This is a genomic window from Nonomuraea sp. 10N515B (genome assembly GCF_052245915.1).
GTDB lineage: Bacteria > Actinomycetota > Actinomycetes > Streptosporangiales > Streptosporangiaceae > Nonomuraea.
Genome location: NZ_JBQQBQ010000005.1, coordinates 1 through 55,766 on the forward strand (window position 1 = coordinate 1; position 55,766 = coordinate 55,766).

Annotated in this window: 54 protein-coding genes and 1 pseudogene (1 of these 55 running past the window's edge); 32 read left to right on the forward strand and 23 right to left on the reverse strand. The window is 68.5% G+C overall.

The window, feature by feature from the left end; genetic code table 11:
* Positions 1-2,153: WD40 repeat domain-containing protein (locus tag ACTWQA_RS08445; RefSeq protein WP_443158711.1), on the forward strand; the 2,153-nt coding region annotated here is incomplete at its 5' end.
* A gap of 191 nt (positions 2,154-2,344) precedes the next feature.
* Here the strand turns inward: ACTWQA_RS08445 and ACTWQA_RS08450 are convergent.
* Both ACTWQA_RS08450 and ACTWQA_RS08455 read right to left on the reverse strand, forming a co-directional pair.
* Positions 2,345-2,539: pseudogene (locus ACTWQA_RS08450) on the reverse strand (class I SAM-dependent methyltransferase); the annotation flags it as partial.
* A gap of 204 nt (positions 2,540-2,743) precedes the next feature.
* Positions 2,744-3,223: a peptidase inhibitor family I36 protein gene (locus ACTWQA_RS08455; RefSeq protein WP_443158712.1), complete on the reverse strand. Its 480-nt coding sequence runs from the start codon at positions 3,221-3,223 to the stop codon at positions 2,744-2,746.
* 232 nt (positions 3,224-3,455) lie between these two features.
* Between ACTWQA_RS08455 and ACTWQA_RS08460 the strand changes: the two genes are divergently transcribed.
* From ACTWQA_RS08460 to ACTWQA_RS08475, 4 genes are all read left to right on the forward strand, one after another.
* Positions 3,456-3,794: a hypothetical protein gene (locus ACTWQA_RS08460; protein ID WP_443158713.1), complete on the forward strand. Its 339-nt coding sequence runs from the start codon at positions 3,456-3,458 to the stop codon at positions 3,792-3,794.
* Between the two features lie 227 nt (positions 3,795-4,021).
* Positions 4,022-4,453, forward strand: a complete 432-nt coding sequence (locus tag ACTWQA_RS08465) for a hypothetical protein (protein WP_443158714.1) — start codon at positions 4,022-4,024, stop codon at positions 4,451-4,453.
* 331 nt (positions 4,454-4,784) lie between these two features.
* Positions 4,785-5,141, forward strand: a complete 357-nt coding sequence (locus ACTWQA_RS08470; RefSeq protein ID WP_443158715.1) for a YciI family protein — start codon at positions 4,785-4,787, stop codon at positions 5,139-5,141.
* 192 nt (positions 5,142-5,333) lie between these two features.
* Complete coding sequence (locus ACTWQA_RS08475) at positions 5,334-6,362, forward strand: polysaccharide deacetylase family protein (RefSeq protein WP_443158716.1); 1,029 nt, start codon at positions 5,334-5,336, stop codon at positions 6,360-6,362.
* Here the strand turns inward: ACTWQA_RS08475 and ACTWQA_RS08480 are convergent.
* Entirely contained in the window at positions 6,359-7,489 is a 1,131-nt protein-coding gene (locus ACTWQA_RS08480; protein ID WP_443158717.1) for a saccharopine dehydrogenase family protein, read from the reverse strand. The genes ACTWQA_RS08475 and ACTWQA_RS08480 overlap by 4 nt on opposite strands.
* A 170-nt stretch (positions 7,490-7,659) precedes the next feature.
* On the opposite strand from ACTWQA_RS08480, the gene ACTWQA_RS08485 reads away from it, so the two are divergent.
* A complete protein-coding gene (locus tag ACTWQA_RS08485; protein ID WP_443158718.1) occupies positions 7,660-9,648 on the forward strand; it encodes a serine/threonine-protein kinase in 1,989 nt (662 codons plus the stop codon).
* A gap of 55 nt (positions 9,649-9,703) precedes the next feature.
* On the forward strand, positions 9,704-10,690 hold the full coding sequence (locus ACTWQA_RS08490; RefSeq protein WP_443158719.1) for a malate dehydrogenase: 987 nt from the start codon (positions 9,704-9,706) through the stop codon (positions 10,688-10,690).
* Positions 10,691-10,963: 273 nt separating this feature from the next.
* Here the strand turns inward: ACTWQA_RS08490 and galE are convergent, their stop codons facing one another.
* Entirely contained in the window at positions 10,964-11,911 is a 948-nt protein-coding gene (gene galE / locus ACTWQA_RS08495; RefSeq protein ID WP_443158720.1) for a UDP-glucose 4-epimerase GalE, read from the reverse strand.
* 86 nt (positions 11,912-11,997) lie between these two features.
* On the opposite strand from galE, the gene ACTWQA_RS08500 reads away from it, so the two are divergent.
* Positions 11,998-13,311 (forward strand): hemolysin family protein, encoded by a 1,314-nt coding sequence (locus ACTWQA_RS08500; RefSeq protein ID WP_443158721.1) that lies wholly within the window; start codon positions 11,998-12,000, stop codon positions 13,309-13,311.
* 14 nt (positions 13,312-13,325) lie between these two features.
* Positions 13,326-14,330: a tryptophan--tRNA ligase gene (gene trpS / locus ACTWQA_RS08505; RefSeq protein WP_443158722.1), complete on the forward strand. Its 1,005-nt coding sequence runs from the start codon at positions 13,326-13,328 to the stop codon at positions 14,328-14,330.
* 42 nt (positions 14,331-14,372) lie between these two features.
* Here trpS and ACTWQA_RS08510 read toward each other — a convergent pair whose 3' ends face one another.
* From ACTWQA_RS08510 to ACTWQA_RS08520, 3 genes are all read right to left on the reverse strand, one after another.
* Entirely contained in the window at positions 14,373-14,567 is a 195-nt protein-coding gene (locus ACTWQA_RS08510; RefSeq protein ID WP_443158723.1) for a hypothetical protein, read from the reverse strand.
* Positions 14,568-14,656: 89 nt separating this feature from the next.
* Positions 14,657-15,847 (reverse strand): helix-turn-helix domain-containing protein, encoded by a 1,191-nt coding sequence (locus ACTWQA_RS08515; RefSeq protein WP_443158724.1) that lies wholly within the window; start codon positions 15,845-15,847, stop codon positions 14,657-14,659.
* Between the two features lie 81 nt (positions 15,848-15,928).
* Complete coding sequence (locus ACTWQA_RS08520) at positions 15,929-16,399, reverse strand: MarR family winged helix-turn-helix transcriptional regulator (protein WP_443158725.1); 471 nt, start codon at positions 16,397-16,399, stop codon at positions 15,929-15,931.
* 89 nt (positions 16,400-16,488) lie between these two features.
* Here ACTWQA_RS08520 and ACTWQA_RS08525 point away from each other — a divergent pair, with 89 nt between their 5' ends.
* Positions 16,489-17,352, forward strand: a complete 864-nt coding sequence (locus ACTWQA_RS08525) for a haloalkane dehalogenase (protein ID WP_443158726.1) — start codon at positions 16,489-16,491, stop codon at positions 17,350-17,352.
* Here ACTWQA_RS08525 and ACTWQA_RS08530 read toward each other — a convergent pair.
* The gene (locus ACTWQA_RS08530; RefSeq protein WP_443158727.1) at positions 17,349-17,852 is read right to left on the reverse strand and encodes a MarR family winged helix-turn-helix transcriptional regulator; all 504 of its coding nucleotides are present in this window, start codon (positions 17,850-17,852) and stop codon (positions 17,349-17,351) included. The two genes, ACTWQA_RS08525 and ACTWQA_RS08530, sit on opposite strands and share 4 nt — an antisense overlap.
* 61 nt (positions 17,853-17,913) lie before the next feature.
* On the opposite strand from ACTWQA_RS08530, the gene ACTWQA_RS08535 reads away from it, so the two are divergent.
* The gene (locus ACTWQA_RS08535; protein ID WP_443158728.1) at positions 17,914-19,179 is read left to right on the forward strand and encodes an amidohydrolase family protein; all 1,266 of its coding nucleotides are present in this window, start codon (positions 17,914-17,916) and stop codon (positions 19,177-19,179) included.
* 14 nt (positions 19,180-19,193) lie between these two features.
* Positions 19,194-20,120, forward strand: a complete 927-nt coding sequence (locus ACTWQA_RS08540; RefSeq protein ID WP_443158729.1) for a YihY/virulence factor BrkB family protein — start codon at positions 19,194-19,196, stop codon at positions 20,118-20,120.
* Here ACTWQA_RS08540 and ACTWQA_RS08545 read toward each other — a convergent pair.
* On the reverse strand, positions 20,109-21,230 hold the full coding sequence (locus ACTWQA_RS08545; RefSeq protein WP_443158730.1) for a D-alanyl-D-alanine carboxypeptidase family protein: 1,122 nt from the start codon (positions 21,228-21,230) through the stop codon (positions 20,109-20,111). The genes ACTWQA_RS08540 and ACTWQA_RS08545 overlap by 12 nt on opposite strands.
* 83 nt (positions 21,231-21,313) lie before the next feature.
* Between ACTWQA_RS08545 and ACTWQA_RS08550 the strand changes: the two genes are divergently transcribed.
* On the forward strand, positions 21,314-21,523 hold the full coding sequence (locus tag ACTWQA_RS08550; RefSeq protein WP_305920167.1) for an SCO4848 family membrane protein: 210 nt from the start codon (positions 21,314-21,316) through the stop codon (positions 21,521-21,523).
* On the opposite strand, the gene ACTWQA_RS08555 is transcribed toward ACTWQA_RS08550, so the two are convergent.
* A complete protein-coding gene (locus ACTWQA_RS08555; protein ID WP_443158731.1) occupies positions 21,495-22,886 on the reverse strand; it encodes a peptide ligase PGM1-related protein in 1,392 nt (463 codons plus the stop codon). The two genes, ACTWQA_RS08550 and ACTWQA_RS08555, sit on opposite strands and share 29 nt — an antisense overlap.
* A gap of 494 nt (positions 22,887-23,380) precedes the next feature.
* On the opposite strand from ACTWQA_RS08555, the gene ACTWQA_RS08560 reads away from it, so the two are divergent.
* Positions 23,381-24,604: a M20 family metallopeptidase gene (locus tag ACTWQA_RS08560; RefSeq protein WP_443158732.1), complete on the forward strand. Its 1,224-nt coding sequence runs from the start codon at positions 23,381-23,383 to the stop codon at positions 24,602-24,604.
* Here ACTWQA_RS08560 and ACTWQA_RS08565 read toward each other — a convergent pair.
* Entirely contained in the window at positions 24,585-26,465 is a 1,881-nt protein-coding gene (locus tag ACTWQA_RS08565) for a Xaa-Pro dipeptidyl-peptidase (protein WP_443158733.1), read from the reverse strand. The two genes, ACTWQA_RS08560 and ACTWQA_RS08565, sit on opposite strands and share 20 nt — an antisense overlap.
* A gap of 277 nt (positions 26,466-26,742) precedes the next feature.
* Here ACTWQA_RS08565 and ACTWQA_RS08570 point away from each other — a divergent pair, with 277 nt between their 5' ends.
* From ACTWQA_RS08570 to ACTWQA_RS08595, 6 genes are all read left to right on the forward strand, one after another.
* Entirely contained in the window at positions 26,743-27,813 is a 1,071-nt protein-coding gene (locus ACTWQA_RS08570; RefSeq protein WP_443158734.1) for a BMP family lipoprotein, read from the forward strand.
* Positions 27,814-27,897: 84 nt separating this feature from the next.
* Entirely contained in the window at positions 27,898-29,508 is a 1,611-nt protein-coding gene (locus ACTWQA_RS08575; protein ID WP_443158735.1) for an ABC transporter ATP-binding protein, read from the forward strand.
* The gene (locus ACTWQA_RS08580; RefSeq protein ID WP_443158736.1) at positions 29,508-30,650 is read left to right on the forward strand and encodes an ABC transporter permease; all 1,143 of its coding nucleotides are present in this window, start codon (positions 29,508-29,510) and stop codon (positions 30,648-30,650) included. The genes ACTWQA_RS08575 and ACTWQA_RS08580 overlap by 1 nt, the downstream gene beginning before the upstream one ends.
* On the forward strand, positions 30,647-31,918 hold the full coding sequence (locus ACTWQA_RS08585) for an ABC transporter permease (protein WP_443158737.1): 1,272 nt from the start codon (positions 30,647-30,649) through the stop codon (positions 31,916-31,918). Before ACTWQA_RS08580 ends, ACTWQA_RS08585 begins: the two co-directional genes overlap by 4 nt.
* Entirely contained in the window at positions 31,915-32,310 is a 396-nt protein-coding gene (locus ACTWQA_RS08590) for a cytidine deaminase (protein WP_443158738.1), read from the forward strand. Before ACTWQA_RS08585 ends, ACTWQA_RS08590 begins: the two co-directional genes overlap by 4 nt.
* Entirely contained in the window at positions 32,310-33,590 is a 1,281-nt protein-coding gene (locus ACTWQA_RS08595) for a thymidine phosphorylase (protein WP_443158739.1), read from the forward strand. Before ACTWQA_RS08590 ends, ACTWQA_RS08595 begins: the two co-directional genes overlap by 1 nt.
* 12 nt (positions 33,591-33,602) lie before the next feature.
* Here ACTWQA_RS08595 and ACTWQA_RS08600 read toward each other — a convergent pair whose 3' ends face one another.
* Entirely contained in the window at positions 33,603-33,992 is a 390-nt protein-coding gene (locus tag ACTWQA_RS08600; RefSeq protein WP_443158740.1) for a MarR family winged helix-turn-helix transcriptional regulator, read from the reverse strand.
* A gap of 159 nt (positions 33,993-34,151) precedes the next feature.
* On the opposite strand from ACTWQA_RS08600, the gene ACTWQA_RS08605 reads away from it, so the two are divergent.
* From ACTWQA_RS08605 to ACTWQA_RS08625, 5 genes are all read left to right on the forward strand, one after another.
* On the forward strand, positions 34,152-35,513 hold the full coding sequence (locus tag ACTWQA_RS08605) for an MFS transporter (protein WP_443158741.1): 1,362 nt from the start codon (positions 34,152-34,154) through the stop codon (positions 35,511-35,513).
* A 191-nt stretch (positions 35,514-35,704) separates the two neighbouring features.
* Positions 35,705-36,310, forward strand: coding sequence for an AMIN-like domain-containing (lipo)protein (locus ACTWQA_RS08610; protein WP_443158742.1), 606 nt, complete (start codon positions 35,705-35,707; stop codon positions 36,308-36,310).
* A gap of 4 nt (positions 36,311-36,314) precedes the next feature.
* Complete coding sequence (locus ACTWQA_RS08615; protein WP_443158743.1) at positions 36,315-36,665, forward strand: cupin domain-containing protein; 351 nt, start codon at positions 36,315-36,317, stop codon at positions 36,663-36,665.
* Between the two features lie 24 nt (positions 36,666-36,689).
* Positions 36,690-37,763 (forward strand): adenosine deaminase, encoded by a 1,074-nt coding sequence (locus ACTWQA_RS08620; protein WP_443158744.1) that lies wholly within the window; start codon positions 36,690-36,692, stop codon positions 37,761-37,763.
* The gene (locus ACTWQA_RS08625) at positions 37,760-38,371 is read left to right on the forward strand and encodes a hypothetical protein (protein WP_443158745.1); all 612 of its coding nucleotides are present in this window, start codon (positions 37,760-37,762) and stop codon (positions 38,369-38,371) included. The genes ACTWQA_RS08620 and ACTWQA_RS08625 overlap by 4 nt, the downstream gene beginning before the upstream one ends.
* Positions 38,372-38,486: 115 nt before the next feature.
* Here ACTWQA_RS08625 and ACTWQA_RS08630 read toward each other — a convergent pair whose 3' ends face one another.
* From ACTWQA_RS08630 to ACTWQA_RS08640, 3 genes are all read right to left on the reverse strand, one after another.
* Positions 38,487-39,218 carry an enoyl-CoA hydratase/isomerase family protein gene (locus ACTWQA_RS08630; protein ID WP_443158746.1) on the reverse strand — a complete coding sequence of 244 codons (732 nt, stop codon included), beginning with the start codon at positions 39,216-39,218 and terminating at the stop codon, positions 38,487-38,489.
* Between the two features lie 61 nt (positions 39,219-39,279).
* On the reverse strand, positions 39,280-40,743 hold the full coding sequence (locus ACTWQA_RS08635; protein ID WP_443158747.1) for a class I adenylate-forming enzyme family protein: 1,464 nt from the start codon (positions 40,741-40,743) through the stop codon (positions 39,280-39,282).
* Positions 40,703-41,395, reverse strand: coding sequence for a TetR/AcrR family transcriptional regulator (locus ACTWQA_RS08640; RefSeq protein ID WP_443158748.1), 693 nt, complete (start codon positions 41,393-41,395; stop codon positions 40,703-40,705). Before ACTWQA_RS08640 ends, ACTWQA_RS08635 begins: the two co-directional genes overlap by 41 nt.
* A gap of 104 nt (positions 41,396-41,499) precedes the next feature.
* Between ACTWQA_RS08640 and ACTWQA_RS08645 the strand changes: the two genes are divergently transcribed.
* Positions 41,500-42,327 carry a MerR family transcriptional regulator gene (locus tag ACTWQA_RS08645; protein WP_443158749.1) on the forward strand — a complete coding sequence of 276 codons (828 nt, stop codon included), beginning with the start codon at positions 41,500-41,502 and terminating at the stop codon, positions 42,325-42,327.
* Positions 42,328-42,462: 135 nt separating this feature from the next.
* Positions 42,463-42,954, forward strand: coding sequence for a GyrI-like domain-containing protein (locus ACTWQA_RS08650; protein ID WP_443158750.1), 492 nt, complete (start codon positions 42,463-42,465; stop codon positions 42,952-42,954).
* 98 nt (positions 42,955-43,052) lie between these two features.
* Here the strand turns inward: ACTWQA_RS08650 and ACTWQA_RS08655 are convergent, their stop codons facing one another.
* Positions 43,053-44,444, reverse strand: coding sequence for an ATP-binding protein (locus ACTWQA_RS08655; protein WP_443158751.1), 1,392 nt, complete (start codon positions 44,442-44,444; stop codon positions 43,053-43,055).
* A gap of 184 nt (positions 44,445-44,628) precedes the next feature.
* Positions 44,629-45,123: an ATP-binding protein gene (locus ACTWQA_RS08660; RefSeq protein ID WP_443158752.1), complete on the reverse strand. Its 495-nt coding sequence runs from the start codon at positions 45,121-45,123 to the stop codon at positions 44,629-44,631.
* Positions 45,124-45,320: 197 nt separating this feature from the next.
* Here ACTWQA_RS08660 and ACTWQA_RS08665 point away from each other — a divergent pair, with 197 nt between their 5' ends.
* Positions 45,321-46,142: a helix-turn-helix domain-containing protein gene (locus ACTWQA_RS08665; RefSeq protein ID WP_443158753.1), complete on the forward strand. Its 822-nt coding sequence runs from the start codon at positions 45,321-45,323 to the stop codon at positions 46,140-46,142.
* Positions 46,129-46,353 (forward strand): DUF397 domain-containing protein, encoded by a 225-nt coding sequence (locus ACTWQA_RS08670; RefSeq protein WP_443158754.1) that lies wholly within the window; start codon positions 46,129-46,131, stop codon positions 46,351-46,353. Before ACTWQA_RS08665 ends, ACTWQA_RS08670 begins: the two co-directional genes overlap by 14 nt.
* 159 nt (positions 46,354-46,512) lie before the next feature.
* Here the strand turns inward: ACTWQA_RS08670 and ACTWQA_RS08675 are convergent, their stop codons facing one another.
* The 4 genes from ACTWQA_RS08675 to ACTWQA_RS08690 are packed head-to-tail and all read right to left on the reverse strand — an operon-like array spanning position 46,513 to position 51,226.
* A complete protein-coding gene (locus tag ACTWQA_RS08675; protein WP_443158755.1) occupies positions 46,513-48,141 on the reverse strand; it encodes a phospho-sugar mutase in 1,629 nt (542 codons plus the stop codon).
* Positions 48,138-48,941: a purine-nucleoside phosphorylase gene (locus tag ACTWQA_RS08680; RefSeq protein ID WP_443158756.1), complete on the reverse strand. Its 804-nt coding sequence runs from the start codon at positions 48,939-48,941 to the stop codon at positions 48,138-48,140. Before ACTWQA_RS08680 ends, ACTWQA_RS08675 begins: the two co-directional genes overlap by 4 nt.
* 3 nt (positions 48,942-48,944) lie before the next feature.
* Positions 48,945-50,249 carry a M20/M25/M40 family metallo-hydrolase gene (locus ACTWQA_RS08685; RefSeq protein ID WP_443158757.1) on the reverse strand — a complete coding sequence of 435 codons (1,305 nt, stop codon included), beginning with the start codon at positions 50,247-50,249 and terminating at the stop codon, positions 48,945-48,947.
* Positions 50,246-51,226, reverse strand: coding sequence for an Lrp/AsnC family transcriptional regulator (locus ACTWQA_RS08690; protein ID WP_443158758.1), 981 nt, complete (start codon positions 51,224-51,226; stop codon positions 50,246-50,248). The genes ACTWQA_RS08685 and ACTWQA_RS08690 overlap by 4 nt, the downstream gene beginning before the upstream one ends.
* A 109-nt stretch (positions 51,227-51,335) precedes the next feature.
* Here ACTWQA_RS08690 and ACTWQA_RS08695 point away from each other — a divergent pair, with 109 nt between their 5' ends.
* Positions 51,336-52,640: an MFS transporter gene (locus ACTWQA_RS08695; RefSeq protein ID WP_443158759.1), complete on the forward strand. Its 1,305-nt coding sequence runs from the start codon at positions 51,336-51,338 to the stop codon at positions 52,638-52,640.
* Here the strand turns inward: ACTWQA_RS08695 and ACTWQA_RS08700 are convergent.
* A complete protein-coding gene (locus tag ACTWQA_RS08700) occupies positions 52,637-53,122 on the reverse strand; it encodes a gamma-glutamylcyclotransferase (protein WP_443158760.1) in 486 nt (161 codons plus the stop codon). The genes ACTWQA_RS08695 and ACTWQA_RS08700 overlap by 4 nt on opposite strands.
* A gap of 185 nt (positions 53,123-53,307) precedes the next feature.
* Between ACTWQA_RS08700 and ACTWQA_RS08705 the strand changes: the two genes are divergently transcribed.
* Positions 53,308-54,702 (forward strand): NAD(P)H-quinone dehydrogenase, encoded by a 1,395-nt coding sequence (locus ACTWQA_RS08705; RefSeq protein WP_443158761.1) that lies wholly within the window; start codon positions 53,308-53,310, stop codon positions 54,700-54,702.
* 9 nt (positions 54,703-54,711) lie between these two features.
* Here ACTWQA_RS08705 and ACTWQA_RS08710 read toward each other — a convergent pair whose 3' ends face one another.
* A complete protein-coding gene (locus ACTWQA_RS08710) occupies positions 54,712-55,518 on the reverse strand; it encodes a class I SAM-dependent methyltransferase (protein ID WP_443158762.1) in 807 nt (268 codons plus the stop codon).
* Between the two features lie 172 nt (positions 55,519-55,690).
* Between ACTWQA_RS08710 and ACTWQA_RS08715 the strand changes: the two genes are divergently transcribed.
* On the forward strand, positions 55,691-55,766 hold the 5' portion of the coding sequence (locus ACTWQA_RS08715; protein WP_443158763.1) for a TIM-barrel domain-containing protein. The gene runs 2,210 nt beyond the window's last position; 76 of the gene's 2,286 nt are visible here — the first part of the coding sequence; its start codon is at positions 55,691-55,693; the stop codon falls past the right edge of the window.

Here is a 55,766-nt window from a genome sequence, read left to right on the forward strand (position 1 = left end):
TCGACGCCGCCTCCCGGCAGGCCCGCCGGCAGTCCAGGCGGCGCAACCTGGTCGCGGCCGCCCTGGCCGTGCTACTCGTGGCCACACTCGGCGGGCTGGGCACGGCCGAATACCTGCGCAGGGAGTCCAACCGGCAGCGTGACAACGCGCTGGCCCAAGCGCTCGCGCTGCGCGCCGCCGACCTGCGGAAGAGCGACCCCCAGGCCGCGATGCTGCTGAGCGTGGCCGGCTGGCGGCTGAGCCCGGGACTGCCCGAGGCCCGAGGCGCGCTCTACGACTCGCTCTCCCAGAGCACGACCTCCGTCTTCGCCGACCCCGACTACACAGCCGACACGGTGCAGGCGCTCGGCCAGGACGGGCGCACGCTCGTGTCGGTGAGCGGCGGCACGGCCAGGATCTGGGACGTTCCCGGCAAGCGGCGGATCGGCACGCTCTCGGGCGTGGGCACGGGCGTGGCCCAAGCCGCGCTCGCCCCCGACGGGCGCACCCTGGCCCTCCTGGACGGCAAGACCGCACGGCTGTGGGACACGCGGACCGGTCGGCCGCTCGGCGATCCCATCCCGGGCAGGACCGGTGAGCAGTGGGGCGGTGACCTGGAGTTCGACAAGTCCGGGCACTACCTGGCCTTCCCCGGAATAGCCCTGCAGGAATGGTGGGACGTCGCCACGCGTAAGCGGCTCACCACCCCTTCAGGAGCCGCGATCAACGCGATCAGCAGGGACGGCCGCTACGGTTACGCGGTCAAGGGCACGACGGAGGAGCTGTGGGACCTTCGCAGCGGCAAGAGGACGCGCATACCGTCACTTCGCCCGGAGGACAGAGGCGTCATCAACGATGCCGCCTTCAGTGACGACGGCAGGATGCTGGTGACCGTCGAGGTTCTGCCTTCGACCGAGCAGAGCAGGCTGCGCGTGTTGGAGCTGCCGTCCGGGCAGCAGGTGATGGGCGAGGAGGGCGAGTATGCCACGGATGTGGCCTTCGCCTTCGGCGATGAGTTCATCGCGACCTGGGAGAGTCAGGGCGGGCTGAGGTTACAGCGGCGCTCCGGATTCACCACGGCGTACCAGCGGGCCATGCCCGACTTGGTCGCCCAGCTCCGCTTCGACCTCGCCGGCCGGACCGTCCGGTATCTGAACGACAGCGGCGTCGTCTACACCGAGGACGTCGCGATGGCGTTCGACCGGCCGATCACCTCCGGCGACGGTATGAGCGTGGAGATGGATCCTTCCGCCCGCGTGCTGACCGAGGTCAACATGGACGGAATCGAAGTCAGGGACACGGCGACGGGACGGCCGCTGATCGCGCCGGTCGGCTGGTCGGGCACGGGGGCCACGACGGCCTTCAGCGCCGACGGCCGCCGCCTCGCCCTGGCCGGCGGCGACAAGATCTCCATCGTGGATCTGGCCAGGCGCGAGGTATCGGCCAAGCTCAAGCTGACGGGTAACGGCGGGCAGGGCGCGCAGGCCCTGGCGTTCAGCCCCGACGGTCGCACGCTGGCCGTGTCACGCGATGGAGAGTCCGGCCGCGTCGAGCTGTGGGACCTTGAACGGAGATCTGCACGGGCGACGACCGGTCGCGGCGCGGGCTACGTGGCCTTCCGCCCCGATGGACGGCTGCTGGTGACCGGGAACCCGTTCCAGCTCATCGATCCCGCGAAGGGCGCCACCCGCCCTCCCGCGTCAGGGACCGGCCAGCTCGACGGCCCCTTCGCCTTCAGCCCGGACGGCCGTCAGGTGGCCTTCGCCGGCCCGGACCGGCTCACCTTGTGGGACGGCGACGTCAGGACCCGGATCGCCCAGTTCTCCACGGTGCCGGGCAGCGAGGCCGCCGTGCTCGCCTGGTCACCTGACGGGCGAACGATCGCCTCGTACGAGAAGGGCCTGCGCGTGCGACTGTGGGACGTGCAGAGCCGGCAACCGCTGGGCATCGTCTTCGACGGGAAGCAGAGCCTGGATGAGGCCGGCGACGGGTGGGTGGCGTTCTCGGCGGACGGCACGAAACTCCACACCGCCGCCCTCGACAGCACCGTGCGCGTGCATGACGTGGATGAGCGGCACGTGGCCGCGACCGTGTGCGCACGCGCGGGCCGTACACTCACCGCCGGTGAATGGTCCCGCCACCTGCCCGGCGTCGAGCCTTTCACGCTGTGCTGATCCGCAGAATCGGCAGCCCGCGGGTCCGCGTCCGATAGCGAACGCCGTAGTGGGCGCTGAGCGGGATCCACCAGCCGCGCAGCGATGTCGAACACGTTCGGAGGGGTGGGGACGTCGCCCCCGTCTAGCCTCGCCGACCTGCGGATCCACCCCGACAGCGGTCGCGCGACTCCCGCACGTTCGATGCAGACGACGGCGGCGATCGATCTGACGGCCAGGGGCAGGCGGGCGGCGTCGGCCTGCAACCGCGGAGCCAGATGAGCGGGAGCGCGGGTGAGCATCTGCCGGGCCAGGTCGACGGCGACGACGTAGTCGAAGGCGCCCGCCAAAAGCGCGGTGTGCTGGCCGGTGCCCGAGCCGAGCTCCAGGCATATCCCCCCTGGCAGGGGTCCACGGTGCCGGTTCGGTAGCGATCTGGCGGGTCAGCCGACGCAGCTCGACGCCGCCGTCGGGGACCGGCTTGCCCGCCGGTTCGGCGATCATGCGTGGCCATCAGGTGAACCGATATGGCCCATCTACCGGTCAACCTCACAGCCTGCCGTGGCTGCTGCTGTGGGTCGTCGTGCTGTTCAGCGTCCAGCTCTGACCGCTTAAAGGTAGCCGCGGGCGGCGTAGTCGTAGCTGTCGTTGAACCGGACCCAGGCCTTCTTGCCCTCGAAGGGCTCGAACTGATCTGGCTGCCACTTCTTCTTGTTCTTCAGGAAGTAGGTGGCGGTCTCGCAGCCGCCGCGCGCCCAGAACGAGGAGACCTTGTCCCGCCAGTAGGCGGTGAAGTTGAACTTCTTGCAATTCGCGGCGGAGGCCCGCCACGCGCCCATCGCGCCGCGCCAGTACTGGTGCTCATAGACGCAGTAGTAGCCGGCCGGGCAGGACTTGGCGGTGGCCGCCAGCACCACGCGGACGTCGCCGCCCTGCCAGGAGATCTCGTTGTTGCTGACCTTCGTCCCGCCGGGGAAGGCGGCCATGTAGGCGTCGACCCGGGCGCTGCTTGAGGCTGCCTGGGCCGGGAGCGCGCCGCCGGCGATGACACCGGCGCCGATGACGATGGCGGCCACTCTCATAAAACTCATTTCGTCTCCCTCATCGTGTGGTGAACAGGAAGATAGGCAGGCCGCTGTTGAGCCCGTGTTGAGTGCGTGTTGACCCCGCTCGGGTCAGTCCGCGGACAGGAACGCCAGCGCCTCGCGGAGCATGCCGCGGGCGTGCCGTTCGGGCAGTACATGGCCGGCGACCCAACCGAGTCGAGATGGGCACCGCGGGTACGGCTGGCCGTTGAGGCTGTGCTTAGGCGCAGTATTTCTGGTGCCGCCCGGACTTCACGTGCCCGGCTGTTTCGGACACGACCCTGATGACGTTCACGACTATGAGGAGACCTGGCTCTACGACGACAGAGCCGACCAGCCGCTCCTGGCCAACCCCTGCTGCACCGTCGCGGTCGCCACCGGCCCTAGTACCAAGGTCGGGCTGACCGGCCGCAAAGCCGTGCGGTCGGTGACCTTCAGCTCCCAGGAGTACTACGGAACGCAGGAGCAGGTGATCGTCTATCGCTCCACGAAGATCGCCAGGAAAGTCATGGGCGGCTGGAAGGCCGCAGCCGCCCGCTGCGCGCGTAAGGGCAGCTACGGTGTCGCAGACCGCTGAGAGCCAGCTGGAGCGTCCGGTTCGAGTACGTGCCGCCCGTGCGGGCCTTGGGCTGGGCCAAGGGCGGAACGGGCCTCGCGGGGATGTGGATCTGCCGGGCCGGCGAGCCGCTCGCCGGGCGCTGGATCGCGGCCTGTGTACGGTCGCGAGTGCCTGAACGGAAGCTCAACAGATTCTCAACACGGGGCGGCGCATGATCCTTGGAACGGATCACCTCAGGAGGAAACATGCGCAAGTTAGCAATTGGTGCGGTGCTCGCCACAGGGGTCGCGGTGCTGGCGGTGCCGAGTGCGGCGAATGCGGTGGGGCCCGGGTTCATCGACTACAGCTGCGGGCCGCGGATCAGTTACGAGCGCGCGAACGGGTCTTCCCCCCTGGGAAGCGCCCAGACCTCCTTCGGGTATGTCCATCTCGACAAGTCCTGGAACCGGATCTACAAGGGACGGCACGTCTTCTATGCGTTGGCCGGCGGGCTCCAGCGCGGGGACAGGGTCACGCTCGACTGGTCGGACACCGGCGGGCGCTCCTGGCACGGCTGCTACGCCAAGCGCCGTGGCAGCATCGCCACCGCTGGGGGCGTCGACCAGTGGGGCGGCCGCAGCTTCCGCGCCTGCGTCTTCTCCGTCGGCCGGTGGGTGTGCACCCCGTGGAAGAAGTAGTGCGCTCAGACGGTGCCGTCCTTCATGACTGCCCACCCCGGCCGGACTCCGGGCCCGCGCTGACGGCGCGATTCGGTACAGCCTGCTCAGCCAGCACGGACAACAGCAGAAGCCGGCCTGGACCCGACTGGCGGCGTTGTTCGAGCCAAGAATGCGCGCGTGCCATGGACCTGAGCTGCACGAATGCCGCTTCGCTCCATGACGCCTGAAAGCTTCCTCGGGAGCCATGTCGATTCCGGCGGTGCGCGATCGACGCGTTGGCGAGGGGACGGGCCGGAGGTCCTGTCACCATCGCACGAAGTCGACCAGGTACTCACCCCGGAAGGAAGCAATGAAATACATGTTGATGCAGTTCGGCGACGAAGCCGTCCTGAGCGGCAAGTCTCAGGAATGGGTCCAGCAAATGATCAAATTCATGATCGAGTTCACCGAAGGGCTGAAGAGGTCCGGTGAACTGCTTGCCGATGAAGGGCTGGCACTCGCGCCGCATGCGAAGGTTGTCAGCCTCGAAGACGGCGCGGTGGCCGTGCGGGACGGCACGTTCGCTGAGCCCAGCCAATCACTGGCCGGCTGGTGGTTGGTGGACGTCGCGGATGAGACGAGAGCACTGGAGCTCGCCCGTCAGATCGTCGCGGGAGCCGGCGAACCGGTGGAGGTCCGCCAATGCCACGAACCTCCGGTGACGTGAACTGATCAGGCCAGGAGCGGCCTGACAGTCCCTCAAGAAGAAGACGGCCTGACCGCCCGTCGCATCGTTCTCGCCGAAAGAGCCGCCGACGTGGGGCCCTTTCCCATCTCTTGACACGGAGGCGGCGTGGCGTAGTTGATCACCTGGGTAAGAGCCCCCTCGTAACAGTCGTACGCGTCTCGGGGGGTTCGAATGCGACTGCGTATTTCCAGTGGGCTGGGGGTGCTGGCCGCCGCAGCGCTTCTGACCGGGTGCGACTCGCAGCCCGACACCACGAAGATGGCGGACACCAAGGCGACCACCGCCGCGAAGGCCAAGGTGGACAAGGCCGCCAAGGCCAAGGCCGCCGCCAAGGCCAAGGCGAACGAACTGGGCCAGATCCCGGTGCTGATGTTCCACCGGGTCGTGGAGAAGCCGACCACGACCGACGACCGCACGCCGCAGCAGTTCCGCGCGGACCTGGAGCGTCTGGCCAAGGAGGACTATGTGCCGATTACGGCGGCCGAGATGGTGACCGGCAAGATCGACATCCCGGCAGGCAAGCACGCTGTGGTCCTGACCTTCGACGACTCCTCACCTTCGCAGCTCACGCTGAACCAGATGGGCGCCCCGCAGAAGGACACGGCTGTGGCGATCCTGAAGGACGTGGCCGCCAAGAACCCGGGCTTCCGCCCGGTCGCCACGTTCTACGTGACCCGCGACATGTTCGGCAAGACCGGCCGGGAGGAGCAGGCCCAGATGCTGCTCTGGCTGAAGGAGAACGGGTTCGACATCGGCAACCACACGCGCGATCACTTCGACCTGCGCACGCGTTCGCATGAGGAGGTCGAGGAGCAGATCGGCACGATCGGCCAGCAGATCACCTCGCTGTCCTACGTCAAGCCGGCCACGATCGCCCTGCCGTACGGCAACCAGCCGCGCAAGAAGGACTGGGCCATGCGCGGCAAGCACTACGACCACCAGGGCGCTTTCCTGGCGGGCTACACGCCGGCTCCCGCGCCGTTCAGCAAGGCGTACGACCCGGCCGGCATCCCGCGCATCAAGGTCATGGAGAAGAAGGGCGACTGCGCCCAGTTCTGTTCGCACGCCTGGCTGGACTGGCTGAAGAACAACCCGGACATGCGGTATACGTCCGACGGGGATCCCAGCACGGTGGCGTACCCGAAGTTCAAGGGGCCGTATCTGCGTAAGTCGTTCGCCAAGTGGAGCCTGCCCTACTAGCCGGCCCGCCTGTCGAAGGTGATGCCCGCGCGCCGTAGGCGGTCGATGAGCGGCAGGCCCATGGCCGAGGCCGTCGTCAGCTGTCCCGCGCGGTCGGGCACGTCGTCGAAGGCCAGGCACAGGGCCGACTCGCCGAGCATCTTGGCGGTCTCGCCGTACCCAGGATCGCCGCCGGCGACCTCGGTGACGACGCGCTCGCCCCCGCCCTGGCCCAGGAACGTGACCTTGAACCAGCTCTTCGCGCGCCGCTCGGGCGAGGGGCCCTCGCCCGGCCGCAGCCGGCTCTGGATCAGGCGGCGGGCCGGCGGGATGACCGCGAGCGCCGCGAACGCGCCGGCGCCCGCCGCCGTCGCCGCTGCCTGGGGGAGCGTTCTGACGGCGTAGTGCTGGCGGTAGGTGAAGTCCGGGCCGTAGCGGTCGAGCAGCCGGGCCGAGTAGCCGACGATGAACGGATCGATGGTGGGCATGGGCAACGCCCATCCGCCTACGTACCGCAGGCCGCCGGGGGCCGAGCTCACCTTGCGTCCCTTCGGGCGGGGTTCGGCGGCCCGGCGCTGCGCGGCGGCCTCGGCCATCTGACGGGCGCGGCCGAACATGGTCATGGCGGTGGCCAGGGTGCCGCCCGACGGGCGCCCGCTCGCCCGCAGGAAGCCGCTGACGGCCAGCGGGACACCTTCGGGGAGCAGGCTGACGGTGTGGAGGACGCCGAGATCCCACGGGATCGAGTCGAAACCGCAAGCGTGCACGATCTTGGCGCCGGTCCTGGCGGCCTGATCGTGGTGGCGCAGGTAGGTCCGGTCCACGAACTCGGGCTCGCCCGTCAGATCAAGGTAGTGGGTGCCGGCCTCGGCGCAGGCGGCGACCAGCGCCTCGCCGTGGGTGACGTACGGGCCGACGGTGGTGACCAGGACCCGTGTCTGGCGGGCGAGCTCGGCCAGCGCGGCGGGGTCGGCGGCGTCGGCGATGAGGACCGGCACGTCGAGCCCGAGCCGCTCCAGCTTGGCGCGGTCGCGTCCGGCCAGCGCCCACCGCGTGCCGGGAGGTGCGGCCCCGGCGAGATAAGCGGCCGTGAGCGCGCCGGTGAACCCGCTCGCGCCGAAGAGCACGATGTCGTAGGGACGGTCCATGATCTCGAGCCTCCCCGTGATCGGCTGCGCGCGCAAGGGGTACCACTTGACTTCCGGCTCTGACAGGGGAGGCAATTTGTGACCTCACGAACGGTTAACGAAACCCTGAGAGGTTGCTGAGCGTCGTAAAGTTTGCGTCGTTGGGGTTGATGTAAACGTGGGGATGACGAATGCCGCAGATCTCGCCGTTGATGGCCGGTGATCCCACTCACCTGGGGTCATTCCGGCTGTCCGGACGGGTCGGGGAGGGTGGTCAGGGCATCGTCTACCTGGGCGTCAACGACGAGGGCGAGCGCGCCGCCATCAAGTTGCTGCACGTGAAGTTCAGCGGTGACACGATCGCGAGGTCGCGTTTCGCCAGGGAGTTGAAGGCGGCGCAGCGGGTGGCGTCGTTCTGCACGGCCAGAGTGATCGAGGCCGATCTCGACGGCGACACGCCGTACATCGCCAGTGAATATATCGACGGCCGGTCGCTCAGGGACATCGTCGATACCGACGGGCCGCTCACCGGCACGGCGCTCGACCGGCTCGCGATCGGCACCGCGACCGCGCTCACCGCCATCCACCACGCGCAGATCGTGCACAGGGACTTCAAGCCCGACAATGTGCTGATCGCCGCCGACGGGCCGCGGGTGGTGGATTTCGGCATCGCCCGGATCATCGACTCCACGGGCACGATCACCAGCCGGGCCATCGGCACGCCCGCCTACATGGCGCCGGAGCAGATCGCCGGGGACGACATCGGTCCTTACACCGACGTGTTCTCCTGGGGCGCGACCATCGCGTTCGCGGCGACCGGGAAGGCCGTGTTCGAGGGCAAGTCCATCGCCACCGTGCTCAACCGGATTCTCAACCATGAGGTCGACGTCGGCATGATGCCGGAGCCGCTGCGCAGCGTGGTCGGCTCCGCGCTGGCCAAGGCGGCCGTGGAGCGGCCGTCGGCCGACCAGATCCTGCTGCGGCTGCTCGGGCAGTCGACCGGGGTGGGGGCGTCCACGGCCGTGCTGACCAGGGGCGTGCAGGTCGCCAGCGACGACACCACGCCGTTCATGAGGGTGTCGGCCGGATCGATCACCGACAGGGGCTCCGCTTCGCTGGTGCCGTCCCAGTCTGGCCCTGCGGCTCAGGAGGAAGCACCCGTTTCAGGCCCGGGGGCCGTGACGGGACAGGGGGCCGTGACGGGGCAGAGGGCCGTGTCGGTGATGCCCGGCGGGCATCGAGGCGGATCCGCGCCATCGGACGCCGGGCGGGCGCCGAACCCGGCGACCGAGCCGTCAGGGCCGCCGCGGCGCCGCCGTGCCAAGGTGTGGATCGCCTTCGGCACCGCGCTCGTGCTGGTCGCCGCCGCGGCGCTCGCGCTGGCGCTCAACGGCTGGTCGCCGCTCGCGCTCGAGGAGGAGCCCGAACCGACCCAGGAGCCCACGCGCTCGTTCGCCTCGGTGGCGGACAAGGTCGCGCAGACCGGGAAGATCGTGATCGGCGTGAAGGGCGACCTGCCCGGCATCGGACTGCAGGACGGCGACGACTTCCAGGGCTTCGACATCGAGATCGCCAAACGCATCGCCGCGGGGTTAGGCGCCACGGAAACGCAGTTCGTCAGGGTCAGCCGGGACGACCGGCCGTTGGGGCTGGCCGAAGGCAGGATGGACCTCGTCGTCGCGACCTTCGCGGTCGACAAGGGCCCGACCGAGTTCGCGGGCCCCTACTACATGGCGCACCGCGACGTCATGGTCCTGGCCGGCAGCGGCATCGACGCGCTCGAGGACCTCGAGAACAAGAGGATCTGCGCCCCCAACAGCCCGACCGTTGGCGATGTCCAGGACCGGGTGAAGGTCAAGCCCGTGCCCGCCGCCGACATGGCCATCTGCATGGACAAGCTCAGGAGCGGCGAGGTGGACGCGATCCCCGGCGAGGACCTCATCCTGGCCGGCTTCGCCAACCGGGAGAACCACCGCTACAAGATCCTCGGCGCCAAGCTGAGCAACGAGCGCTACGCCGTGGGCATCAGGAACGGTGATGCGAAGACCTGCAAGGCGGTGAACGGCATCATCGCCGACCTCTACAGCAGCGGCCAGCTCAAGCAGCTCATCGCCAAGTATTTCGGCAAGGTTGACTTCAAACCGGAGCTGGAGCAACCCGCGATGGAAACCTGCCGATGACGAGGGAGTAACATCCCGAACGTCAACAATCCTGCTGCGAGTTAGGGGAAAGGCCATGGCGTCGTCAGCCACTGCGCCCGTCAAGGTGACCGTCACCGGAGCCGCCGGCCAGATCGGCTACGCACTGCTGTTCCGCATCGCGTCGGGGCAGCTGCTCGGCGCCGACGTGCCGGTCAAGCTGAGCCTGCTGGAGATCACGCCGGCCCTGAAGGCGGCCGAGGGCACCGCGATGGAGCTGGACGACTGCGCGTTCCCGCTGCTGTCCGGCATCGAGATCACCGACGACCCCAACGTCGCCTTCAACGGGGCCAATGTCGGCCTGCTCGTCGGCGCCATGCCGCGCAAGGCCGGCATGGAGCGCGGCGACCTGCTCGGCGCCAACGGCGGCATCTTCGGCCCTCAGGGCAAGGCGATCAACGACCACGCCGCCGACGACATCAGGGTCCTGGTCGTGGGCAACCCCGCCAACACCAACGCGCTCATCGCCCAGCAGCACGCGCCCGACGTGCCGGCCGACCGCTTCACCGCGATGACGAGGCTCGACCACAACCGCGCGCTGTCGCAGCTCGCGGCCAAGCTCCAGGTCCCGGTCACCGAGATCAAGAAGATGACGATCTGGGGCAACCACTCCGCGACGCAATACCCCGACCTGTTCCACGCCGAGGTCGGCGGCAAGGTCGCGGCCGAGCAGGTCGACGCGGAGTGGCTGAAGGAGACGTTCATCCCGACGGTGGCCAAGCGCGGCGCCGCCATCATCGAGGCGCGCGGCGCCTCCTCGGCCGCCTCGGCCGCCAACGCCGCCGTCGACCACGTCTACGACTGGGTCAACGGCACCGACTGGACCTCGGCCGCCGTCGTCTCCGACGGCTCCTACGGGGTGCCCGAGGGCCTCATCTCGTCGTTCCCCGTCCGCGCGGCGAACGGCACGTTCGAGATCATCCAGGGCCTCGAGATCGACGCCTTCTCCCGCGAGCGGATCGACGCCAGCGTCAGTGAGCTGGAGGAGGAGCGCACCGCCGTGAAGGAGCTCGGCCTCATCTGACGGCCCTGCGCGAAAGCCCCTCGCCCGGTGCGGGGGGCTTTCTCATGGACTCACGCCGCTCTGCATGGGGCAGGACGTGGGTTGCACGGCAGGAGCGGGCTGCGGCGTCGTGAAGATGACACCCGCGGCGGCAAGGAGGCTGCCCATCGCCACGAGCGCACCGAAGATCAGCTTCGTGACCCTTGGTGAAAAGCTCCTCACGTTTCGATATCACAGCACATATTTGGCCGCGACATGACTCTTTTCGGTGAATGACCCTTTTGCCGGAACGGCTCATTTGCCGGAAAGCGCGTCCCATGCGTCGGAGACGATGTCGCGCAGCGCCGGCCGCTCCGCTTTCCAGCCCAGCTCGCGCTGGATCTTCGCGGACGAGGCCACCAGCACGGCGGGGTCGCCGGCCCGGCGCTCGCCCACCTCGGCGGGGATCTCGTGGCCGGTGACCTCGCGGCAGACCGAGATCACCTCCTGCACGCTGAACCCGGTGCCGCTGCCCAGGTTGTAGATCTTGTGCTCGCCCGGCGTGATCGACTCCAGCGCCAGCAGGTGCGCCCGCGACAGGTCGGTCACGTGGATGTAGTCGCGCACGCAGGTCCCGTCCGGCGTCGGGTAGTCGGTGCCGAACACGCTCACCGAGGCGCGCTCGCCGGTGGCGACCTTCAGCACGTTCGGGATGAGGTGGGTCTCGATGGCGTGCCGCTCGCGGTAGCGGCCGTAGGCGCCGGCCACGTTGAAGTAGCGCAGGCTCACCGCGCCCAGCCCGCGGATGCGCGCGTACGCGCTCAACGCGGTGTCCACGGCCAGCTTGGAGGCGCCGTAGGGGTTGGTCGGGCGCGTCGGGTCGTCCTCCTGGATCGGGGAGCGCTCGGGCTCGCCGTACGTGGCCGCGGTCGAGGAGAAGACGATCTTGCCCACACCCTTGTCCCGCATGGCCTCGAGCAGCGCCAGCGTGCCGCCGAGGTTGTTGTCCCAGTAGAGCCCCGGCTTCTGCACCGACTCGCCCACCAGCGACTTGGCCGCGAAGTGCAGCACCGCGTCCATGCCGTCGAGCACATCGCCTGCGTCGGCGATCTCCGCCCGGACGAAACGGGCGCCCTCCGGCACCGCGTCCTCATGTCCGGTCGACAGGTCGTCGAGGACGGTCACCTCGTGTCCCGCCTCGACGAGCTGCGCCGCGACGACGCTGCCGACATATCCGGCCCCTCCGGTGACCAGCAGTCTCATGTTGGCTCCTGTTCAAATATGTTTGATTTTGTATGGCTTGCCGTTCAGCATACGCTGGAAACCACACGAGTACGCTGCCAACCACCATGTTTGACACCGTCGCGGCCAACATCGCCCTGGTTCTGCTCTTCATTTTGATCGGGGGCTTCTTCGCCGCGGCCGAAATGGCGATCGTCTCCCTCAGGGAGAGCCAGGTCCGCAAGCTCGCCACCCACGGCCGCCGGGGCGAACGCGTGGCCAAACTCACCCAGGACCCCAACCGGTTCCTGTCCGCCGTGCAGATCGGCGTCACCGTGGCCACCATGTTGTCGGCCGCGTTCGGCGCCGACCGCCTGGCGGCGCAGCTGGTGCCTGTCCTCGAGACGTGGCGGGTGCCCGCGGCCGTGTCGCCCGTGCTCGCGCTCGTGCTGGTCACGCTGGCGATCTCGTACGTGTCGCTCGTGCTCGGCGAGCTCGCCCCCAAGCGGCTGGCCCTGCAGCGGGCCGAGGGCCTGTCGTTGGTCGTGGCGCCGTTCCTGGACTGGATCGCCCACCTGTCGCGCCCGATCATCTGGATGTTGTCGAAGTCCACCGACGGCGTGGTCAGGTTGCTCGGCGGCAACCCGAAGGCCGACAGGGAGGAGGTCACCACCGAGGAGCTGCGCGACATGGTGGTCGGGCACACCGACCTGACCGCCGACGAGCGCAAGCTGATCGGCGAGGTGTTCGCCGCCGGGAAACGGCAGCTCAGGGAGGTGATGCTGCCGCGCACGGAGGTGGAGTTCATGGAGGCCGACACGCCGCTGGTCGACGCGGCGCGCGAGGTCGCCAGGCTGCCGCACTCCCGATTCCCGGTCTACCGCGAGTCGTACGACGAGGTCATCGGCTTCGTCCACGTACGTGACATCCTCGACCCCGAGCTCGCCGGCCGCACCGAGCCCATCAGCGCGGTCGTGCCCATCCGCCCCGCCAAGTTCGTGCCCGCCTCCAAACGCCTGCTGACCACGCTGAACGAGATGCGCGACGAGGGCCAGCACCTGGCGATCGTGGTGGACGAATACGGCGGCACCGCCGGCATCGTCACCATGGAGGACCTGGTCGAGGAGCTGATCGGCGACATCAGGGACGAGTACGACATCGAAGAGGACGTCGTCGTCCTGCCCGCCGGCGAGATCGAGATCGACGGCCTGACGAACCTCAACGACTTCGCCACCGAGACCGGCATCAGGCTGCCCGACGGCCCCTACGAGACGCTGGGCGGGTTCGTGATGGCCATGCTGGGCCACGTGCCCGTCCTCGGTGAACGCGTGGAGGTCTCGGGATTCGAGCTGACCGTCACCGAGCTCGACGGGCGCCGTGTCGCCCGGGTGAGGGTGAAGCGCCGAGCGGTCGTCGAGTCGCCGCCCGACCAGGATTCCTGACACAATTGCGTGCTATGGCCAGACCTCGTGTACTCTCCGGCATCCAGCCCACCGCGGACTCTTTCCACCTGGGCAACTACCTGGGTGCCGTTCGCCAGTGGGTCACCCTGCAGGAGACCCACGACGCCTTCTACTGCGTGGTCGATCTCCACGCGATCACCGTGCCGACCGAGCCCGCCGCCCTGCGCCGGCGCAGCCGCGTGGCCGCCGCGCAGCTCTTCGCCGCGGGCCTGGACCCGGAGCGTTCCACGGTCTTCGTGCAGTCGCACGTACGTGAGCACACCGAGCTCGCCTGGGTCCTGATTTGCCTCACCGGCATGGGCGAGGCGGGCAGGATGACGCAGTTCAAGGACAAGTCCGCCAAGTTCGGGGAGAGCGCGGCCAGCGTCGGCCTGTTCACCTACCCGATCCTGCAGGCCGCCGACATCCTGCTCTACCAGGCCAACGCGGTGCCGGTGGGCGCCGACCAGAAGCAGCATCTGGAGCTGACCCGCGACCTGGGGCAGCGTTTCAACCACCGCTTCGGTGACACGTTCACGCTGCCGGATCCCTACATCCTCAAGGAAGTCGAGAAGATCACCGACCTGCAGGACCCGACGTCGAAGATGTCGAAGTCGTCGTCGAGCCCGGCCGGGATCCTGGACGTCCTGGAGCAGCCGGGCCCGCTGAAGAAGAAGATCATGCGAGCGGTCACGGACACGGGCACGGAGGTCCTGTTCGACGAGGACGACAAGCCCGGCATCTCCAACTTGCTCCGGATCCAGTCCGCGCTGACCGGTACGCCGATCCCTGAGCTCGTCGCCCGCTATGCGGGGCAGGGATACGGCACGTTCAAGAAGGACGTCGCCGAGGTGGTCGTGGAGACGTTCACGCCGATCAGGGAGCGCACGGAGAAGCTGCTGTCGGACGAGAAGGAGCTGGACCGGCTGCTGGCCCTGGGGGCGGAGCGTGCGTCGGCGGTGGCCAGGCAGACCATGGCCGCCGTCCGCGACCGCGTCGGCTTCCTCCCCAAGCTCTGACACCTGGGCCCTCCACGGCGCTCAGGGCTCCGCGGCCCGCCCTCAGCGATGCCGCGTCGCCCGGTGGATGCGCAGAATCGCGCGGAGGGCAGCCAGGGTGGGCCTGGTGAACCGGATGTCGCCGTGAACGGCGGTCCAGCTGGAACAATCCCGTTCGAAGGCCCACCCGGGAAACTCACGCACGGCTTCCTGCTGTAGTCGTGCCATGACGAAATCGGCACTCGGCGCTGTGGTCATGAACGCAGCGTGTCATTGACGTGTCGTTCCGTGACGAACTCGAGCGACAGATCTCCCCGTTCGCAAAGTCCGAACTCTTAGTTCGCGATTCAGTTGAGGATGCCGTGGCGTTCGGCGAGATGGCGAACCTCCGGCGCCCACGAGGGCCGCGCCCGCCGCGCCAGCGACCGGACCATCTCCCTCAGCAGCAGCTTGTGGTCGAGCTCCTCAGGGCTTTCGCGCTCGATGCGCAGCAGGTGCAGCAGGCTCGCCGCATCGTCGCCCACGTCCTCGCAGGCGCGCGCGACGTGGCCGAGATGAGTGGCTCGCCGCTCGATGGACGGGGTGTGGCGCAGGTCGATGTCGTCTGCGATGCGCAGCACGTCTTCGGGCCGGCCGACGTCGCTCTCGATGCCGGCCATGTGGATGGCGACGTTGGCGGGTCCGAAGAAGGCCAGATCGTAGACGTTCGCCGAGTCCTGCACACGTTCGGCGAGTTGCGTCGCGGGCCCGCGTAGCCGTTCCCTGGCCCGGTCGTCGTCGCCGGAGCGGGCCTCGCCGACGGCGGCGAGCAGGTGCAGCGCGCCGAGCGCCTTGACGTGGCGCTGATCGCCGTCGGCGACGTGCGGCTCGATGAGCTCGATGCCGCGCCGCCCGAGCTCGTACGCGATCTGGTGCATGTCGTCGGACAACATCGACTGCCCGAGGCTCCAGTACGCCCACGCGATCATCAGCGGGTCCTCGGACTCCTCCGCGAAGCGCATGGCCCGGTCCGCCGCGAGATGCGAGAGGTCCACCCGCTGAAGGTGCTTGAGCACACCCCTGGCCAGAAGGTACGCGTCCGCCGCGACTCCGCAGGACCGCGGCGTGCGCTCGGCCGCCAGGCTCTCGGCGTCGGTCACCAGGGACGGCAGCGCCGCCATCAGGATCGAGTAGCGGCGCGTCGAGGTGAACCAGGAGGTGCGCGCGTCCGCGACCCGCTCCGACAGCTGCTCGGCGTCGGGCGGCTCGAGGTCGGGCGCCGACGAGCGGCAGGTGAACAACGCGCGCTCGATGTCGCTGATCTGCGGCCGGCTCGGCTCGTGGGAGTCGCGCGGGGTTTCTCCTAACAGCACCGCGGTGCGTACGCCCAGCACCTTGGCGATCTCCCGCAGGAGGGGCAGTGAGGGTGTGCGCTTGCCGTGCTCGATCAGCTCGATGTGCCGGGGAGTGCATCCGGCCTGGGTCGCCAGCGCGGTGGTGCTCATGCCCCGCCGCTCGCGCTGGAGTCTGACCATCTGCCCGGTGCTTATTTCGGTCATGGGTGTGGGCGCCTCCTGGCTCGGTTCAGCACCCCACAGGTTAGGGCTCCAGACCGTGCCCTGCCCTGGTTTCCGCGCAGCTCAGGAGGCGCGAGAACGCGAATGATGCTCTAGAACGCGGGCCAGGAGGTCGGTCAGCTGCTCGCGTTCCGGTCGGGTCAAGGGCGCGAGCACGTCGTCCTGCAGCTCGGTGATGAGCTTGTCGAGGCGCTCCAGGTGCCCGCGGCCCCGCTCGGTGACGGTGATGACGTTGCGGCGGCGGTCGGCGGGGTCGGGTGCGCGCTCGACGAAGCCGCGTTCGGCCAGCTCATTGATCACGGAGACCAGGTCGCTGCGGTAGATGCCGGTGCGCTTGCTCAGCTCCGCCTGGCTGACCGGCCCGGACTCGCTCAGCGCCACGAGCGCCGCGTAGTGCCACTTGCGGGCGTCCATTTGGGCCAGCCCTTCGCTCACGAGCCGGTCGGCCTGCATCGCGATCATCGCCAACATGCGGCTGGGCAGGCGCCGCAGCCGGGCGGAGGGATGGTGGTCGTCCATGGCGTCCCAGGTCATGCCGCCGATCATATCGCTTGCGTTAGTGGCACTAACGATGTACGTTCGTTAGTGACATAAACGTTAGTTTGACAAACGAAAGAGGCGTCATGTCCAAGACGATCGACGTGCTCGACTCGACCATCGCCTACGAGGACGCGGGCGACGGCATCCCCTTCGTCTTCCTGCACGGCAACCCGGCCTCCTCCCACGCGTGGCGGAACGTGCTGCCGGGAGTGGCCGGCGCCGGGCGCCGCCTGCTCGCCCCGGACCTCATCGGCATGGGCCGCTCGGGCAAGCCCGACATCCCCTACCGGTTCGCCGACCACGCCCGCTACCTCGACGCCTGGTTCGACGCCCTCGAGCTGCGCGACGTGGTGCTCGTCGGCCACGACTGGGGTGGCTCGCTCGCCTTCGACTGGGCCTCCCGTCACCCGGATCGAGTGCGGGGCGTGGCGTTCTTCGAAACCATCCTGCGGGGGATGAGCTGGGACGAGCTCGGTGACAGGCCGCGCGCCCGCGCCGAGGCCATCCGCGGCCCCGAGGGGGAGTCGCTGGTGCTCGATCAGAACTTCCTCGTGGACACCGCGTTCACGGGAGGGGTGCTGACGCCCTTGAGTGATGAGGAGAAGGCGCCCTACCTGGCGCCGTACCCGTCGCGCGAGAGCCGGCGGCCGTTGCTGGAGTGGGCACGTTCGCTGCCGCTCGACGGAGAGCCGGCCGACGTGGCGGAGCGCATCCAGGGCTACCTCAAGTGGCTGGGGGCCAGCGGTGACGTGCCCAAGCTGTTGCTCACCTTCGACTCCTCGCCGACCCTGCTGATCACGCCGCGGATGGCCGCCTGGTGTGCGGACAACATCGCCGCCCTGGGGACGGAGCACGGCGGCCCCGCCGGGCACCACGCGGCGGAGGACCGGCCCGAGGTCATCGCCGCCGCGATCTCGGCCTGGGCCGACCGGCACGATCTGGGCTAGCGGTAGCGGCGGCGGCTCATGGGGGCCAGGACCTCACGGAGCACGTCCGCAGCCCGCCGCACCGTCTCCTCCGGGATCCCGGCCGTCACCTCCGTGTAGGCCCGCGACGAGGCCTCCAGGCCCGCCTCGGCCACGCGCTGTCCCTTGTCCGTCAGCTGTACCCAGCGGCTGCGGGCGTCTCCCTCGTTGGCCTCGCGCCCCACGTATCCGGCGCTCGTCAGCCGCTGCAGGACATTGCTGATGCCCCCCGAGGTGAGAAGCAGCGCCTTCGACAACTCGCTCGGCTTCATCCGGCACTCCGGCGCCCGCTTCAGCGTCATCAGCACGTCGAACTCGGCGTAGGTCAACCCCACTTCGGCGAGCTCCGCCTTGACCGCCTGCTCCAAGAGCAGGTGCAGCCGGTTGATGCGCTTGCCGAGCTCGAGCGTGGCGATGAGCGACGACGACATGCCCGTCTCTTTCCAGAGGGTGGCCAGCGCGTCGATCTCATCTGGTTTCACGTCATCGAGGATACCCGGATCTAGGTTGCTTTTAGAAAAGCTTCTTATTAAGCTTTCTGTCATGACAAGTACCGTGTTGATCAAGAATGGCGTCGTCATCGACACCGAGCCGGAGCCCGTCGTCCTCGGCCGCGCAGACGTGCGGATCGAGGGTGGCGCGATCGCCGAGGTGGGCCCAGGCCTGCCGGACGTCCCGGGCGCGGAGGTGATCGACGCGACCGGGCGGATCGTGCTCCCCGGCTTCGTCGACACCCACCGGCACACCTGGCAGGCCGCCATCAGGGCGACCGCTCCCGACATCGACTTCCCCGGGTACCTGCGGCGCGTCGTCGGTGAGCTCGCACCCCGCTACCGTCCGCAGGACGTCTACGCCGGTAACCTCGGGGGCGCGCTGGAGTGCCTCGACGCTGGCATCACCACGCTGCTCGACTGGTCGCACATCCAGCTGACCCCCGCCCACGCCGACGCGGCCATCGAGGCCTTGCGTGAGTCGGGCGTCAGGGCAGTGTTCGGCTACTGCCACGGTGGCGAGCCGGACGGCCTCGCGAGCGAGACGCGGCGGGTCCGCGGCCTGCTGCCGGACGGCCTGGTCACGATGGCCCTCGCCGCCCTGGGGCCGGAGATCGCGGGGGAGGAGCGCGCGCTGGCGGAGTGGCGGCTGGCCAGGGAGCTCGATCTTCCGGTCACCTGCCATCTCGGAAACAGCCCGGAGAGCACCGGTCTGGATTTCCTGGAGGCGAACGGCCTGCTCGACATCCCGACGACCTTCGTGCACGCCCTGTACTACACCGATGAGGAGTTCAAGCGCATCGCCGGCAGTGGCGGCAGCGTCTCGCTCGCGCCGGTGGACGAGATGAACCTGGGAATCGGTTACCCGGCCACCGGGCGGGCCAGGGCGGCAGGCGTACCGACCGGGCTCGGCGCCGACACCGTGGTCTGCTCGCCCGGCGACATGTTCTCCCTGATGCGGACGATCCACCTGCTCGAACGCGGCCGTCCGGACGGCGCCGGCCTCGGCTTCACCACCCGCGACGCGCTGCGCATGGCCACCATCGAGGGCGCCCAGGTGCTCGGCATGGACGACGTCATCGGCTCGCTGCGGCCCGGCAAGCAGGCGGATCTGGTGCTGTTGCGCACGGATCGGCTGGGCATGGCCGCCGCCCACGACCCGATCGGGGCCGTAGTGTTGAACGCCGACACCAGCTGCGTCGACACAGTCCTGGTCGCGGGGCGTGTCGTCAAGCGAGATGGGCAGGTGCTCCACCACGACCTATCGGCGGTCCTCGCCTCCCTGCGGGAGTCCGCCGACGCCGTAGTGAGGCCATGAACAGGTAGGGCGTGATGGCAGGCCTGGCGGAGCGGATCGAGGAGGCCAAGGCCTGGGGCCGCGGCAAGGTGGATGACTGGCGGGTCCGCAGGCTGTCGGTCGATCATCTCATCAGGGCCGTGCAGCGCTACCAGGTGCAGTTCGGCGACCGGCTGGCGGGCGCGGTCACCTACTTCGCGTTCCTGTCGTTCTTCCCGCTGATGGCGCTGTCGTACGCGGTGCTCGGGCTCGTGGTGGCGACCAGCGAGACGACCAGGGAGGCGCTGGAGGCGGCGATCGTCGAGCGGCTGCCGGGGATCGCCGGCCAGCTGGACCTCGACGCCATCTCCAAGGCCAAGGAGACCGCCGGGATCATCGGCCTGCTCGGCCTCCTCTACGCCGGGCTCGGCGCGATGGACGCGCTGCGCGGGGCGTTGCGCGAGATGTCCATGACCACCGAGCCGCCGCTCACCTTCTTCCTGGGCAAGCTCCGCGACCTGGCCTCGATCGCCATGATCGGCGTGACGATGATCTCCTCGGTTCTGGTGGCCGGGTTCGCCACCACGGCCACGGACAACGTGCTGGAGTTCCTGTTCGGCAGCGAGTCCGCCCTGGCCACCACCGGGTTGCGGCTGGCCGGGGTGGCGGCGAGCGTGGGCGCCGACTGGTTGTTGTTCCTGATCCTGCTCGGCTGGGTGGCCAGGCTGACCCAGCCGTTCCGCGTGATCGCCAGAGGTGCGTTGCTGGGCGCGATGGGCTTCGGCGTGCTCAAGCAACTCGCCACGCTGCTGCTGGGGCAGACGCTGGGCAACCCGGTCTACGGCACGTTCGCCGTCATCGTGGGCCTGCTGGTCTGGATCAACTTCTCCGCCAGGCTCGTGCTCTATGTCGCCGCGTGGACGGCGACGGCGGGACTCTGCCCGCCGCCGTCCCCGACGCCGCCGCCGGCGTCAGAAGCGTGATCTGGAGCGCTTGCGGCGGATGCCGTACCAGAGGTAGATCAGCCCGAACAACAGCCCGCCGCCGATCACCACCGACCCGACCGTCTTGGTGGAGGCGTCCTGGTTCCGCGCGGCCGTGTCCAGCAGCGGCGGCTGCGGCGCCGGGGTGACCTGCGTGGCCGGCGGCGCGGACACCTGTTGCTGCGGGGCGGTCAGGCCTGCGGGGAGCGGGTCGACCAGCTGCCCGACCGGCGTGGCCTTGCCCCTGACCGAGAAACCCCAGTCGAGCAGCGAGGCCACTTCGTCCCAGAAGCCGCCCTCGTGCCGCATGATGCTCACCACGATCGTGTGGCCGCCGCGGGTGGCCGCGCCGACGAAGCTGGCGTGCGCCTTCGTGGTCCAGCCGTTCTTGACGCCGACCATGCCGTTGTAGCGCCAGAGCAGCTTGTTGTGGTTGCTGATCTGGTAGTGCTTGCCCTTGGGCGCCGGGAAGTTCGCGACCTTCGTGCTGATGTAGCGGGTGAAATCGGGGTTGGCCAGGCCGGCGCGGGCGATGAGCGCCAGGTCGTAGGCAGAGCTGCTCTGCCCGGGTTTGTCCAGGCCGCTCGGCGTCTTGGCCACGGTGTCGTACGCCTGCAGTCGCTTGGCCTCGGCGTTCATGTCCGCCATCGTCTTCGCGAGGCCGCCGTTCGTCTCCGCCAGGGCCATGGCCGCGTCGTTGCCCGAGGACATCATCAACGCCCTGAACAGGTCCTCGACCTTGTACGTCGTCTTCGGCGTCAGACCGACCGCGCTGCCCTCCTGGTTGCAGGCGTTCTGGCTGGGCCGGATCTTGCGGTTCTTGTCGAGCTTGGGGATGAGCGTGAGCGCGGTCAGCGTCTTCAGCGTGCTGGCCGGCAGGTAACGCCCGTGGGCGTCCTTGGCGGCGAGCACCTGGCCCGTGCCCACGTCCGCGATGACGTACGAAGTAGCCTTGCTCTTGGGCGGCTTCTTGACGCCTTGGGGCGCCACCAGGCCGCGGCTGCCCAGCGCCTCGCCACCGACGGGTGTCGTCGGTGCGGCATATGCGGTCCCTCCGGTGAGCGAGACCGAGGCGATGAGTGCCGTTACCGGCACGATTTTTGTCCACATGGCGGTCTCAGCGTAGCTTCGTGTGAATGCCCATGTGGCGACACATCCCCCGAAGATCCACCTTCGATACCAGAGAGGCACTAATGTCACGAAAGATCGCCGGATTCCTGATCGCGCTCGGCGCGTTCATGGTCTTCGAGTGGGTGAATCTCGGGTTTAACCTGCAGGACGGGCATCCAACCAGCTTCTATGTCGTCCACGGCATCTTGATCGCGGTGAACATCATCCTCGCCCTCGTGCTGGCCGCCATCGGCTGGCGGGGACTCAGGAACCGCAGAGGAGACGCCGGGTAAGCGCGTGCAGCTCGTCGGCCTCCTCTCGCGAGTCGCCTATCGAGGTGAAGCCCAGCTTCCCATGCTCGGGAACGGCCCCGAGCAAGTGGAAGACGTTGCCGGTACGCCGTTCGGCGTCGAACCCGATGCCGAGCCGGTCCGCGGTGCGCACGACCTCGCCCGGGGTGCGCCCGCGCAGGCAGGAGGAGGCGCAGTTGTCGGTCGCGGTGTAATACTTCGGCTGGTCGCCGGCCATGAGCAGGCCGGTCGCGGGATCGTATGCGGCCCCGGTCGTCAGCACGGCCGCGCCGAACGGATGCGTCGTGCCGCCGATGCGCAGGTTGATCTCGCACAGCAGCGCCGCGTATCCGGCGTCGGCCTTCAGTGCGAAGAAGTCCATCCCGAAGACTCCTACCACGCCCCGCTCGGCCAGCACGCCGGCGATCCGCTCGGCCGAGGCGCCCACCTCGGCGCGATACTCGGGCGCGGCAGGGAACGTGCAGCCTTGGTAAACGTGGCCGTTGGCGCCGCCGAGCACCTGGTCGTGCGTGGCCAGCACCTGCGCGTGGCCGCCCGGCGTGATGCAGGCCAGCGCGCTGGGGTAGTAGAGCGGCCGGTGCTCGATGTACTCCTCGACCACCGCCCCGCGGTCCCTGATCTTCACAGAGAACGTGTCCCAGCTCTCGCCTGCCATCGCGAAACTGGTCAGCGACCTGTCGGTCTTGGTGACGATCGCGTTGCCCAGCCCGGAGTAGGCGTCGTTCAGCTTGACGATCACCCGTTCGCCCGGCAGCGCCTCGATCGCCTCCTCGATCTCCGACGAGGTCCGCAGGTCGCCGAAGCCGCGCGCCATCGGCACGCCCGCCTCGTGGCCCAACTCGCGTCCGCCGCTCTTGGAGCCGTAATAGGCGAAAGAGGTGGCCGGACCGTAGAGGGGCACGTTGAGTAACGACGCGAGCTCCTCCTCGAGTTCGCTGAGGACGAACGGCACGATCCACGCGTCACCGTTGATCTCCGACCGCAGTTGCTCGATCACATCCGGGCGCTCGAGCACGCTCCTGGTCAACGGCTGAGACCAGGGATCGTCGAGCGTGATCAACGTGAGCCGCTTGGCGGCGTCATCCGGATCGGGCAGGAAGGCGAAGTAGTAGTCGATGATGTCGGGATCAATCGGCGCGGAGGAGAGGTAGACCACCTTTACCCCGGGTTCGCGGAGCGTCAGCAGCAGGAACAGCAGGCGCTCCTCGTAGGACCTGGCCGCCGTGATGCGGCGGAGCTCGTCCTGCGGAAGGGAGAGCGAGGGCACGACCACCAGGGTCCCCTCACTCGGCTCGAAGATGCTCAACCCAGCATACTTCTCCCCGAACGGGATATTAGTGATCATATTGCGAGTGAAACACGCATTCTTCTCAAATGCAGCCACCGCCGAAGTGTGATGACCATGACAGAAGGTGACAGGATTCGGAATCGCCGACCACGTTTGGAACAGGCGGCATCGGGTCACCATCTAATGATCCCTTGTGACTATTTCCGGATCAGGCTGACGTTCACCTAACGTCACCACCCGAGGTTACGGGCGTGCCGTCGGCTAACTTTTGGTGTATCTGTCGGCAGGAACTCGCGCGCGAGCGATAGAGTCGAAGCATCGCCATCGGGCACACGGCCGACCGCTGTGCACCCGGGCTGCAGCGGCACTCGCGACTGACGAGCGCATAGCCCATGCTGACGATCTCGCGCACCCGAACCAGCGGGTGTGTTTTTTGATTCGCCGAGCGGCCGCTCGACCGGGTGGCCACGGCGGAAGGACGAGCTTTCACAGCGCATGAGCCGCGGTGGTCAGACATATTGGGGCGCGCGGCATGGACGGGATGGTGACATATGCGGGGACGTGAGCTTCGGGGCGAACTCGACGCGTTCCTGGCGGAGACCGAGCAGGATCTCGTGGCATTCCGCCGCGACCTCCACATGCATCCTGAGCTGGCCTTCGCCGAATATCGCACGACACAGCGGATCGCCGATCGGCTCACCGCCGCCGGGCTGACGCCTTCGGTGCTTCCCCGGGGCACCGGCCTCATCTGCGACGTGGGCAGCGGAGACGGCCCGACCGTCGCGCTGCGCGCGGACATCGACGCGCTGCCGCTGCACGACGAGAAGGACGTGTCCTACCGCTCGAGCATTGGCGGCGCCTGCCACGCCTGCGGCCATGACGTGCACACCGCTGTGCTGCTCGGCACCTCGCTCTTCCTCGCCCAGCAGGCCGCCGCCGGCCTCCTGCCCGGCCGGGTCAGGCTGATCTTCCAGCCCGCCGAGGAGCTGCCGGGCGGCGCGCTCGAGGTCATGGCGCACGGCGGCATCAGCGGCGTCGACCGCATCTTCGGCCTGCACTGCGACCCGCGCGTGGACGTCGGCCAGGTCGGGCTCAGAGCGGGCCCGATCACCTCGGCCTGCGACAAGCTGAGCATCCGGGTCTCGGGACCCGGCGGCCACACCGCGCGCCCGCACCTGACCGCCGACCTGGTCTTCGCCCTCGCCAAGATCCTCACCGAGCTGCCCGCCGCCCTGTCGCGCCGCGTCGACCCGCGTTCCTCGCTCAGCCTCGTCTGGGGCCGGGTCGAGGCCGGCACGGCGGCCAACGCGATCCCCGACGACGGCATCGCCGAAGGCACCGTGCGCTGCCTCGACGAGAATGCCTGGCACGCCGCACCCGACCTGATCAAGTCCCTGCTGGAGTCGGTGGCCGGCGCCTACGGCATCGAGGCCGAGATGGACTACAAGCGCGGCGTGCCGCCGGTGGTCAACGACGAGGTCAGCGTCGAGATGCTGGCCGAGGCCGCCGAGCGCGTGCTGGGCGCGGGTGCGGTGATCCCGACCCAGCAGTCGCTCGGCGGCGAGGACTTCGCTTGGTACCTCGAGTCGATTCCCGGCGCGTTCGCCCGTCTGGGCACCCGCTCACCGGGCGGCGTGACCTACGACATCCACCAGGGCACGTTCGACGTGGACGAGAGGGCGATCGCGATGGGTGTGCGGATCATGGCCGCCACTGCGCTGACCGCCCTCTGGGAGGTCGGGCCGCTCGACTCGATCACCAGCGCGCTGGCGTGACCAGCGGCAGCCGCAGGGACGAGTGTCCCGGCGACACCGTGATCTCGGTGCCCGGCGGGTAGCGCAGGGTGTAGTCGTAGTCGGTCGAGATGATCACCAGGCCCAGCCGGTGGCCCTTCTTGAACACGTAGTCCGTCGGCTGGAAGTCCCAGGTGAAGGTGTAGTCCTTGCCCGGCCGCAGCGGCTCCGTCCGGTCCTGGCGGTGCCGGTTGCGCACATCCAGCCAGCCCCGGGTGACGATCTTGTACGGCGTGGTGGCCGTGCCGAGCACCCTGAGCGTGGTGCAGCCCGTGTCACCCGGGACGCCCTGCCCGTAGCAGTAGGTCTGGCCGGTCGAGAGCAACGAGCCGTTCGGGCGGACGTCCGTGCCGTAGTCCACCAGCAACGCCGTCAGGTACGGTGACGCCCCGTTCTTGAACGAGGCCCGCACCGACACTGTCGGCGTGCCGGAGATCCGCACGTCGGCCGGGAGCTCGCCGGTCGTGTACGCCAGCCGGTTCGGGTCGGAACCGGTGGCCTCGACGAGTTGCTCGGTGGTCCTGGCCTTCTGGTCGACGAAGGACTCCTTGGCCGGCAACGGCTGCGGGGTCAGGCTCAGCCGCTGGCCGGAGCCCAGGTGGAGGGGGACGGGGGTGGCGCCGGGCAGCGGCCACGACCTGTGCTGGGCCCATTGGCCGGCCGCGTGCTCGACGTCGGCCTGCGGCTCGCGCATGATGCCCGAGTCGATGCCGTACAACCAGTGGTCGAACCAGCCGTGCAGCTGGCGCAGCCACTCGACCGTGCGCAGGCTGAAGGGATTCATATGGGTGCCCTGGTGCAGCCAGATCTTGCGCGGCACGTGCCGCTTGGCCAGGGCGTACCACCACTGCGCGAACTGCTTGGTCTTGACGTTCCAGTCGTTGAGCCCGTGCACGACGAAGACGCTGGCCTTGACCTTGCCGACGTCGTTCATGTAGTTGCGGGCGTCCCAGACGGGACTGTAGTCGCCGGTGATCCGGTCCTGGGTGGCGGTGATCTGGTCCATCAGCGCGCCGCAGGCCTCCTGGCCGTTCTCCCTGGTCAGCACGTATTTCGCGAGCACGTCCAGATCCTCGCCCTGGAAGCCGCCGGGGGCCAGGACGCCGCCGTTGGCGCGGTAGTAGTCGTACCAACTGGAGATCGCGGCGATCGGCACGATCGTCTCCAGGCCCTCGACGCCGGTCGCGGCGACGGCGTTCGGGAGCGTGCCGTTGTAGGAGACGCCGATCATGCCGACCTTGCCGGTCGACCAGGTGGCCTCGACCGGATTGCCGTCGGCGTCGAAGCCCTTGGCGCGGCCGTTCAGCCAGTCGATCGCGGCCTTCGGGCCGGCCGTCTCGTTGCGGTCGCCGGAGGTCGGGCAGCCGGTGGCACGGCCGCTGCCGAGGTTCTCCACCAGCGCGATGGCGTAGCCGCGGGGCAGGAAATAATTGTCGTAATAGCCGTCGAACGGCTCGGCGGCCAGCTTGTTGGCGAGTGCCTTGAGCGTGGGGAGGGGGTTGCCGTTCTCGTCCACGTCCACGGGGTGGTTGGCGACGTCGTTGCCGCCGGCGTAGTACGGGCTGGCCTCCATGATCACCGGGACCTTGAGTCCCTGGTCGGTCTCCTTGGGGCGCAGGATGTCCACCGCGACGCGGTCCGGTGCGCCGTCGTTGTCGCTGTCGGTCCCGGCGACCTCGACGAACACCGTCTGCTTGATGGCGTCCGCCCGGGAGAAGACGGGCTGGGTGGCGTTGTTCTCGATCTTTAAGGCGGGGATGTCGGCTGCGGCAGGCGTGGTGCCGGTCATGGCCGCGATGAGGATCGCGGCCAGTGGCACGGCCAGTGCCTTCCTAGGGTGCATGCGGGCTCCGATCGGAAAATTCCACCGTCTGTGGGAATCTCTGTCATGATCGGGCCCAGGGCAAGAGGTGATTCATCCCCAAAGTCGGGCAAATCTTCCGTACGCCTCTCTTGGGGGTTTCAGGTCACAGACGCGACTGAGGTCGATAACGGAGTAGTTGCGACCCTGTGTGCTGGTTTGGTCTGCCCTGGTCAAGCAACTATCTTCCGTGCAGGTGCCGTACGTTTCTTCGCGCCTGCGATGAAGTTCGACGGCGGGGAGATGGAAGGGAGTCGCCTTGCTCGGCAAGCGATTCAACAGGATGGCGCTCGGCTCGGTAGCCGGCGTCATGCTCATGGCAGCGGCCGCATGTGGCGGCGGTGGTGGGGGCTCCACGACGGCCAGCGAGGCGCCGACCGGCGCGGCCAGCAGCGAGGCGCCGAAGAGTGCGCTCAAGGTCGGACTGGCGTTCGACATCGGCGGACGTGGTGACAAGTCCTTCAACGACGCGGCGTACGCCGGCCTGGAGAAGGCCAAGACGGACCTCCAGGCGGAGATCAAGGAGCTGAGCCCGGCCGCCGACGGTTCCAACCGTGGTGACCTGCTGCGCCAGCTCGCCGACGCCGGCTACAACCCGATCATCGGTGTCGGCTTCGCCTACGGCGAGGACATCAAGAAGGCCGCCGAGGAATACCCGGACATTCAGTTCGCGGTCGTGGACTCCGCCTCGAACGCGGCCAACGTGACCGGCCTGCTGTTCGCCGAGGAGCAGGGCTCCTACCTGGCGGGCGTCGCCGCGGCGACCAAGTCGGAGAGCGGCCACCTCGGCTTCGTCGGCGGCGTCGAGAACGACCTGATCAAGAAGTTCGAGGCCGGTTTCGTGGCCGGTGCCAAGTCGGTCAAGTCGGACATCAAGATCGACATCAAGTACCTCACCCCCGACGGTGACTTCTCCGGCTTCAAGGCCCCCGACAAGGGCAAGGTCGCGGCCGACAAGATGTACCAGGACGGCGCGGACATCGTCTACCACGCCTCCGGCGACTCCGGCCTCGGCGTGTTCCAGGCGGCGGCCGCGGCCAAGAAGAAGGCCATCGGCGTCGACTCCGACCAGCGCCAGACGGTCAAGGAGGCCGACCTCCAGCCGGTCATCATGACCTCGATGCTCAAGCGCGTCGACGTCGGCGTGTTCGAGTTCATCAAGGCCTTCCAGGGCGGCGCCAAGGGCGGCACGAACGTCATCTACGACCTCAAGGTCGACGGCGTGGGCCTGGCCACCACCGGTGGCGAGATCGACGACATCAAGGACAAGCTCGACGCTGCCAAGCAGGACATCGTCGACGGCAAAATCACGGTTCCGGCTAAGCCGTAACCTGGGTACGACCATTGACAGAGGGCCCGGAGTCCGGATACTTCGGGCCTTCTGCCTATGCCGCCCCCCTCTAGGAGAGGCGAAATGAGTGCTGACACCCTGGCCACGGCGAAACCCGCCGTAGAGCTGGAGGGCATCACCAAGCGTTTCCCCGGCGTCGTCGCGAACCACGACATCCGCATCACCGTCGACCCCGGCACGGTGCATGCCATCGTCGGCGAGAACGGCGCAGGCAAATCCACCCTGATGAAGATCCTGTACGGCATGCAGAAGCCGGACGAGGGCACCATCAAGGTCAACGGCACCGAGGTCGGCTTCCGCACGCCCAGTGACGCCATCGCCGTCGGCATCGGCATGGTCCACCAGCACTTCATGCTGGCCGACAACCTCACCGTGCTGGAGAACATCGTCCTCGGCGCCGAGCCGAAGAAGGCCGGCATGCTCGACACGGCCGCCGCCCGCTCGCGCATCACCCAGCTGGCCGACAGCCACGGCCTGCGGGTCGATCCGGACAAGCTCGTGGAGGACCTCGGCGTCGGCGACCGCCAGCGCGTGGAGATCCTCAAGGTCCTCTACCGCGGCGCCCGCATCCTGATCCTCGACGAGCCGACCGCCGTGCTGGTCCCCCAGGAGGTCGAGGAGCTCTTCCAGAACCTGCGCGAGCTCAAGGCCGAGGGCCTGACCGTCATCTTCATCTCGCACAAGCTCGACGAGGTGCTCGACATCGCCGACGCGATCACCGTGATCCGACGCGGCACCACCGTCGCGAGCCTGGCCAGGGACGAGGTCACCAGCGCCCGCCAGCTCGCCGAGCTCATGGTCGGCAGCGAGCTGCCCACGCCTGAGACCCGCGAGTCCACGGTGACCGACCGCGTGGCGCTCCAGGTCGCGCACCTCACCATGGAGGCCGACGGCTACCGCCCGGTGCCGAAGGGCACCCCGGTGGAGACGTACGTTGAGAAGCTGCGCGCGGACGGCAAGCGGCTGCTCCTCGACGACCTGTCGTTCGAGATCCACGAGGGCGAGATCCTCGGCATCGCCGGCGTCGAGGGCAACGGCCAGTCCGAGCTGATCGAGGCCATCATGGGCATCCGCGCCGCGCACGGTGTCATCACCCTCGGCGAGCAGGACATCAGCACCTGGTCCACGCTCAAGCGCAGGGAGTCCGGCGTCGGTTACATCCCCGAGGACCGGCACCGCCAGGGCCTGCTGCTGGAGGCGTCCCTGTGGGAGAACCGCGTGCTCGGCCACCAGACCAGGAAGCCCGCACGTAACGGCATCTGGGTCGACCGGAGCGCCGCCAAGCGTGACACCGAGCGCATCGTCAAGGACTACGACGTCCGCACGCCCAGCGTGGACACCCTGGCGCTGGCCCTGTCCGGCGGCAACCAGCAGAAGCTGATCGTGGGCCGCGAGATGAGCGGCGCGCCCAAGTTCCTCATCGCCGCGCACCCGACGCGCGGTGTGGACGTCGGCGCCCAGGCCGCCATCTGGGACCACCTGCGTAACGCCCGGGCGGCCGGCCTGGCCGTGCTGCTGATCTCCGCCGACCTCGACGAGCTGATCGGCCTGTCCGACACGATTCAGGTGATCTACCGGGGACGCCTCGTGGCCGCGCTCGACCCTTCCGACATCACGCCCGAGCGGCTGGGCGGCTACATGACCGGCGCCATCGCCGGCACTGAGGAGACGTGATGCCCGCCGGGCTCAACCGGGCGCTGCTCACCGTGGCCGGCGCCGTCATCGCGATCATCCTGGCCATCGCGATCTCCAGCGTGGCGATCATCGCCGCGGGCGCCAGCCCGCTGGACGCGTTCGCCGCCTTCTTCAATTTCGGCGAGACGCCGCGGGCGGTGGTCAACGGCGTCGCGACGTTCCTCAACCGGGCGGTGCCGCTGTTCATCGCCGGACTGGCGGTGGCCGTCGGCTTCCGCATGAACCTCTTCAACATCGGCGTGGAGGGCCAGTACCGGCTCGCGGCAGTCGTCGCGGCGTACGTGGGCTCGACTTTCACCGCTCCCGCCCCGATCCAGATCGCGGTGATCATCGTGGTCGCGGCGGCCGTCGGCGGCCTCTACGCGCTGATCCCCGCGGTCATGAAGGTGACCAGGGGCGTGAACGAGGTCATCTCCACGATCATGCTCAACTACATCGCGCTCAGCCTGACGTCCTTCCTCGTGCGCGGTCCGTTCGCGGGACAGCGCGCGGAAGGGCAGCTCACCACGACCACGCCCGAGTTGGCGGACTCGGCCATGTTCCCCAACCTCAACTTCATATTCGACTGGTTCGGGCAGCCCTCACCGACCCGTGGGGGTGGCCTGTGGGGCTTCCTCCTCCTGGCGGTCGTGCTCGGCCTGGCGGTGTGGGTGGTGCTGGAGCGCACCCGTTTCGGCTTCAACGTGAAGGCCAGCGGGCTCAACGGCCCCGCCGCGCTCGCCTCCGGCGTCGACCCTAAGAAGATGATCATTGCGGCGATGGTTCTGTCCGGCGGCATCGCCGGGCTCATCGGCCTGCCGGAGATCCTCGGCGACAGAGGTGCCTTCAATTCCAACTTCACCGCCGGCCTGGGCTTCCTGGGCATCGCGGTGGCGCTGCTCGGCAGGAACAAGCCCGTGGGCATCGCGGTCGCCGCGTTGCTGTTCGCCTTCCTCGACCGGGCGCAGGGCGCGCTCCAGTTCGCGGAGGTCCCCGCGTCCGTCGTCACGATCATCCAGGGAGTCATCGTCCTGCTGGTCGTCGTGGCGAACGAGGTAACCAACCGACTGGCGCTCAGAATCGAAGAACAGCGGGCCGCCCAGCAGCTTGGCAGGAACACTCCGGTTGAGGTGGCAGCATGACTAGGTTCACCAAGTACCACCTGGTGCTCGTCGGCGTCGCCGCGCTCATCCTGCTGATGTCGCTGGTCCGCGTCGTGTCGGGCCAGAACGACATCACCTCCTCCGGTACGTTCGCCGCCGCGCTGCTGCTGGCCGTGCCGATCGGCCTCGCCGGGCTCGGCGGGTTGTGGGCCGAGCGGGCCGGTGTGGTCAACATCGGGCTCGAAGGCATGATGGTGCTCGGCACCTGGTTCGCGGGCTGGGCCGGCTACCAGTGGGGCGCCGTGGCCGCGCTGATCGCCGGGCTGCTCGGCGGTGCGCTGGGCGGTCTCATCCACGCCGTCGCCACCGTGACGTTCGGCGTGGACCACATCATCAGCGGCGTCGCCATCAACCTGCTCGGCCCCGGCGTCACCCGCTTTCTGTCCGAGGTGCTCTACAAGGAGGGCACGCCCGCGGCCGGCGCCGGCGCCGGCATCACCACCTCGCCCGCGATCACCGGGCCCGCACCGGAGATCAGCCTGCCGTTGTTCTCCGACGGTCCCGACCTGCTCGGAAAGCTCGAGAGCACCCACTGGTTCCTGCTCTCCGACCTCGCGGGCATCCTGCGCGGCCTTACGCACGACGTGAACGTCCTGGTCGTCCTGGCGGTGCTGCTGCTGCCGCTGACGTTCTTCGTGCTCTGGCGCACGGCCTTCGGCCTGCGGCTGCGCTCGGCGGGCGAGAACCCGTGGGCGGCCGAGTCGCTGGGCGTAAACGTCTACCTGATCAAGTACGTCGCGGTCGTCATCTCCGGCGCGTTCGCCGGGCTCGGCGGCGTGTTCCTGGTCTTCGTCTCCAACAAGTACGTGGAGGGCCAGACCCAGGGGCGCGGCTTCATCGGCCTGGCCGCCATGATCTTCGGCAACTGGCGGCCCGGCGGGCTGGCGACCGGCGCCTCCCTGTTCGGCTACGCCAGCGGCCTGCAACTGCGCAGCTCGGGGGCGGTCACCACGTTCTTCCTGTTCGGCGCGGTGCTGCTGCTGGCCTATCTGGTGATCAGGGCCGTCCGGATATTGTGGCCCGCCGAGCCGGTGATCAATGGCTCCAAGGACTATACGGTGATGGCCGCCGCCGCTGCGGGCATGGTCGTGTTGATCTGGCTCTGGTGGACCGTCGACCAGTTGCCGAGTGAGTTCGTCTTCATCACACCACACGTGCTCACGCTGCTCGTGCTCTTGGTGGCTTCGCAGCGCCTGCGGATGCCCAAGGCCGACGGCGTACGCTATCGCCGGGGGGAGCAGCATTGAGCATCGACTGGGACGGCCTGCGGGACGAGGCCGCTGAGGCCATGCGGCACGCGTACGCGCCGTACTCGAAATTTCCTGTGGGGGCGGCGGCGCTCGTCGACGACGGCAGGATCGTCACCGGCTGCAACGTCGAGAACGCCTCCTACGGGCTCGGCCTGTGCGCCGAGTGCGGGCTGGTGTCGGCGCTGCAGCTGTCCGGCGGCGGCCGGCTGGTGGCCTTCACCTGCGTGGACGGCCACGGCGAGCTGCTGATGCCGTGCGGGCGCTGCCGGCAGCTCTTGTACGAGTTCGGTGGTGACGGCCTGCTGGTCGAGACCGTCGACGGACCGAAGCCGATGTCCGAGATCCTGCCGTACGCATTCGGCCCGGAAGACCTGAGCAGGAGCGCCTAGTGGACGCCATCGAGGTCATCCGCGCCAAGCGGGACGGCGGCGAGCTGACCACCGCCCAGATCGACTGGGTGATCGCCGCCTACACGCGCGGCGACGTGGCCGACGAGCAGATGTCCGCGCTGGCCATGGCCATTCTGCTGAACGGCATGAACCGGCGCGAGATCGCCGACTGGACCCAGGCCATGATCCGCTCCGGTGAGCGCATGGACTGGTCGATGCTGGATCGGCCGACTGCCGACAAACACTCGACCGGCGGCGTCGGTGACAAGATCACGCTCCCGCTGGCGCCGCTGGTGGCGGCGTGCGGCGCGTACGTGCCGCAGCTGTCCGGACGCGGCCTCGGCCACACCGGCGGCACCCTGGACAAGCTGGAGTCCATTCCCGGCTGGCGGGCCTCGCTCTCCAACGACCAGATGCTGCAGGTGCTGCGCTCGGCCGGCGCCGTCGTCTGCGCGGCGGGCTCCGGTCTCGCCCCCGCCGACAAGAAGCTCTACGCCTTGCGCGACGTCACCGGCACCGTCGAGTCCATCCCGCTGATCGCCTCGTCGATCATGTCGAAGAAGATCGCCGAGGGCACCGGCTCCCTGGTGCTCGACGTCAAGGTGGGCTCAGGGGCGTTCATGAAGTCCGTCGAGACGGCGCGTGAGCTGGCCGAGACGATGGTGGCGCTCGGCACGGACGCGGGAGTGCGCACGGTCGCGCTGCTCACCGCGATGGACCGGCCCCTGGGGCGGGCCGTGGGCAACGCGCTGGAGGTCGAGGAGTCCGTCGAGGTCCTGGCCGGCGGCGGGCCCTCCGACGTGGTGGAGCTGACCGTACGGCTGGCGCAGGAGATGCTGGAGGCGGCCGGTGTCGCCTCCAGCAAGGACCCGGCCAAGGCGCTGCAGGACGGGTCGGCCATGGACGCCTGGCGGCGGATGATCGTCGCTCAGGGCGGCGATCCGGACGCCGTGTTGCCGCGCGCGGCCGAGACGATGGTCGTCGAGGCGCCCGCGTCGGGAGTGCTGACCCGGCTGGACGCGTACGCGGTGGGGCTGGCGGCCTGGCGGCTGGGGGCCGGGCGGGCGCGTAAGGAGGACCCGGTCTCGTTCGGGGCCGGCGTCACGCTGCACGCCAAGCCCGGGGATCTGGTGCGGGCCGGGCAGCCGTTGATGACGTTGCACGCCGATGAGACGGAGCGGTTCGCGCGGGCGCTGGAGGCGTTGGAGGGCGGCTACGCGGTGGGGGATGCCAGCGAGGAGCAGCTCCCGCTGGTCATCGATCGCATCACCGCCGAGTAGCGCCCGGCGGGGTCAGGAGATCAGAGCCGCCGGGGTGTCGGTGAAGATGCCGGACAGGACGGCCCGCTGGGTGGGGAGGGCTTCGGCGTGGCGGGCGCGGCCCTCATCGGTGATGCACACGAAGACGCCGCGCCGGTCCGAATCGCACGCGCCCCGTGACACGAGCGAGGACTTCTCCAACCGTGCCACCACCCTGGACAGCGCGCTCTGGCTCAGGTGAACCTCGTCGCAGAGCTCCTGCAGGCGCAATTTCCTGTCGTGGTGGACGATCCGGTCCAGCACCTCGAACTCACTGGGCCCCAGCCCGTGCCGATCGCCGAGCTCCCGCTCCAGCGCGCACATGGCTTTGGCGTGCTTGGCCAGGACGTAATGCCAGGTCTCGACCACGAACTCCTCGTCCATGTCGCGGAGGTTACCACTCCGCTAAACCTTATGCAACGGAATTAAATGCACTTGCATTAGATGCTGACGCATGTATTGTTCTGATCCATGTCGTCTTCCTCTTCTTCAACTTCGGCATCTCTTTCTTCTCGCTGGGGCTTGCTCGCCGTGCTGTGCGCGGTGATCTTCCTTGACGCCCTGGACGTCTCGATGGTCGGTGTGGCCCTCCCCGCAATCCAGCACGACCTGGGCTTGAGCACGTCGTCTTTGCAGTGGGTGGTCAGCGGTTACGTGCTCGGCTACGGCGGTCTTCTGTTGCTCGGGGGCAGGACCGCCGACCTGCTCGGGCGGCGCAGGGTGTTCCTGGTCGCTCTGGGTGTCTTCGCCGTCGCGTCCCTGCTCGGTGGCATCGTGGATGACGGAGCGCTGCTGATCGCGGCCAGGTTCATCAAGGGTGTGTCGGCCGCCTTCACCGCGCCGGCGGCATTGTCGATCATCACGACGACCTTTCCTGAGGGCCCGGAGCGCAACAGGGCATTGAGCATCTTCACCGCCTGCGGCGCCAGCGGCTACTCGCTGGGCCTCGTGCTCTCCGGCCTGCTGACGGAGCTCGACTGGCGGGCGACGCTGCTGATGCCGGTGCCCGTCGCGATCATCGCGCTGGTCGCCGCGCTCAGGGTGCTGCCGCGGGGCGCCGAGGAGCGGGCCGAGGGCGGCCACGACCTGCTCGGCGCCGTGCTGATCACCGCCTCGATGTTGCTGCTGGTCTTCACCGTCGTCCAGGCGCCCGAGGTCGGCTGGACCTCCGTCCGGACCATCGGCTCGCTGGTGGCCGTGGCGGCGCTGCTCGGGCTGTTCGTCTTCACCGAGCTGCGGATGAAGCACCCGCTGGTGCGGCTCGGCATCCTGCGTTCCGGCCACATCGTGCGGGCCAACCTGGGCCTGATGATCCTCTTCGGCTCGTACGTGGCCTTCCAGTTCGTCGCCATGCAGTATTTCCAGATCCTGCTGGGCTGGTCGGCACTCGGCACGGCGCTCGCCTTCCTGCCCGCGGGCCTGCTCGTCGCGCTCACCTCGACCAAGATGGGCGACTTCGCCGACAGGTTCGGCACCGGCAAGCTGATTGTCATCGGCGCGGCCGCGCTGGCCGGTGGCTACGCGATCTTCCTGGGCATCGACAGCACGCCCAGCCTGGCCGGCATGGTCATCCCCGGGATGCTGCTGCTGGGCGTCGCGTTCGCGCTGTCCTTCCCCGCGCTCAACATCCAGGCCGTCAGCGGCGTGGACGACGATGAGCAGGGGCTGGCCTCCGGGCTGCTCAACACCTCCGGGCAGGTGGGCGGCGCCATCGTGCTGGCCGCGGTGACCGCCGTGCTGACCTCGGGGGGTGGCGAGACGCTCTCGATCGGCACGCTGCGCGCGGCCATCGTGGTGTCGCTGGTGCTGGCCCTCGTCGGGCTGGCGATCTCGCTGACCGGGCTGCGCGGCCGCAAGGCCGTGGCCGTGGAGCCGGACAGCGACAAGGTCTACGAGACCGTCTGATCACGATCGAAGGGCCCCGCCGTCCTGGCGGGGCCCTTTCTCATTCCTGAATGACCTCGTAGTCGCGTGTGAGACTCCTTGCGAGCTGATCAGGTAGAGGGTCGGTCCCGTTCGGCGAAAGGGCCAGGAAAGATCGCGCCGGTCGCCCGAAACGCGGCTTGCCGACTCGCGTGCTGGGCATCTACCGAGGCATGCGACCGTCATCCCGGGCCGGTGGCCGGTGGGCGCGCAGCCGCCTCGCCGCCCCGCTCGCCTGCCTGGCCCTGCTCACGGCCGGCGGTACGGCGTGCGGCCCGGCCACCCAGACCGCCCTGCCCGAAAGCCCGTCCGCGACCGAATCGGCGGCGCTGGTTCCCGAGTCGGGCGCGCCGACCAGCACGGCGGAAGTGGACGTCGCACGGCCGGGCGTGGGGCCCGCGGTCGTGAGGGCTGTACGGTATGCGTCCCACGAAACGTACGACCGCCTGGTCATCGACCTCGAAGGTGATATCCCCGGATACAGCGTGAGATGGGTGGACGAGTTCGTGGAGGCCGGCTCCGGCAAGCCCCTCGAGGTGCGTGGCGGCGCTTACCTGCAGCTCACGCTCTTCCCCGCGAACGCGCACGAGGAGAACGGCGAGCTCACCTGGAAGGGCGGCCCGGTCTACCAGGCCGACCTGCGCAACCTCACCGAGGTCGTGCGGACCGGTGACTTCGAGAGCCGCGTCGGCATCGGCCTGGTGCTGGCCAGGCAGGCGGCATTCCAGCTCACCGAGGCGTCCTCGCCCAACCGGCTCGTACTCGACGTGGCACACTGATCCCGTGGTGAGAAAGATCGAGGGCCCGGCCCGCATCCCTGTCCCCGGCGGCAAGCTCATCGACGAGCACATCGGCCGCGTCAACAGCGGCGACGAGGAGATCTCCATTGCCCGCATGACCGCACCGCCGGGCTGGGAGGAGCCCGCGCAGACGCCGTCCTTCACGGAATACACTGTGGTCCTGCGCGGCACGCTGATCGTCGAGCACGACGGCGGGCGGATGGAGGTCGCGGCCGGGCAGTCGGTGGTGACGTCGCCGGGCGAGAAAGTCCGCTACTGCGTGGGTCCCGAGGGCGCTGAATACGTGGCCGTGTGCCTGCCTGCGTTTTCTCCGGACAGCGCGGGCCGCGACTGAGACCGCTGGCCATATCATGGGCGGATGAGCCCCACGTTTGACGAGATCCGCCGGGCTCCCAAGGTGTTGCTGCACGATCACCTCGACGGCGGGCTGCGCGCCGAGACGATCGTCGAGCTCGCCCGGGAGACTGGTTACGATCGGCTGCCCACCAACGATCCCGACAATCTGCGCCAGTGGTTCGAGGAGGCGTCGGATTCCGGATCGCTCGAACGCTACCTGGAGACGTTCGACCACACCGTCGGCGTCATGCAGACGCGCGAGTCGCTCGTCCGCGTGGCGGCCGAGTGCGCCGAGGACCTGGCCGCGGACGGCGTGGTCTACGCCGAGGTGCGTTTCGCCCCCGAGCAGCACACCACCACGGGGCTGACCCTGGACCAGGTGGTCGAGGCGGTGCTCGAGGGCTTCAAGCAGGGCTCGCAGGGCCGCGGCGTCCGCGTCGGCACGCTGCTCACGGCCATGCGGCACCAGGCGCGCTCCATGGAGATCGCCGAGCTCGCCGTCCGCTACCGCGACGTGGGCGTGGTGGGGTTCGACATCGCGGGGGCGGAGGCGGGATACCCGCCCACCAGGCATCTCGACGCGTTCGAATACCTGCAGCGGGAAAACTCCCACTTCACCATCCACGCGGGCGAGGCGTTCGGGCTGCCGTCGATCTGGCAGGCCATCCAGTGGTGCGGCGCCGACCGGCTCGGGCACGGCGTGCGGATCATCGATGACATCACGGTGGCCGGTGACGGCACGGCCAAGCTGGGCCGCCTGGCCGCCTACGTCCGCGACAAGCGCATCCCGCTGGAGATGTGCCCCACGTCCAACCTGCAGACCGGGGCCGCCGCGTCGATCGCCGAGCACCCCATCGGGCTGCTGCGGCGGCTGTATTTCCGGGTCACGGTCAACACCGACAACCGGCTGATGAGCCGGACGAGCCTGTCGCTGGAGTTCGCCAAGCTGGTCGAGGCGTTCGGCTACGGCTGGGACGACCTGCAGTGGTTCACGGTCAACGCGATGAAGTCGGCGTTCATCCCGTTCGACGAACGGCTGGCGCTCATCAACGGCGTGATCAAGCCCGGGTTCGCGCAGCTGAAGTGGCGGCCGTGAAACAGACTTACCGCTCCAGGGCCGCGTTCGTACTGGCGTGGGTCTGGTTGGCGTTCGTCGCGTTCAACGTCTGGGACCTGATCAGCAAATACAACGGCAAGCCGTCGCTGGTGGCACTGGCCGTGCTCGGCGTGCTGACCGCGCTGGTCTACCTCGTCGCGCTGCGGCCCGCGACCGTGTTCACGGAGTCCGAGCTGGTCGGCCGCAACCCGATGCGCACGACGCACGTGCCGTGGGCGGCCATCGACGATGTGAGCGTGTCGCACGCCATCAGCGTGCACCACGGCGATGAGCAGGTGCTGCGGTTGTGGACGCCGATGGCCAGCGCGCGGGAGCGGGCCAAGGCGCAGCGGCGCGGCATGCCCCGGCAGCAGCGGGGACGCCTCCGCACCGAGCCGACGCTGAGCAAGGGCGAGCAGGCGGCGGAGGAGGCGTTCGCGGGCAAGACGCACGCCGACTGGGTGGGCGAGCAGATCCGCGAGCGCGCCGAGTCGGCCCGGCACCGTCACGAGGAGGCGGCGCCGGTCCGGATCGTCTGGGCCTACGACGCGATCGCGGTGCTGGCGGCCGCGGTCGTGCTGGTGATTGTGGCGATCGTCATCCCCTAGCGAGCCGGCGATCGCCGTCGCTCAGCTGGTGATCGCGTCGCCGTCGCTCAGCTGATGGTCGTCGCCGTCGCTCGACTGGTGGTCGCGTCGTCATCGCTCGGCTCGTGTCGGGGCGTCATGGCCTTGCTTCGACGAAGCGCCGCATGCCCGCCTCCGCGATTCCGGTTTCCTCCACATGTTTGGCGGCCTCCGTCTCGACGGCGAAGGCCCGCTCCACCTCGGTCAGCGCCGGGCGCAGCAGCGAGAGGTGCACGTCTGTGGCGGTGCCCGGCCGTGACCAGTGGCGCACCCGGGCGATCGCCGTCTCCACCAGCGCCTCCTGCTCGGCGATCTCGTCCAAGAGGCCCGCCGCCAGGGCCTCCTCGGCGCTCAGCCGGGCCGAGTCGAGCACCAGCCGCATCGCACGGGCGCCGACCAGGCGGGGCAGCAGGTAACTGGAGGCGTTCGAGATCGACAGGCCGATGTGGTTCTCGGGGAAGAAGTACTCGGCCGACGGGACGCCGATGCGGGAGTCGAAGCACAGCGTCCACTCGGCGGCCCCGCCCACGGCGATGCCGTTGACCGCGGCCACTACCGGCACGCGGGTCTCCAGCACTGCCCTGGTCATGTCGTGGAAGAGCTTCACCTCCTCCAGGAGGGATTTGCCCGCGGCCTCGCGCAGATCCTCCCCGGCGGAGAACGCCCGGCCCGTGCCGGTGACCACGATGCCCTTGACGCTCTTGCCGTCCCCCTGGCCGCGTACCGCCGCGGCCAGCTCCCTGCGCATCGCCGCGGTGAGCGCGTTGAGCTTCTCGGGGCGGGCCAGCGTGATCACGGCCACCTCGTCGCGTTCCGTTACTTCGATCATGCTCTCTCCTGGTCGATGTCGATGGTGAGGAAGGCGGCGGCGTCTGGCGACCGAGCCGGCCTCACGGAGTGAGGCCCATGAACAGGGCGGGGGCGGAGCGCTGGTCGGGCCTCATCAGATGGCGTTTCTCGATGCGGGCCGACGGGGTCAGGGAGAAGCCCTCGACGAACTCCACGTACTCGGGGATCTTGAAGCGGGCCAGGCGCTGCCTGGCATGCTCGATCACGCTCATGGCCGTGTCAGCGTCAGGGGCGTGGCCGGGGTGGAGCTGGATGAACGCCTTCGGCAGCTCGCCCCACAGGTCGTCCGGGATGGGCACCAGAGCCGCCTGCAGCACCGCGGGATGCTGGGTGAGCACGCTCTCGACCTCGGCGCACGAGATGTTCTCCCCGCCCCTGCGGACCATGTCCTTGATCCGCCCGGCGTGGTGGATGTAGCCGTGCTCGTCGCGGACGCCGAGATCGCCGGTGTGGTACCAGCCGCCTCTGAACACCGTGGCGGTCGCCTCCGGGTGGTTCCAGTAGCCGTTCATCATGGGCACGCCCCTGACGAGGATCTCCCCGGTCTCCTCGTCGAGCACGACCTCCTTGCCGACCGGCGGGCGGCCCATCGCGCCGGTGCCCACCGTCTCCTCGGCGTCGATGTCCACGTACAGGTCGGGGCCGCTCTCGGTGGAGCCGTACAGCTCGCGCCACGGCGCGCCCCAGCGCTCCTCGAACTCCCGGTGCAGGTCGGTGCGGATGCCCGAGCAGAGCACGAGCCGCATCCGGTTCTCGCGGTCGAGCGGGTGGGGCGGTTGTTTGTGCAGCAGGACGGGCATCGTGCCGAGCACGTACGTGAGCGTCGCGCCGTGCTGCCTGGCCGACGGCCAGAAGCCGGAGGCGGAGAAGCGGGGGAGTACCACGAGGGGGATGCCGCCGATGAGGCAGAGGAGGGTGGCCCACTGGGGGTCCATGTACGAGTACGCCTGGGCGATCATCATGACGTCGTCGTCGCGGAGGCGCGCCTGGTCGGCCATGATTCGGGCGGTTCTGAGCCAGTAGTCGTGGGTGAGCATGCAGGCCTTGGGGAAGCCAGTCGTGCCCGACGTGTACTGAAAATTCGCGACATCATGGGGCTTGATGGGAACGGGCCGGGCGGGAGGTGACCCGGACAGGGAGTCGAGAGCGTAGACCGTGCCTGGGATGTGCGGGACGTGCTCGGCGGTCGTCAGCGTGGCGACGGCGCCCGAGTCGCGCAGGACGTGCTCCAGGTCCGCGGCGCGGTAGCGGACGTTGACCGGCACGGTGATCGCGCCTGCCTTGAGTATCGCCAGCCAGCTGATCGGCCAGCCGGGCACGTTGTCCATCATGACCGCCACCCGGTCGCCCGGCTTTACGCCCTTGTCGATCAGGGCGCCGGCTAGCCGATCCGACTGGGCGTCTGCGTCTTCGAAGGTCAGCGAGGTGTCGGAGAAACGGAGGAACTCGCGGCGGCCGTACTGTCTAGCGGCGTGCCTCAGCAGGTCGGGGATCGTTTCTGGCATGCGGCGGCTCCCAGGGGAAGTCGGGCAGCAGGGAGAGGTCGAGGGTCGCGACGACCTGGACGGGAGCGCGTACGGCGGCCAGGCCGATCGCCACGAACTCCGCGCACACCTGCTCCAGCGTGGAGTCCCCGTCGGGGCGGTACCACTCGCTGGTGCCCGTGCACATGGACATGAGCGCGAGGCGGGTCAGCTTCTGGTCGGCGATGCGGAAGACGCCTGCTGAGACGCCGTCGGCGATGGCGTGCTTCCAGTGGTCCTCGTAGGCGTCGCGGAGTGCGATGATCTCGTCCAGGGCGGCGGAGCCGGGGGTCAGGGAACGGAGCTCGGCGTCCATGACCCGGGTCGTCATGGGGGCGAGTGCGTGGCTCGCGGTGAGCGAGCTGATCAGCAGGGCGAGGCGGTCGGCGGGGCTCTGGACGTCGCGCAGCATGCGCTCGGCGGCGTCGATCAATCCCTGCTGGGCGACCCGCATGAGGCCGGCCAGCAGGGCTTCCTTGCTCGACACGTGGTGATAGATGCCGGCATTGGTCATGTTGACCTCTCGGGCCAGATCGCGAATGCTCGTGGCCGCGTAGCCCTGCCGGGCGAACAGCAGCACCGCCGCCATCCTGATCCGCCGGCTCGCGTCCGCGTCCCGGTCCTTGAGGTCCATGATCCTCCTACCGAACGTTCGGTAGCATCTAAGTTAGCCTCTCTCCCCTTGAATCGCCATAGGTTGACCCTGACACCGTGTCAGCCCCTAGACCTGGAGCAGTCATGTTCAGCATCGGAGACTTCGCCAGGCTGGGGCTCGTGTCGGTCCGCATGTTGCGCCACTACGACGCCATCGGCCTACTGCGCCCGGCCCACGTCGACCCGGTCACCGGCTACCGGTCGTACCAGGCCGCGCAGTTGTCCAGGCTCAACCGCATCGTCGCGATCAAGGACCTCGGCTTCACGCTGGAGCAGGTCAGGGTGATCCTCGACGAGAAGGTGAGCACGGAGGAGCTGCACGGCATGGTACGCATGCGCCGCGCCCAGCTGGAGGCCCAGATCAGCGCCGACCTGGCCAGGTTGCGCAGCGTCGAGGCGAGGCTCCACACGATCGAGACGGAGGGGCACATGCGTACGGCCGAAGTCCTGTTGAAGAAGGTGCCCTCGGTGCGAGTCGCCGAGCTCAGCGCCAGGGCGGCCAGCTACGAGGGCGAAGACATCGGCCCTGTGATCAAGCCGCTGTTCGAGGAGATCTGCCGGCGGGCAGAGGCGGCCGGCGTGTCCGTCGTGGCTCCCGGGCTGGCCTATTACGTGCCGGAGGAGGACGGCTCGGTCATGGTGCACACCTGCCTGCCGGTCTCCGCGCCGCCTGGTTCCTATGATTTCGACGTCATCGACCTGCCCGCCATCGAGCTGGCGGCCACGATCATCCATCATGGGTCGATGGAGGCGGTGGGGCCGACGTTCCAGACGCTGGCCCATTGGATCGAGGAGAACGGCTACCGCTCTCTCGGGCTGGCCAGGGAGATCTCCCTGCACTGCCCGGAGAATGAGGACGAATGGGTGACGGAGCTGCAGATCGAGGTGGTCGCGACGTCACCGGCGGCCTGATCACCGGCGGGACCACGTACCTGGACCCCGGCCTGTTCCGTTCTTCGACCTGCCGATGAGTTTCGAACCCGTACTCGGTCGATGAGTTTGGAGCCCGCACTTCGTACTAAGAGGTGAAGGAGGAAACAGAGAAACATGCCAGAGATCATCGAGCTTCCCGAGCGCCCGTACGTCGGGGTGCGCAAGACCATTACCATGACCAGTTTCAACCTCGTCGGAGACCGCATCGGCGAAATCATCGGCTGGCTGATCGAGCGCGGTGCGTATCCCGCCGGGGCGCCGTTCTTCAAGTACGACACCATCAACATGGCCGCCGACCGGCTGGTGGTAGTGGCGGGCGTGCCGGTGGACACGCCGGTGGAGGCCGAGGGCGATCTCTTCGCCGACGTCCTGCCCGCCGGCCGCTACGCCACCGTCGCCCACCACGGCCACCCGGACCAGCTCATCGACGTCACCGGCGCGTTCCGGAAATGGGCCGCAGAGCAGGGGCTGACCTGGGACATGACGTCCGACGCGGATGGGACGGAGCACTGGGGGTGCCGCCTGGAGCTCTACAACACCAATCCGGCTGAGGAGCCCGACCTGAACAAGTGGGACACCGACCTGCAGTTCCGCCTGGCTGACTGACATCCATGGGGATGCCCGGGGCCGCGCCGGTTTCCGGCATCCCCATGGACCAAAAGGTGCGCGTGGACGGTCCGGGCACACTGGTCCACCGGTCGGGCTCATCGCCAGGCGCCAAGCAGGTTCTCTGGGGTGATGTGCGTGACGCCTCCGACGCTGCATCCGCTGCGGGAGACCGCGTAGAGCGGCGTGGAGGTGTCCGCCCCGGGCATCTTGGAGCGGTGGTCGATGAGTTCGCTCAGGTCGTGATGGTCGAACGGCCGGTCCTCGAGCCATTTCACGGAGCCCACCATCGTGATCGCCTTCGCTAGGGGCTCTCGATCGGCGCCGACAACGTCGATCTCTGGAGCGTTGGTCCTGGTCCAGAAGCCGCCGATCGCGCCGGTCCGCTCGGGCAGATCGTCCATGCGGCGCAGCGACTGACGCACGAAGGACTTCAGAGCTGTGCTGTGCCATGCCGTCCACGAACGCTCGATGCGGCGCAGCGCCAGGTCACCCCGGCGTCGGTAGATCTCCGGCATGCCCGGTTCTATGCAGGACAGCCAGAAACTCAGGTCCGTGTACGTGATGCGGTAACGGCGCTGCCTGGGGGATCGGGTGGACAGGGGTACGTCCGCTGTGATCATTCGCTTCTCCATGAGAGTGCGCAGACCGCGCGTGATCGACATGCCGGACGCCTCCGAGATCGACGAATAGGTATGTGCGCCTGAACCGATGGTGTTCAAAAGTTCCCAGGCTGGAGCTGTCCGATGAAGCGTCTCAGCCATGGCGTGTTCACTGCTCACGATCAAGGCCGAAACGGGGTTGCTTACAGTGTTGTCAAGAAACTCCCGCATCGTTGCGCTTGCGGGCCATTTATTCAAGATCATAGGAAGCCCGCCCGTAATGAGATAGGCGTCGATGGCATCGGCGGGTGGTAGCTCCAGCTTGTCGGCCACATCTGCGGGAGTCAGAGGGTTGATCAGCATTTCTGATGCTCGCCCGGAAAACGGGCGACTGTCCTGGTTGATGGCCTCCATAACGGATTGATCAGAGCCGATGAGAATGAGCAGCATAGGGAGGCGGGAGAACTCGCGATCGAAAAGCCGCTGCAGCGTTCCTTCTAGATGAGGGTCCCGGGCGATCATGTAGGGCAGTTCGTCGAGGACCACGATGCTCGGAGAGCCTTGGGGTACGGCCTGGGCCACCAGTCGAAGCGCGGTGTCCCACGAGCCTGCTGTCACGTTCTCGAAGATCGAGGCGTTGGGAAGGTCGGAATCCGCCGCGTCCTCGATGAAGCGCCCGAGCTGGCAGGTGATCGGCTCTCTAGGTGCGGTGAAGAAGAGGCTGGGCACGCCGCTCCGACGGATGAACTCCTCTGTTAGACGCGTTTTCCCTACGCAGCGACGGCCTCTCATGAGGATGGCACGCCCTGGTCTGTCTTCCCCGCCTACGCATCGGAAGTCACGGTCCAGAGCGGCCAGTTCGCGTTCGCGTCCGTTGAAACCACCCATGAGGCCTCCATCGCATCATCCACGTTTGGTTGGACTCCGGTCGCGACGCTTGTCCGAGCGCTGGTCTCATTGATCAAGCCGATCAGGCGTCGCTCACGACGTCACTCCGTCCGGCCGAGACAAGGAGTGAGCATGCGGCTACTTAAGGTAATGGTCATGGAACGCTGGTGCATGCCGATATTGCTTAGCCAGGTGTCGTCCCTGGCGCATCGCTTTTCATGACGGCCCACACATTGCGGCATCCGGCTTCGGTGATGTAGGTCCCCCAGGCAGCGGCATACGCTGCCACGAGGCCCAGGCCGCGACCTGTCTCGGCGGGGAAGGCCGCTTGTTTCGGCTGTGGCAGTGGCGACCTGTTCGGTGTGCCGGGATCGATGACCTCGACGAGGAGGAGTGAGTCACCGAGGCTCATGCGCAGCGTGACCGACTCGCGCCCCGGGCCGTGCGCCGGATGGATGACGGCATTGGTGAGCAGTTCACTGGCGACCAAGAGCACATCGGGCAGCAATGGATCGTGCTTTCCGATCCACTTGATGAGGGCGTGCCGGCCTCTGGAAGGTGCCCTGGCATCGCGGTACAACGTGATTGCTGACAGGGGAGTCGCCGTCGCAGGAGGGCGGGACTCCTTTACCGGTGCGGGTTTTGCCGACGCTGGTGCGGTCTCTGTTGACACAGACATCACCGACTATCTGGGGGACTGGCCTCGAAAGTCCACAAGATCAAGGGTCTTGTGGACCGAGTCTCGGCCTGTTTCTCTCTGGATATTCCCCAGAATGAACGTCGTCGGCTACTTTATGTAGTTGACAGGTGACACACTTGATACACACATCGGCTCCACAGGTGTGCGTGTACTTGTGAACATGAGGGTGAGTGCCCATGGCCGTGAGCGAACTCGACCCAGGAGCCAGTCCTCTTGCCCTCTTTGGAGCTGAAATGAGGAGATTGAGGGAGAAGAAAGGCATAACCCAAGAGGAGATCGCGGACTACACCCATGTCAGCAAGAGCTTGGTCAGCCAGATCGAGAATGCCAAGCGCACACCGCAGTGGGACTTCACCGAGCAGGTAGAGAAGCTTCTCGACCTCAAGGGCGAACTGCTCCGCCTCCTGCCCCTGGTGATCAAGACAGGACCGACGTGGTTCCGTCAGTGGCCCAAGATCGAGGCCGTGGCTCACAACCTGCGCACTTGGCAACCGCTCGTGATTCCCGGGTTGCTTCAGACGCGCAGCTACGCGCGTGCAATCCTGCGGGGGCAGCCGGGCATCAGTGATGAACGGGTGGACGAAGCGACTGAGGCCCGACTCGCCAGGCAGGTGGTGTTCGACCGTCCCGAGCCACCGATGTACGCGGCGGTGATCGATGAGATAGTGCTCGCCCGCCCCATCGGAGGAGCGGAGGTGATGCGCGAACAGCTCGATCACCTGCTCAAGCTCCTGACCCATCCCTGCATCACGCTTCAGGTGGTCCCCATGGCCGCCGTACCCACGATCGGCTTGCTGGGCGGGTTCGTGATCGCGCAGCTCTCCCATGGGCCCGACACCGTGTATCTGGACTCCGCCGCAGACGGCGAGGTTACGGATCGCGAGGACCGCGTGCGCACGGTTAATCTCAGATTCGACGCCATCCGGGCATACGCCCGACCGGTCAATGAGACCGCAGACGTGATACGCGAGAAGATGGTGATGTATGAAAGATCATGATGAGCTGGTCGCCGAGCTCGAGACCGCAGAGTGGCGCAAGGCCTCCTTCAGCGGTGCCAACGGCGGAGACTGTATCGAGGTAGCCCCATTGAGCGGGGGCCGTGTCGGCCTCCGTGACACCGAGCGTCCCGACGTGGAGCCGTGGGTGGTGCGCGGTGGCGTGTTTCGTGCTTTCGTGGCCGGCGTCAAAAAGGGCGAATTCGACTTCTAGATCTAGGCTTGTCTCGGCAGCTCACGACCGGGGAGCGCGAGGGGACGGGAGTCCCCTCGCCGGGGGTCTGGGGGCTTGCCCCCAGAGGGCGCCGCCCGGAGCCTTGTGGCGCGTAGCGCCCTCATCGCGGAGGAGCATGCTTTTGGCCCCGGGAGCCGGTTAGAGGCCCAGGGTGGTGGAGAGGTCGGTTTTCAGGGCGTCGAGAGCGTGGGTGGCTTGGGTGCGGGCGTCCGACACCTCACCCTTCACCGGTACCACCACTTCCACGTAGCACTTCAGCTTGGGTTCCGTCCCCGAAGGGCGGACCACCGCGCGGGCGTCACCCGACAGGCGGTAGCGCAGGCCGTCCGTCGGAGGGAGGCCGCCTTCGCCCTTGTTCAGGTCGTCCACCTGCTCGACTGTGCGCCCACCGAGGACCGCCGGCGGGTTCGCGCGGAGGCGGGACATGGCGTTCGCGATCAGGGACAGGTCGGCTACGCGGAAGGACAGTTGGGACGTGGCGTGCAGGCCGTAGCGGCGGGCCTGGTCGTCCAGGAGGTCCAGGAGCGTGCGGCCCTCACGTTTGGCCGCTGCGGCGATGGCGGCCACCGTCAGGGCGGCGCCGATGCCGTCCTTGTCTCGGACCGGGAGGCCGGTGTTCGAGCCGACGCTGTAGCCGATGGCCTCCTCGTAGCCGAAGACCAGGCCGGGGCCGGCCTTGATGATCCATTTGAAGCCGGTCAGCGTTTCGCCGTAGCGGACTCCGTGCGCTTGGGCGATCTTGCTGAGGAGGGTGGAGGACACGATGGTGGTGGCCACCATGCGGTCGCCGGTGGTGTGGATGATCACGTGCTCGCCCAGCAGGCCGCCGACCTCGTCGCCGGTCAGCATGCGGCAGGAGCCGTCCGGCAGGGGTACGCCCACGGCGCAGCGGTCGGCGTCCGGGTCGTTGGCGAGGACCAGGTCGGCGCCCTGCTTGGCGGCGAGGGCGATGGCCAGGTCCATCGCGCCGGGCTCCTCCGGGTTGGGGAAGGAGACCGTGGGGAAGTCCGGGTCGGGGTCGCGTTGTTCCTCCACCGCCATGGGGCTGTCGAAGCCTGCGGCCAGGAAGGCGCCGGTCAGCGTAGCCGCGCCGACCCCGTGCAGGGGCGTGTAGGCGACTTTGAGGTCGCGGGCGTCGCCCAGCGGCAGGGACGTGACGGCCGCGATGTAGTCGTCGATGATGCCCTCGCCGAGCTCCGTCAGCGTGCCGGGGTCGTGCAGCGGCAGCTCGTCCACGCGGCCGACGGCGTCGATGGCGGCCGAGATCTCGCTGTCGATCGGCGGCACGATCTGGGAGCCGTCGCCCCAGTAGACCTTGTAGCCGTTGTCGCGGGGTGGGTTGTGGCTGGCGGTGACGGTCACGCCGGCGTCCGCCCCCAGGTGGCGTACGGCGAAGGCCAGGACCGGCGTGGGCAGGGGGCATGGCAGGAGTGAAGCGTGCAGGCCGGCGCCCGTCAGGACGGCCGCGGTGTCGCGGGCGAACACGTCGGACTTGTGTCTGGCGTCGTAGCCGATGACCACGTGCTTGCCGGGGCCGAGGACTTCCGCGAGGCCCGCGGCGGCGCGCATGACGGTGACGCGGTTCATCCGGTTGGGGCCGGCTCCCAGCTCGCCGCGCAGGCCCGCCGTGCCGAACTCGAGTTTGGCCCCGAAGCGGTCATGGAGGGCAACCATGTCCTCGCGCTCCAGCAAGGCGGCCAGCTCGGCGAGGGTGTCGGGGTCGGGGTCCTGAGCCAGCCAGGCGCAGGCCTCTTCAATGAGGCTCACAGCCGGTCCACCACCTTGGACAGCAGTACGCCCATGCGGGCGGCCGTGGCGCGGCCGACCTCCAGGACCTCCTCGTGGTTGAGCGGCTCGCCGGACAGGCCCGCGCCGGGGTTGGTGACGAGGGAGACGCCGAGCACCTCCAGGTTCGCCTCGCGGGCGGCGATGGCCTCCAGGACGGTGGACATGCCGACCATGTCCCCGCCCAGCGTGCGGAGCATGCGGATCTCGGCCGGGGTCTCGTACGTCGGCCCGCGGAAGGCCACGTAGACGCCCTCGGCGAGGGTCGGGTCGATCTCCCTCACCAGCGCGCGCAGGCGACGCGAGTAGACCTCGGTGAGGTCGATGAACGTGGTCCCGGTGATCGGGTTGGCGCCGGTCAGGTTGATGTGGTCGCTGATCAGGACGGGGTCGCCGACGCTCTGGGTCTCGGGCCGCAGGCCGCCGGCCGCGTTGGTGAGCACGAGCGTACGGACGCCGGCCGCGGCCGCCGTGCGCACGCCGTGCACCACCGCGTCCACCCCGAGCCCTTCGTAGAGGTGCGTGCGTCCGAGGAACACCAGCGCCTGCCGCCCGCTCGAGGTGCGGATGACGCGGATCTTGCCGCCGTGCCCGGCAACGGCGGGGGCCTGGAAGCCGGGCAGCTCGATGAACGGGATCTCGCACACCGTCTCGCCTATCGCGTCGGCGGCGGGCACCCACCCCGACCCCATGACGAGCGCCACGTCGAAGGTGTCGAGACCGGCGGCGCGGTGCAGTGCCGCGGCGGCCTCACTGGCCAGGGTGTATGCGTCGTTGCTCACAGCTCAGTAGTTTAGGAGCAGCCGGTCCAGCACCCGCACCCCGAACTGCAACGCCTCCACCGGCACCCGCTCGTCCACGCCGTGGAACATCGACGCGAAGTCCATGTCCGCAGGCAGCCGCAGCGGCACGAACCCGAACCCGCGCACCCCGAGGTCGGCGAAGAACGTCTTGTTGTCGGTGCCGCCGGACATGCAGTACGGGATCGCCCGCGCCGTCGGGTCCTCCGCCTTCAGCGCCCCGATCATCGACTCCACCAGCGCACCGTCGAAGGTCGTCTCCAGCGCGATGTCGTGGTGCACGAACTCCCGCCGCACGCGCGGCCCGATAAGCGAGTCGACGGTCTTGAAGAACTCCTCCTCGAACCCCGGCAGGAACCGCCCGTCCACCACGGCCGTGGCCTGGCCGGGGATCACGTTGGACTTGTAGCCGGCGCCGAGCTGGGTCGGGTTCGTGGTGTGACGCAGGGTCGCGCCCACGAAGCGCACCAGCGGCCCGATCTTGTCGAGGATCGGCTGCGGGTCCGACTCGTCGAAGGGGATGCCGAACGCGTCGGCGACCTCGGTGAGGAACTGCCGCACGGTCGGCGTGTACGTCAGCGGCCAGTCGTGCTCGCCGATCCTGGCCACCGCCTTGGCGATCTCGGTGACGGCGTTGTCGGAGTTGAGCATCGAGCCGTGCCCCGCCGTGCCGTCGGCGATCAGCTTCATCCAGGCCAGGCCCTTCTGGGCGGTCTCGATCAGGTAGAGCCGCAGCGACGGGTCCACCTCCAGCGAGTAGCCGCCGACCTCGCTGATCGACTCGGTGACGCCCTCGAACAGCTCGGGGTGGTGGGCGGTGAGGTATTTGGCGCCGTACACGCCGCCGGCCTCCTCGTCGGCCACCCACGCGAACACGATGTCGCGGCGTGGCCGGCGGCCCTCGCGCTTCAGTTGACGCAGGACCGCCAGCATCATCGCGTCCATGTCCTTCATGTCCACGGCGCCGCGGCCCCAGATGTAGCCGTCGCGGACCTCGCCGCCGAAGGGGTCCACCGACCAGTCGGCGGCGTTGGCCGGCACCACGTCCAGGTGTCCGTGGACGAGCAGCGCCGGCAGCGACGGGTCCGTGCCCTCGACACGGGTGACCACATTGCCGCGGCCCGGCTCGCTCTCGACGTACGTGGCCTCGATCCCGACCTCGGCCAGCCGGGCCAGGACGACCTCGGCGGCCGCCCGCTCGCCCGGGCCGCTGCCGTCCCCGTAGTTGCTGCTGTCGACGCGGATCAGCTCCACGCAGAGGTCGGCGACTTCCTTCTCGGCTGGTGTCATGGCGTTTTCTCCAGTGTGAGCAGTCCGGACTTGTGCAGGTGCCCGCGCTTGTAAGCGCGGGTGATGAGGGTGAGGTCGCTGTCGGTGACCTCGTCGAGGGAGCCGACGACGCCGGTCATGAAACGGTAGAGGTCCGCCTCGTGAGCGGCCACCACCTGGACGATCAGGGAATGGGTGCCCGAGGTGGCCGCGCAGTAACGCACGTTCGGATGCCCGGCCAGCCGCTGTCCGACCTCGTCCAGCCCGTACGGGCGGACCTTCAGCCACAACATGGCCTCCACCTCCAGGCCCAGCAGCGCGGGCTCCACCTCCGCGCGCGGCAGCAGCAGCCGCCGCTCGATCAGCGAGGTCACCCGGCGGCGCGCGGTCGGCAGGGAGATGTCGAGGCGTTCGGCGACCGCGGTGAAGGCGATCCTGCCGTCGGCGGCCAGCAGTTCGGCGATCTCCTGCTCCAGAGGTGACAGGCCCTCCTCGTCGGGCAGGCCCTCAGGAGGCGGCGTCGGGCGCAGCTCGGCGACCTCCTGCTCGGTGAGGAACGGAGCGTGCCACTCGGCGACGGTCCTGAACGTGTGGAGCACGACCTGGGTCTGCGTCCGCAACACCCCGTCGATCGCGCTGATCTCGGCGGACAGGATGCGGTGCAGCGCCTCGCGGGACGGCGACACCAGCTCGCAGCCCAGGTCGGCGGCGCCGGTCAGCGCGTAGACCGAGCGCGTGTCCGGCCGGTCGGCCAGCGCCTTGGCCACCTGGGCCGTGGCGCCGGGCCGCACCCGGACATCCAGGTGGACGGGGCGGCCGTGCCCGGTGCGCAGGTCGTCGTAGATCGCCGTGACCCGGACGATTCCCTCCGCGATCAGCCGCTGGAGGCGGCGGGCCACGGTGCGTTCGTGCTCGCCCACGGCCCGGCCGATCTCGCCCCACGAGGCGCGGGGGCTGACTTGCAGCGCGGCGACGAGGCGCCGGTCGAGAACGTCCACCTGCAACCATTTCTGTGTCGGGAATGTAAATCCATACCCGCGAATTTGACTGTTTCGGTCTTTCAACTGCAGAGTAAGCCATACCGCACATGTCAGCAAAGGAGCCCCCGTGGCGACCTCCCCCGTGACCCAATCCCCCCTCGGCATCCCCAAGAGCCGATCCCGCCAGCTCATGGCGGCCAGCATCGGCAACGTCGTCGAGTGGTACGACTGGTACGCCTACACGTTCCTGGCCATCTACTTCTCCAAGCAGGTCTTCCCGGAGAGCGCGGGCAACAGCCTGGTGCCGCTGCTGAGCTCATTCGCGGTCTTCGCGGTGGGTTTCTTCATGCGCCCGCTCGGCGGCCTGCTGGTCGGCGCGTTCGCCGACCGTTATGGGCGCAAGGCCGCGATGACGTTCACGATCGTGCTGATGGGCGCGGGATCGCTGCTCGTCGGCCTGACCCCCACCTACGCGGCCGTGGGTGTCCTGGCGCCGGTCATCTTGACTCTCGCCCGCCTGATCCAGGGCCTGTCGGTGGGCGGTGAGTTCGCCGCCGCCACCACGTTCTTGGTGGAGTCGGCTCCGCCCGGCCGCCGCGGCCTGTTCTCGAGCTTCCAGTACGTCAGCACCACCATCGGCCAGCTGCTGGCCTCCGGCCTGGCCGCGCTGCTGGCCACGGTGTTGGTCGAGGCCGACATGAGCTCCTACGGCTGGCGTATCCCGTTCATCGTGGGCGCCGTGCTCAGCCTTGTGGGGCTGTGGATCCGCAAGGGCGCCGACGAGACCTCGGCCGTGGCGGAGGAGATCCAGCGGGGCGAGGCCGCGCGGCCGAAGCTGTTCGACTTCCTCAAGCACCACCCGAGATCCGCCCTCACGATCGTGGGCATCACCATCGCCGGCACCGTCGCGTACTACACCTGGACCAGCTTCCTGCCCACCTACGCGCAGATCACCGTGAAGTTCGACAAGGCGGACTCGCTGCAGATCGGCACGATCTCGCTGGTCTTCTTCATGATCCTGCAGCCGCTGCTGGGCATGTTGTCGGACCGGATCGGGCGCAGGCCGATGCTGATCACGTTTGGTCTCGGGTTCCTGATCCTGCCTGTGCCGCTGCTCGGCACGCTCACCGACGCCTACGGCAGCCTGCTGTTCGTGCAGCTCGTCGGCATGGTCTTCCTCGGCTGCTTCACCTCGATCTCGGCCGCGGTGAACTCCGAGCTCTTCCCCACGCGGGTGCGGGCGGCGGGGGCCGGATTCCCGTATTCGCTGACCGTGGCGCTCTTCGGCGGCACCGCCCCGCTGATCGGCACCGCGCTGCAGGAGGCCAAGAACCCGGGGTTGTTCCCGTGGTACATGTCGGCGCTCGCGCTGATCTCCACCCTGGTCTACATCTTCGTGCTGCGCGAGACCAAGGACCAGCCGCTCAGTTAGCCGAACGAGGTGCAGGGGCGCTCCCGCAGCTCCTTGACGTAGTCGTCGGGGGCGCCCGCCCGCTCGGCCGCCTCGGCCAGGCTGCCCAGATAGCGGGCCGACGGCAGGCCGCCCTCGTAGCCGTCGAGCACGTAGAACCAGGCCACGACCTCGCCGTCGAGGGTCTGCACCCGCAGCCGCACCTTGTGATAGGCGCCGCGGACCGCGCCCTCCCACTGGTCGAGCGAGGTCTGCTCCCAGTCGGGCACGTCGTAGAGCACGACGAACACGTGCTCGTCCGGATCCTCGACGATCGTGGCGAGCGCGCCGCCCCAGGCCGGGTCGTGCCCGCCGAAGGTCAGGCGCCAGCCGGTCAGCCAGCCGACGCCCCGGATGGGGGAGTGCGGGGCGCGCATGGCCATCTGCTCAGGATCCATGTTGGAGCCATACGCGGCATAAAGCCTGAGCTCATTCGGCTTCTCCGAATCTGAGGGCCACGCCACGATCCACCCCTCTCGCTGGGTGTTGCTCGTCGTCCAGCTACCGCGACATCCTGCCATGCCGAAGAGCCGCGGCGATCCATCAGGAGGCCAGGTACGGCAGAAGGATCCGTCATCCTTCGTCGCTGAGCGGGATGGGACGCAGCCCGGTTGCAGCTCGGCCGAGCTCGTACGGGAGAATGGGACACGTGACGAGGATCGTGATCATCGGTGGCGGACCCGGCGGCTACGAGGCGGCGCTGGTGGCCGCCCAGCTAGGCGCGCAGGTCACCATGGTCGAGCAGGACGGGCCGGGCGGCGCATGCGTGCTGACCGACTGCGTGCCGTCCAAGACGCTGATCGCGACCTCCGTGCGCAAGCAGGCGCTGCTCGACGCGCCGGGGCTGGGCATCTCGTTCGACGGCGGGCCCGACGGCGAGCCGGGGACGGTCGGGGTCGACCTGCCGCTGGTCAACAAGCGGGTGAAAGAGCTGGCGCAGGCCCAGTCCGCGGACATCGCGACCCGGGTCGAGGCCGAGGGCGTCGAGATCATCAAGGCTCGTGGGCGGTTGGTGGATCCGCAGGTCGTGCGGGCGGGGAATCGCACGATCCGGGCCGACGTCGTGCTCGTGGCCACGGGCGCGACGCCGCGCGTGTTGCGCGGGGCAGAGCCCGACGGCGAACGCATCCTCAACTGGCGTCAGCTTTACGACCTGGAGGAGCTGCCTGAGCACCTGATCGTGGTGGGGTCGGGGGTGACCGGAGCGGAGTTCGCCGGCGCCTATCGCTCCCTCGGCGCCGAGGTCACGCTGGTCTCCAGCCGGGACCGGATGATGCCCAACGAGGACGCCGACGGCGCCGAGGTGCTCGAAGAGGTCTACCGGCGGCGTGGCATGAACGTCATGGGGCGCTCGCGCGCGTCCTCCGTCAAGCGCACCGCCGACGGAGTGGTGGTGACCCTGGAGGACGGGCGCACGGCCGAGGGATCCCATGCGCTGATGACGGTCGGCATGGTCCCCAACACGGCCGGGATCGGGCTCGAGGAGGCCGGGGTCCAGCTGGACCGGGGCGGGTTCATCAAGGTCGACAAGGTCTCGCGCACGTCCGCGCCGGGCGTTTACGCGGCTGGGGACTGCACCGGTGTGCTCATGCTGGCCTCCGTGGCGGCCATGCAGGGGCGGATCGCCGTCTGGCACGCGCTCGGGGAGGCCGTGCAGCCGCTGCGGCTGGCCACGGTGGCCTCCAACATCTTCACCGACCCGGAGATCGCGGCGGTGGGGGTCGCGCAGCGGGCCATCGAGGCGGGCGAGATCGAGGCGAACGTCGTCAAGCTGCCGCTCGCCACGAACGCGCGGGCCAAGATGCAGGGCTTCAACGACGGCTTCGTCAAGCTGTTCTGCCGGCCGCACACGGGGATCGTGCTGGGCGGGGTCGTGGTGGCCCCGCGGGCGTCGGAGCTGATCCTGGCGGTGTCGGTGGCCGTCCAGCAGCGGCTGACGGTCGATCAGCTGGCGCACACGTTCGCGGTCTACCCGTCGCTGTCCGGCTCGATCACCGAGGCCGCCCGCCGCCTCATGCAGCCTCAGACGGCGAGCGGCATCTAGCCGGGTCCCTCACCCTCCGACAATGCCAGGGCGGTACTCCCAGACGAATTCCAGCCACGGCGGGGCCACCCCCGTGAAGTGCGACCAACTGCCCGGTTCCGCACCGGGGTAGTCGCCTCGGACTTCAGACAGAAGCGTCAGCACGAAGCCCTCCCGGGTCAGGCTGTTGACAATCCGGCTCAGCGTCTGCGTGTACTCCCTCGGTTCGCTGATCAAGCGGCCGGGCGCCTTCCGGTCGTAGACCCAGTCCTGGTCGGGATAACTGGCCTCGGCTTCGTCCGTGTAGGGCAGCTTGAGCGTGTAGCCCTCGCCGTTCCACGAGTCGTGCGTGAGTCCGGCGAAGAACGGGTTGGCGCACATCAGGTAGTAGTGGCCGCCTCGTGCGACGACTCTCGCGACCTCGCGGAAAACGATCCGGGAGTCCGGGACGAACGTCAACGAGTACGGATGCCAGACCAGGTCGAACGAGGACTCGTCGAGGGCCGACAGATCCCGCATGTCTCCTTGGATGGTGCGGATGCCGACGCCGTAGTGCTCGGCGGCCGAGCGGTCACGCTCCAGTTGCCCGGACGAGATGTCGAGAACCGTCACGTCGGCTCCGAGCAGAGCGAAGGCCGCAGACTGCTGCCCGCCTCCTCCTGCCAGGCAGAGCACCTTCCGGCCGGCCAGGTCGCCAGGAAGGCCCAGCCTCTCCAGGCCCAGATAAGCCCGGGCCTTCTCCGTGTCGAGGTCGAGCATGGGACGGGTGAATAAGGCGTCCGCCTCCACAAGGGCTTCCCAGCGTTCCTTGTTGTAGCGGTAGACGTCATCCTGCATGGCGATCACCCTAACCGCCCTTTGAGGCGGGGGCGGCACGGTGTTGGCCGGGGCGTGGCCGGGCTGGTCGGGCTGGGCAGAACCCAAACGGCAGGCGATAGCCGTTGACGTTTGTTGGTATGGACAGCAAACTAATTCACTGAGTTGGCGCAGCCGTCCATAAGGAGCTTCCATGCCCTATCGCCCCCCATTGGTCGCGCACGAGTACTTCGTCGCGGACCCGCCCGAACTGCCGGTTCGCGCACGCG

Bases quoted from the DNA above. Each gene is read 5' to 3' on its own strand.
- ACTWQA_RS08455 (WP_443158712.1), bottom strand. From the start codon at position 3,223: ATGAGTTTTATGAGAGTGGCCGCCATCGTCATCGGCGCCGGTGTCATC.
- ACTWQA_RS08465 (WP_443158714.1), top strand. From the start codon at position 4,022: ATGCGCAAGTTAGCAATTGGTGCGGTGCTCGCCACAGGGGTCGCGGTG.
- ACTWQA_RS08470 (WP_443158715.1), top strand. From the start codon at position 4,785: ATGAAATACATGTTGATGCAGTTCGGCGACGAAGCCGTCCTGAGCGGC.
- ACTWQA_RS08475 (WP_443158716.1), top strand. From the start codon at position 5,334: ATGCGACTGCGTATTTCCAGTGGGCTGGGGGTGCTGGCCGCCGCAGCG.
- ACTWQA_RS08480 (WP_443158717.1), bottom strand. From the start codon at position 7,489: ATGGACCGTCCCTACGACATCGTGCTCTTCGGCGCGAGCGGGTTCACC.
- ACTWQA_RS08485 (WP_443158718.1), top strand. From the start codon at position 7,660: ATGCCGCAGATCTCGCCGTTGATGGCCGGTGATCCCACTCACCTGGGG.
- ACTWQA_RS08490 (WP_443158719.1), top strand. From the start codon at position 9,704: ATGGCGTCGTCAGCCACTGCGCCCGTCAAGGTGACCGTCACCGGAGCC.
- galE (WP_443158720.1), bottom strand. From the start codon at position 11,911: ATGAGACTGCTGGTCACCGGAGGGGCCGGATATGTCGGCAGCGTCGTC.
- ACTWQA_RS08500 (WP_443158721.1), top strand. From the start codon at position 11,998: ATGTTTGACACCGTCGCGGCCAACATCGCCCTGGTTCTGCTCTTCATT.
- trpS (WP_443158722.1), top strand. From the start codon at position 13,326: ATGGCCAGACCTCGTGTACTCTCCGGCATCCAGCCCACCGCGGACTCT.
- ACTWQA_RS08510 (WP_443158723.1), bottom strand. From the start codon at position 14,567: ATGACCACAGCGCCGAGTGCCGATTTCGTCATGGCACGACTACAGCAG.
- ACTWQA_RS08515 (WP_443158724.1), bottom strand. From the start codon at position 15,847: ATGACCGAAATAAGCACCGGGCAGATGGTCAGACTCCAGCGCGAGCGG.
- ACTWQA_RS08520 (WP_443158725.1), bottom strand. From the start codon at position 16,399: ATGACCTGGGACGCCATGGACGACCACCATCCCTCCGCCCGGCTGCGG.
- ACTWQA_RS08525 (WP_443158726.1), top strand. From the start codon at position 16,489: ATGTCCAAGACGATCGACGTGCTCGACTCGACCATCGCCTACGAGGAC.
- ACTWQA_RS08535 (WP_443158728.1), top strand. From the start codon at position 17,914: ATGACAAGTACCGTGTTGATCAAGAATGGCGTCGTCATCGACACCGAG.
- ACTWQA_RS08540 (WP_443158729.1), top strand. From the start codon at position 19,194: ATGGCAGGCCTGGCGGAGCGGATCGAGGAGGCCAAGGCCTGGGGCCGC.
- ACTWQA_RS08545 (WP_443158730.1), bottom strand. From the start codon at position 21,230: ATGTGGACAAAAATCGTGCCGGTAACGGCACTCATCGCCTCGGTCTCG.
- ACTWQA_RS08550 (WP_305920167.1), top strand. From the start codon at position 21,314: ATGTCACGAAAGATCGCCGGATTCCTGATCGCGCTCGGCGCGTTCATG.
- ACTWQA_RS08555 (WP_443158731.1), bottom strand. From the start codon at position 22,886: ATGATCACTAATATCCCGTTCGGGGAGAAGTATGCTGGGTTGAGCATC.
- ACTWQA_RS08560 (WP_443158732.1), top strand. From the start codon at position 23,381: ATGCGGGGACGTGAGCTTCGGGGCGAACTCGACGCGTTCCTGGCGGAG.
- ACTWQA_RS08565 (WP_443158733.1), bottom strand. From the start codon at position 26,465: ATGCACCCTAGGAAGGCACTGGCCGTGCCACTGGCCGCGATCCTCATC.
- ACTWQA_RS08575 (WP_443158735.1), top strand. From the start codon at position 27,898: ATGAGTGCTGACACCCTGGCCACGGCGAAACCCGCCGTAGAGCTGGAG.
- ACTWQA_RS08580 (WP_443158736.1), top strand. From the start codon at position 29,508: ATGCCCGCCGGGCTCAACCGGGCGCTGCTCACCGTGGCCGGCGCCGTC.
- ACTWQA_RS08585 (WP_443158737.1), top strand. From the start codon at position 30,647: ATGACTAGGTTCACCAAGTACCACCTGGTGCTCGTCGGCGTCGCCGCG.
- ACTWQA_RS08600 (WP_443158740.1), bottom strand. From the start codon at position 33,992: ATGGACGAGGAGTTCGTGGTCGAGACCTGGCATTACGTCCTGGCCAAG.
- ACTWQA_RS08610 (WP_443158742.1), top strand. From the start codon at position 35,705: ATGCGACCGTCATCCCGGGCCGGTGGCCGGTGGGCGCGCAGCCGCCTC.
- ACTWQA_RS08620 (WP_443158744.1), top strand. From the start codon at position 36,690: ATGAGCCCCACGTTTGACGAGATCCGCCGGGCTCCCAAGGTGTTGCTG.
- ACTWQA_RS08630 (WP_443158746.1), bottom strand. From the start codon at position 39,218: ATGATCGAAGTAACGGAACGCGACGAGGTGGCCGTGATCACGCTGGCC.
- ACTWQA_RS08635 (WP_443158747.1), bottom strand. From the start codon at position 40,743: ATGCCAGAAACGATCCCCGACCTGCTGAGGCACGCCGCTAGACAGTAC.
- ACTWQA_RS08640 (WP_443158748.1), bottom strand. From the start codon at position 41,395: ATGGACCTCAAGGACCGGGACGCGGACGCGAGCCGGCGGATCAGGATG.
- ACTWQA_RS08645 (WP_443158749.1), top strand. From the start codon at position 41,500: ATGTTCAGCATCGGAGACTTCGCCAGGCTGGGGCTCGTGTCGGTCCGC.
- ACTWQA_RS08650 (WP_443158750.1), top strand. From the start codon at position 42,463: ATGCCAGAGATCATCGAGCTTCCCGAGCGCCCGTACGTCGGGGTGCGC.
- ACTWQA_RS08655 (WP_443158751.1), bottom strand. From the start codon at position 44,444: ATGGGTGGTTTCAACGGACGCGAACGCGAACTGGCCGCTCTGGACCGT.
- ACTWQA_RS08660 (WP_443158752.1), bottom strand. From the start codon at position 45,123: ATGTCTGTGTCAACAGAGACCGCACCAGCGTCGGCAAAACCCGCACCG.
- ACTWQA_RS08665 (WP_443158753.1), top strand. From the start codon at position 45,321: ATGGCCGTGAGCGAACTCGACCCAGGAGCCAGTCCTCTTGCCCTCTTT.
- ACTWQA_RS08670 (WP_443158754.1), top strand. From the start codon at position 46,129: ATGAAAGATCATGATGAGCTGGTCGCCGAGCTCGAGACCGCAGAGTGG.
- ACTWQA_RS08685 (WP_443158757.1), bottom strand. From the start codon at position 50,249: ATGACACCAGCCGAGAAGGAAGTCGCCGACCTCTGCGTGGAGCTGATC.
- ACTWQA_RS08710 (WP_443158762.1), bottom strand. From the start codon at position 55,518: ATGCAGGATGACGTCTACCGCTACAACAAGGAACGCTGGGAAGCCCTT.